A 54,898-nucleotide genomic window follows, 5' to 3' on the forward strand; every position below is an offset into this window, starting at 1 on the left:
TCTGAAATCATTAAGGTTTTTCTGACGGGAGAGGGGTATGGGCAGGAAGCACCTCTCGGAGCGAGGAGGAGACGCGGCCGCCACGGTGGGGGGAGGCATGTGGCTGCTCGCACTGCTGAGTGCCGCGGTGGTGGCTTGCGCGGGTTGCGAGCACGCGAGGCCCGCGCAGGCCAAGGCCCAGCCCTATGTCGTCGACGAGGACGCGAGTGGAGTTGGCAGTGCGCTCGGGACCGGAGGCGCGGGTTACGACTGCGATGACGAGCTCAACCAGTGTTTCAACAAATGCTGGGAGTCCTCGCGGCAACCCTATCCCCATATCGAACACAACGAGTGGTACTACGAATACTGCACCCGGGAGTGCCGCAAGGAATACATGTCTTGCATTGAGGAGAAGGAGAAGGAGGAAGCGGAGAAGGTGAAGAAGCGCCCGCCCCTCGAGTTCTCGAGTCTCGACGCGGCCCGCGACTGGATTCGGAAGCACAAATCAGAACTGGCGCTCGGAACGGTTGTGATTGTCGCGGGCACGGCATTCATCCTCGTCACGGGCGGAACCGGTGCGCTGCTCCTGGCGCCGCTGGCCCTCTAGATGTCTGTCATTTCCCGGCATGCCAATGAAATACAATCCCAACTTCGATGTCGACACAGTCCTCCGGACCGTGGAAGCCTTGAGCAAGCAATACCCCGAGGGGACGCCCGAAGACGAGGCGCTGCGGGTATGTGCTTCTGCGTTGCTCTTCGTTCGCGACGACCTGCGGAAACTCGAGGAGCTCCGCGAGTTCTTCCGCAAAATCACGACCCCGGCCATCGAGGGAATCAAGGTCGTCCACTCCTTCGCCTCGAGAGAAGAGGCGGATGCATGGCTCGCGAGTGGACTGGCCCGGGATGGCCTGCTCGTCAGGGTCGCGGGCCAAGGCTTCACGGTCATCGACCACGGTCCGAAGGGGCTGAAACTGGTCCGGATACCGCTCCCGGAAGAGCTGCCCCCTCACAAGCCGGGCAAGTAGCCGTCACGCTCCGAGCAGGCGAGCTCGGCCCGCCCTACCCAGCGGCCGATAAGCAGGCCTTGCGAGAGGGTCCAGGTTTTCTGGTGGGGGTGCGGAGGCGATCCGGTTAGCTAGGCGCTTCTGAACGTCGTCCCGTGGGAGCCCCCTCATGCCCGCAGAAGTGCTGTTCCGCCCCTTCGCCTACAAGTCGCTGAAACTGAAGAATCGCATCGTCATGGCGCCCATGACGCGAGCCTTCTCTCCCAACGGGGTGCCGACACCCGAGGTCGCCAGCTACTACCGCCGCCGGGCCGAAGGGGAGGTGGGCCTCATCCTCTCGGAGGGGACCGTGGTGGCTCGGCCCTCGGCGAAGAATGACCCCAACGTGCCCGACTTCCACGGCGAGCTGCCGCTGGCGGGATGGAAGCGCGTCATCAACGAGGTGCATGCCGCGGGCGGGCGGATGGCCCCGCAACTCTGGCACGTGGGCTCGGCGCGCAATCCCCAGGCGACCTGGGTGGCACCACCCCCCGTGGACAGCCCCTCGGGCCTGTCCAGGCCGGACAAGAAGTTCACCGAGCCCATGACGGACGAGGCCATCGCCGACACCCTTTCAGCGTTCGGCAAGGCGGCGGCGGATGCCAAGCGACTCGGCTTCGATGCGCTCGAGATTCACGGCGCCCACGGCTATCTGATCGACCAGTTCTTCTGGGCGGGGACGAACCAGCGGACCGACGCCTTCGGAGGCGCCACGCTCGCCGAGCGCTCCCGCTTCGCCGCCGAGGTGGTGAAGTCCATCCGCGCGGCGGTGGGCGAGGACTTCGTCATCATCCTGCGGCTGTCGCAGTGGAAGCAGCAGGACTACAACGTCAAGCTCGCCTCGACGCCCCAGGAGATGGAGACCTGGCTCACGCCGCTGGTGGACGCCGGGACGGACATCCTGCACTGCTCGCAGCGCCGGTTCTGGGAACCGGAGTTCGAGGGCTCGGAGCTCAACTTCGCGGGCTGGGCCAAGAAGCTCACCGGCAAGCCGACCATCACCGTCGGCTCGGTCGGACTGTCGGGCGAGTTCGTGGCGGCCTTCGGGGGCGAGAGCTCGAAGCCAGCGTCCCTCGACAACCTGTTGCAGCGCCTCGAGCGGGAGGAGTTCGACCTGGTCGCGGTCGGCCGCGCGCTCCTCGCGGATCCGCAGTGGGCCCTGAAGGTACGCGAGGGCCGCGACCACGAGCTGTCCGACTTCAAGAAGGAAGCACTCGCCACGCTCGCCTAGCGCTCGACCCCGCGGGACTTCGGGAGCTGGTAGCCTCCTCGCGCTCCGCCATGCGCCGCTCCCCGCTCCCCTCCAGCGCCGTGCACACCTGGCGCCCGCCGCTGCTTCCGGGCGTGGAGGTGACGCGGGTGGAGAACGATGCCCGGCTCTGGTCCGGGCACTCGACCCGCTATGCCATCTCGGTGACCTACTCCGGGGCCTTCGACTTCTGGTACCGGAAGCGCGTCTGGACGCAGGGACCCGGCCGCCTCAAGCTCAAGGAACCCGGTGAGGTCCATCGGGACGTGCGCATACATGCTCCGGTGACGGCCCAGACGATCGCCTTCGAGGCACCGCTCGTCGAGGAGGCGGCACGGCTGCTGGGCCTGCACGGCACACCCCACTTCAACGACGCGCTGACGCGAGGCTCGGGACGGACGGAGGCCACCGCCCTGCGGCTGCATGCGGCGCTCGCGGCGAGGACCGCCCATCGGCTCGAAGGGGAGTCACTGCTGGCGGAGGCCCTCGAAGCGGTGCTGGTGGAGTATGCCGGCGGCACACCGGAGCCTGACTCCCGGGAGCGACACCCTCCGGCGGTGCGGCGTGCGCGCGAGTACCTCCACGCGCTCTCCACGGAGAACGTGGGGCTCGAGTCCCTGGCGGACGCGGTGGGCCTCAACCGGTTCCGCCTGCTGCGCCTGTTCCGGGCCGAGTTCGGGCTGCCCCCGCACGAATACCTGACGCATCTGCGCGTGGCACGAGCGCGCGTGTTGCTCGCGGAGGGAGTCCCCGCCGGCCGTGTCGCCGTGGATGTGGGCCTCTACGACCAGAGTCAGCTCAACCGCCACTTCAAGCGGATTGTCGGCCTCACGCCGGGCCAGTACGCCCGGGCCCGTCAATAACGCCCAAGTCTGGACGGCCCGTGTTGCCCTATTCCCCCGGGGCACTGGACTCCCTCCGCGCCGGCCGCGCGGCATTTCCCCTCCGAGGTGTATCGAATGGGCGCTCATCGCCATGGCCTCCTGCTGCTCGCCATCTCCCTCCTCACGGCGGCCCCTGCCTCCGCCGCTGCTCCCGACGCAGGGACAAAGCCACCAGCCCGCGCTTCCGTGCAGGTAACCTGGCTCGGGCACGCGGCGTTCGAGGTCGTCTCACCGGGAGGCACCCGGCTGCTGCTCGACCCGTGGCTGAAGGAGAACCCCCGGACACCGCCCGCCTGGAAGGACGTGGCGCGCTACGGGCGCGAGCGGCCCACCGCCATACTCGTGACGCACTCGCATGCGGACCACGCGGAGGACGTCCCCGCGCTCGCCTGGACGAGCGGTGCGCCCGTGGTCGCCACGGGCGAGCACCTGCGCGCCATGAAGATTCCCGAGGCGCAGCAGCACAGCGTCAACGTGGGTGGCTCCTTCCAGTTGGGAGACGTCACCGTGCACGTCGTCCCCGCGATGCATTCGAGCGAGGCGGGTGGAAGGCCCCTGGGCTACGTGCTCACCTTCGCGGATGGGCGCTCGCTCTACCACACGGGCGACACGTGGCTCTTCGGAGACATGGAGCTCATCCAGGAGCTCTACCACCCGGACATCCTGCTGCTCACCGTGGGAGGGGGGCGCTGGGGCCTGGATCCGAAGACCGCGGCGCTCGCGGTGCGGAAGTACTTCCGGCCCACCCTCATCATCCCGATGCACTTCGGGACCTTCGAGCCGCTCGCGGAGGAAGCCGAGGTCCGCGCCGCCTTCGCGGGCGACCCGAGGATGCGGCTGCTCACCCCCGGGCAGCCCGTTTCCCTGTGACCCTGCTCCGTCTCAGACGGAGATCACCACCTTGCCGAAGTGGGCGCCGGACTCGAGGTAACGCAGGGCCTCGCGGGCCTGCTCGAAGGGGAAGACGCGGCCGATGACGGGCTTCACCCGATGCTGGGTGATGACCCGGTTCATGTCCTCGAACATGACGCGGCTGCCCACGAAGACGCTCTGGATGCGGAGCTTCTTCGGCTCGGCGAGGGCGGAGTCGGGATTGCCACGGCCGCCGCTGAGCAGACCGATGAGGGCGATGTGCCCACCGGGCCGCGTGGCGCGAACGGACTTCGGAAGCGTCTCCGCACCCGCCACCTCGAGGACATGGTCCACGCCCTGTCCGCTGGTCAGCTCAAGGACCTTCTCGTCCCAGTTGGGATGCTGCTTGTAGTTGATGGTGCCGTCCGCGACGAGCGTCCGCGCCCGTTGCAGCTTCTCGTCACTGCTGGAGGTGATGAGGGTGCGCGCCTTCAGCAGGCGGGCGAACTGGAGCCCGAAGATGGAGACCCCTCCCGTGCCCAGAGCCAGCACCGACTGGCCCACCTGGAGTTGGCCCTGGGGCACCAGGGCGTTCCAGGCCGTGACGCCCGCGCAGGGCAGCGTGGCACCCTCCTCGAAGGAGAGGTGCTCCGGCAGATGCACGAGCCCCTCCGCGTCCAGGGCGACATACTCCGCCAGCACGCCATCGACGCCCCCACCGAGCGCCCTGCTCGCCGCATCCTGTGGCAACGCTCCGTCCGTCCAGGTCTGGAAGAAGGTCGGGGCCACACGGTCGCCGGGCTTCACGCGGGTGACGCCCTGGCCCACCGCGACCACCTCGCCGGCCCCGTCCGACACGGGAATGAGGGGAAGCCGGATGGGCGCCCGATAGGTGTTCCGCAGGATGAGCAGGTCCCGATAGTTCAGCGACACCGCGCGGATGCGTACCAGGGCCTGACCCGGGCCGGGCTTCGGCTCGGGCCTGTCCACCTGCACCCATCCGTCGATGTCACCCGTCTTCTGGAGCTCGTAGGCCTTCATGGGGAGCGAATCCCTCCATTCACGTGGGAGATGTGCCGCGGCTGATTAACCAGTGCCACCTGGCATGGCCATGTCAATCCCCACGTGAGGGAACCCGCTGCCGGGTACGCGTCACTCGGCCTTCTTCGGCGCGCGGGTGGCGTCCACCACGCGATGAATCGGATAGAGCTCGCCCACCTGGATGAGGCCATCGAGGAACTGCCAGCGGCAGAAGCCGTCATCCGAGTGCGGCTCGAGCAGGTACACGACGAGGGTGCCGGTGCGCTGGGCCGTGGGCACGTACAGGGTTCCCGCGGGGAACTCGCGCGTGGAGCGCTCGGGAGCCACGGTGAGCACCGTCTCGAAGCGCACGGGCTTGGGCTTCTGGCTGAGCGGCACCTCGGCCTCGCCGGGCGGGGGAACGTTCGCGGCCACGTCGGGGCTGAACGTCTCCTCGCGCCGCGCCACCCGGTAGCTGTCGACGGAGAAGCTCCGCGGAGCCTCCAGGCGCTCGAAGCGGATGCCATGCCCCTCGAGGCGCGAGGCGAGCTCCGCTGGCACGAGATACGCCGCGGGCGTGCTCACCGCCTGCGTGGGGACGAACGTCCGGTGGTGCGGGACGTCATAGGCCTTCCGGCGCTTTCCCGGGTAACGCCGCTCGGAGATGCTCGCCTCGTCGTAGGCCAGGATGTGGGCCATGTCGCCGGGCTTCGCATAGGCGGGGTACTCGAACACGAGCGCACCCTTGTCGTCGCGCGTGGCCACGCCGTAGTTGATGCCCACGAGCGCCTGTACATCGGGCGAATCGCCGCGCTCCTGGATGTGCTCCGCCTCGAGCTCGGTGATGGCGCGATAGGCGGAGGCGTTCTTCGCGGCATCGCGGAACAGCTCGAGCAACCACGCCCGTATCACCGCGCAGCGGCGCGGGAAGTCGATGTAGCTGTAGGTCTCGAGCAGCACATCGAGCCGGCCGAGCAACCCGCGGTAATGGCTGCCGAAGCGCGGGAGCGCGGGATAGGTGTGCCAACCCGAGCGGGGGTCTCCCTCATTCTTGTAGTTGCCGTACCAGAAGCTGTCGAAATCGTGGCGCGTCTTCACCGCCTTGGCCACGCGGTCGAGCATCACGCGGTTGAACGCGCGCAGCTCCGAGAAGAGCGGCTCGTTCGAGTGCGACGTGTCGTAGGTGAGGTCGAAGGCGTGGATGCTGCCGTCGGTGGTGTGGCAGTCGATGAAGAGGTGGGGCCACCACTCCTGGTACAGCTTCGCGAGCGCACGCGTCTCGGGGGCCTCCTGCTTCATGCTGTCGCGGTTGAGGTTCCACCCCTCGCCCGTGTAGCGCATGCCCACGCCGCCCTCGGGGTTCACCTGCCCCTCGAGGTTCTTGAGGTCGAGCTTGCGGTTGTTGGGGCTGATGCGGTCGTTGCCGTCGGGGTTGAAGTTCGGCACCAGCACGAGGCACAGCTTGTCGAGCAGCTTCGCCCCGAGCTTCGTGAGGGTCAGGTCCCGGGCGAGCGCGAGCACGGACTCCTTGCCCTCGACCTCACCGGCGTGGATGTTGGCCTCCACCATCACGATGGCCTTCTTCTGCTTGCGCGCGAGCTCGGGGGTGAAGCAGCCGCGGTCGCTCACGATGAGGGCCACCAGGGGCTGCCCCTCACCGCTCTTGCCGAAGTCCACACGCTGGACCAGCTTCGTGCGGCGGCAGAGCTCGTCGACGAAGGCGAGCACATCGGAGTGACGTGAAGTTTCCTTGTACTTCGAAGACTCAGCGCGGGTGAGCAGCTCGGTCATATGGGCGCGCATCCGAGCGCTCCGCCCCCCGCAGCGTCAAGCATTTGCTAGGCGGCGGGCGCCACGTCCTGCTCGCGCGCGGGAGCCCTGCGCATGGGTTGGGATTTTCCGTACGTCAACGAGCGCCAAACCCACTCGACAGGGCCGAAGCGGAAGCGGGCCAGCCAGAGGTGGCTCACCAGGACCTGGACCCAGAAGAGGCCGAACATGAGCGCCAGGCACGGCAGGGGACGCAGCTTGCCGATGAGGTTGAACCCATAGCCGTAGTAGATGAACTGGCTGATGACGGTCTGGCTCAGATAGTTCGTCAGCGCCATCTGCCCGGCGGGGGCCAGCACCGCGAGGAACCGCCGCGCCCGGGGACGCAGGAAGAGGAGCGAGAGGCCGGCCACGTAGAACGCGGTGAGGCCGAGCACCCCCACCTCCCAGACCGACTGGAAGAGGAGCCGCCACCATAGCGCCGGCCGGGAGAACACCCCGGCTTTCAGCAGGTGATCGACGAGCAGACCCACGCCATTGCCCAACACGGCCAGCACCAGCCCCCACCCGATGAGCCGGCGGAAGAGGGGGCGGTTCGCCTCCACGTCGTGGAAGATCCTTCGCCGCCCGGCCAGCAGGCCGAGCAGGAACCGGCCGAGGGAGATCAGCCCATGCGCGAACGTCATCGGCTTGAGGAAGATCTTCCAATAGAAGATGGCATTGGCCCGCGCCGTGGTGAGGTAGGAGCCGCTCTGGAAGGCGGCCAGTGTCTCGCTCCGGATCGCCGCCACGTTCGCCATGTTCGCCTTGGACGCCTCCTGCACGGCTTCCGGCGAGCTCGCGAGCAGCGGCACATAGGTCATGACGGCGGTGACCACGAGCGGTGCGCCGATGATGAGCACGAGGCTCCAGACGAGCAGCCGCTTGTCGGGCAGCTTCCGGAACAGCAGGAGCACGAAGCCCGTCATCGCGTACAGGTTGAGCACGTCGCCGTACCAGAGCGCGAACAGGTGCGTGAGGCCGATGAGCAGGAGCACCCCCAGCCGCCGGGAGTACACGGAGACGACCGAGGCCCCCCGAGCCTCGGCCCGGCCCATCTGGATGGAGAAGCCGAGGCCGAAGAGGAACGAGAACATCGACATGGCCTTCTCAGCCACCAGGCGGGTGAAGAGGAAGTCGGTGACGACATCCACCCGCGTCGACAGCAAGGCCTCGGCGCTCTCCTTCGGCAGGAGGCCCCGTCCGCTCAGGTGCATGTAGGCATTCGAGACGAAGACGCCGCAGAGCGCGACGGCACGCAGGATGTCGAGGAGGATCAACCGCTCGCTGGCGTCGACCGGGCGCGCACCGATGACGGCGGAGGTCACCGGCGGGGGAGTGCTGACCATGCGTCCAGCAGATGCCTCCCCCCTCGCACACGTCAAGGGGGCTTCGAGCCGCCCTCCGGCCGCTCCTTGGCCTAGAAACGATCCATACCATTTCTCCGGGTTCGACGCACCGCCCCAAGGCCCCTGGGGCTCCCTCGTCTGGTTGCCCCCGGGAGCCCGACGTTGCGGCCCGGAGCCCGGTTAGGTACGTCTGTCGGTACATGCAACCAGGACGAAGACCGATGGCGCCGCCAGGGAGCGGAAAGGCCGTGTGGCGCGCGCTCGGGTATCTGCGGCGGTACAGGCTGGAGACTGCGGGCGCGTTGGCGTCGCTCCTGTTGGTGTCGGCCACCAACCTCGCAGCACCACAGATGGTGCGGGTGGCCATCGACAACGGCATCGCCAAGGGCAACAACGCCACGGTGCTCGCGGCCGTGGGCGGACTGGTGGCCATCGCGCTGGGGCGGGGACTCTTCAACTTCCTCCAGGGCTACCTGGCCGAGCGCGTCTCCCAGGGCGTCGCCTTCGACCTGCGCGACGCGCTCTTCGCGCGCATCCAGCGGCTGAGCTTCAGCTACTACGATCAGGCGCAGACGGGACAGCTCCTCACCCGGCTCACCAACGACGTCGAGCAGGTGCGCACCTTCGTCGGCACCGGCGTGGTGCAGCTCGCCGCCTCGCTCGCCATGCTGGTGGGGTGCGCGGCGCTGCTCTTGAGCACCAACCCCGTGCTCGCCGTGGCGTCGCTGGCGACCATCGCGCCCATCCTCTGGTTGTTCCGGAGCTTCATGGGGAAGATGGGCCCGCTGTTCGGCAAGGTGCAGATGACGCTGGGCCAGCTCAACGGCATCCTCCAGGAGGACCTGCGCGGCGTCCGCGTGGTGCGCGCCTTCTCCGGCGAGGCCCGCGAGGCCGCCCGCTACCAGAAGGCCAATGAGGAGCTGCTGGGGCACAACCTCCTGGTCATCGAGGCCATCTCCACCAACTTCCCCTTCGTGGGCTACTTCGCCGCTCTCGGCACGCTCGTGGTGGTGGGGTTGGGCGGCCTGCTCATCTTCCGCAACAGCCTGACCATCGGCGAGCTGCTCGCGTTCAATTCCTATCTGGGCTTCCTGATGATGCCCATCATCACGCTGGGCTTCATCGCGGCGCAGATCTCCCGCGCCGGGGCGTCCGCGCTGCGCGTGTTCGAGCTGCTCGACACCCAGGTGGAGGTGGCCGACAAGCCCGGGGCCACGCCGCTGCCGCCCCTCCAGGGACGGGTCGAGCTCCGGGACGTGCGCTTCCGCTACGCGGGCAGCGAGCGCGAAATCCTGCGCGGGGTGAGCTTCACGGCCGAGCCGGGACAGCTCGTGGCCATCCTCGGGACGACAGGCTCCGGCAAGAGCACCATCATCAACCTGCTGCCCCGCTTCTACGACGTGACCGGAGGCGCGGTGCTCCTGGACGGGCACGACGTGCGCGAGGTGACGCTCTCCAGCCTGCGCTCGCAGATTGGCGTGGTGCTGCAGGACTCGCTGCTCTTCTCCGGGACGGTGCGAGAGAACATCGCCTACGGCCGCCCGGACGCGACGCTGGAGGAGATTCGAGCGGCGGCCGAAGCGGCGCAGGCGGCGGAGTTCATCGCCGGGCTGCCGCAAGGCTACGACACGGTGGTGGGCGAGCGGGGCGTGGGGCTCTCGGGTGGACAGCGCCAGCGCCTGGCCATCGCCCGGGCCCTGCTCACGGACCCACGGCTGCTCATCCTCGATGACAGCACCTCCGCGGTGGACGCCGAGACGGAGGCCGCCATCCAGGATGCGCTCGACAGACTGATGCGCAGCTCGCACCGCACGGCCATCGTCATCGCCCAGCGCATCAGCACGGTGCGCGACGCGGACCTCATCCTCGTGATCGATGAGGGCAAGGTGGTGGCACAGGGCACGCATGAGCAACTGCTCGGCTCGAGCCCGCTGTACAACGAGATTCTTGGCTCGCAATTGCAGCCCGGGAAGGTGGAGGCAGCATGAGGAGGCCAGGAGGAATCGAGTCGATGGCGGAGCTGGAGGTCCAGCATGCCGCCAACCGGGGAGCGGTGGCGCGCCGGCTGACGGCCGAGCTGCGGCCCTACCGGGGCACGCTGCTCGTGGCCCTGGTGTTCGTCCTCGTGGTTGCGATGACCCAAGCCGCCGGGCCGTACCTGGTGAGCCGGGCCATCGACCGCGACATCGGGAACAGGGACGTGGAGGGCCTGCTGCGCACCATGCTGATGCTGTTCGTCGTCTACAGCACGGGCGCGGTGGCCGGGTGGGCGCAGACGCGGCGCGTGGGCATGACCGGCCAGCGGGTGCTCTCCACCCTGCGCAACCGGCTCTTCGAGCAGCTCCAGGCGCTGCCGCTGTCGTACTTCGACAAGCGGCCCATCGGCGACCTGATGAGCCGGCTGCTCAGCGACGTGGACACGCTCAACCAGTTCTTCTCGCAGGGGATGACGCAGCTTCTGGGCGCGATGCTGGGGTTGGTGGGCGTGCTGGTGGCGATGCTGGCGCTCAACGTCCGGCTGGCGCTGGCGTGCTTCACCATCATCCCGGTGATGCTGCTCACCACCTGGTTCTTCGCCGCTCGGGCGCGCAAGGCGTACCGCAAGACACGGCAGACGGTGGGCAACGTGACGGCGTCGCTGCAGGAGCAGATCGTCGGCGTGCGGCAGGCGCAGGCGTTCAACCGCACGGACGTGAACATCCAGCGCTTCCGCAGCCAGAACGCCGCCAACCGCGACGCCAACATGTCCGCGGTGGGCGTCACCTCGGCGTTCTCTCCGGCGATGGACATGCTCTCCACGCTCGCCACGGCGCTCGTCATCGGGTACGGCGGCTACCAGGTGCTCCAGGGGCAGCTGAGCGTGGGCCTGCTGGCGGCGTTCCTCATCTACGTGCAGCAGTTCTTCCGGCCGGTGCAGATGGCGGCCTCGGTGTACACGCTGATGCAGTCGGCGCTCGCCGGCGCGGAGCGCATCTACTCCATCCTCGATGAGACGCGCGAGCCCTCCGACGCCCCGGATGCCGCCGAGCTGAAGCGGGCGCAGGGGCACATCACGTTCGAAAACGTGTCATTCGCCTACGATGCCGAGCACCCGGTGCTGCGCGAGATGAGCTTCGACATCCAGCCCGGCCAGACGGTGGCGCTGGTGGGCCGCACGGGCGCGGGGAAGACCACGGTGGCCAACCTCATTCCGCGCTTCTACGACGCGACGGGCGGGGTGGTGCGCGTGGACGGGCTGGACATCAAGCGGGTGACGCGGACGAGCCTGCGGCGACAGATGGCGATGGTGATCCAGGAGCCGTTCCTGTTCTCTGGAAGCATCGCGGACAACATCGCCTACGGCCGGCCCGGCGCGAGCCGCGAGGAGATAGAGCAGGCCGCGCGGGCGGTGCACGCGCACGAGTTCATCGCCGCGCTGCCGAAGGGCTATGACTCGGTGCTGGGCGAGAGCGGCGCCACACTGAGCCAGGGACAGCGGCAGCTCCTCGCGTTCGCCCGAGCGGTCATCGCGGATCCGCGCGTGCTCATCCTCGACGAGGCGACGGCGAACATCGACACGCGGACGGAGGCGCTCATCCAGCGTGCGCTCTCCACACTGCTGGCGGGCCGGACCAGCGTGGTCATCGCCCACCGGCTCAGCACCATCCGGAACGCGGACCTCATCCTCGTCATCGACGCCGGGCGCATCACGGAGCGCGGCACGCACGACGAGCTGATGGCCCGGAACGGGCTGTACGCGGAGCTGTACCAGAAGCAGTTCCGCGAGCCGGCCCCCCCTGCCGCGGCTCCGGTGATGCGCGCGGCTTCGGGCATGCGGCCCGAGAAGGTGTGAAATCGCCCGCCTCCTCTTCACGCGCAGTCACACGCTTCTCGCACTGCGGAGCGGTCCGTGTGGTTCGCGGACCCACCCCCCCCGAGGTGACACATGCGGAAGCTGGGAGCTCGTGGACTGGGAGTGATTGCAACGCTGTGGGTGGCGGCCCTGACGGACTGTGGCCCTTTGGCGCCGGTGGAAGACACGGAGGCGCCGGGCAGCATCGAGCAGGGATTGAAGTACTGCACCTCAGACGACCAGTGCAGCACCGACGGCAGCTACGTCTGTTGCTACGACAGCGCCTGCCGCAAGGCATGTGAGCCGGGCGCGGTCCCCTCCGGCTGCGCCACCGGACAGCAGTGCTGCCTGGGCTAGGTTGGCGGCTCGTCTGGCGAGGTCCTCATCCAGCCCCACTGCGCCCCCGCCTGCTACTACCCGTAACGAGCGCAGGGGAAGAGCAGGCAGCCACTTCGAGGTGGCGGGTCATGTGCCGCCCCGAAGTCGGACTCATTCAGTTCCAACTCCTCACGGAGCGGTAGCGGGCTTCACCGGCTCGCCCTTGCGAAAGCGCCGGGCCCAGGCCCACGTCACAGAAAAAGAGCCGGGAAGCATTAAAGCATCGCGTCATACATCTACCCAATGCATTCCTATGTCGACTCTGCGTCAACTTGCGTGGACGGGAGTGGCTTCAGCGCGAAGTAGCGACTCACATCTTCAATCGTCCCAGCGAATATAGAGAAAAGTTCTGGGACATATGAGTCTATTCGATGGCGTTCAGTTGCCGGTGCAGGCCGTCCGTAGCGACGAATGAGGTACGTCCTGAAGTTTGTCGGAAGCTTCTCGTCCCGAATGAATGGTCCGTTTACATCGGCATCGCGGAAGTATGCCAAAAGACGCTTATAGAGTTCCCGTTCACGCGCTGGTATCGACAGGAAGAACTCGAACTCATGAAGATCCATTATGTGCCACACGCATCTGGACGAAAAGTGGCGATCGAACCATTCGCGCTCGCTAGCGTTGAGGTTGGCCTTCACCTCAGTGAGCAGCATTGACCGAAGATCGCCAAACGTAAAAACGGAAGGCATATCTGGAACGATGCCGACGAGACAGAATCGGTCGCATTTGAGAATGCGTCGGGTCAAGTCAGCATTATCTTCACGAAGTTGACCGTTTGCTACTGCCGTCTCGGCACGAACCAAGAACTTTACGGTCTTGTAAATGGTCTCTGAGAAAGCCGAGGCAAGATCCTTCCGAATGCTCTCGTCTTTCGCACCAAAGTGCGTGGCCTCGCTGAGCATCTTGAGCTTCAACTGAAAAAGGCACGCCACATTCTTCGAACCATGCTGCTCGAAGATGATGCGGTCTGGGCTCTTTTCGCTTCCCTTCGCAAGATATTCGTACTCGCCAAAGTGACCGCTTGGCCGCCACAGTTCGCACAACTCGCCGAAGAACAACTCCAGCCGGCCTCCCATCCAACGACTGTACATGGTTGACCCGCCCCCCTCATCCTCCCGTGCGAGGGCCAGTGCCTTTGTGATTGATTTCGTTGCTACTTGTATTTTCAGAAAAGGATGAGCCGCCACGATGAATTGGTGGTCATTCAGACGAATTAGCGGCCACCGCGAGAAGAAGGCGCAAGCCCGTGCCTTGCCCGTATACTCTTGCGCAACTGGAAACACATCGAGGCCGCGGAACTCATCAAACCTGAGCGATAACTCGTCCAACACCGATGAGAAAGCAGGCGCCAATTCCTGACGCTTCGGACCATCTTGAAGAAAGGTTCGCGTATCAAGAGCCGGGTTTTGAAGCGCGAACGACCACAACCCCACCAGGGTCAGCATGTAATCATATGCCGGGACTCCTACGAAATTCGAGAAGAGTCGGTTAGTGTGACTGGGCTCTACCCCAAGGCCACCAAACGGCTTGAGGCCGAGCAGAACCAGCGTATTGGCAACTCGGTATACAATACTGGACTGATAGATGTAATTTTCGGCGAGTAGCCATATCACATACCGGCGCAAGGCCGACTGGCGTTCATTTAACCCAGTTGCTTTCACAAAGTCATCAGGCTCGACCCCCTGAGCTTCAAGAGCAGCACGCACACCATCGTTAGGGCTTGTCTTGAATGGGGCCTGCTCAGTCGAGACCAGCGGGTAGCCATCGGGAATGGCGTTCAGAGCCACATGCAATGCAGTTGCTAGTCCGAAGAGAGTTGGTCCCCTTTCCGACTTGAGGTCAGCCTCGATAATAGTTGGACCCAGGTCAGCCAATCCAAGCGCCAATGTGAGAGCGGGAAGCTTGGCTTTTTCCAATTCTTTGCGAACAAACGCTTCGTAGTCCCCAAGTACTCTTTGGGGCGCGTCGTGCGTAAATGTGGGGATGGAGCGACCAGCATTCGCTCTATCCCTGCCTCTGCGCTTGTGAGTGCTCCGTTGGCTCATAGTCACTCTCCTAGTCCGCCTTCACGGGGCGGTAGCGGGCTTCACCGGCTCTCCCTGGCGGAAGCGAGCCTCGGGACCCGGGCCCACGTACACCTGCACGGCGCGGAAGCACTCGGTGCCCTCGGGAATGCGGGCCGCGTGGCGAATGCCCGCCGGGATGTAGACGGCATCGCCCTTCTTCACGGGCATCGTCTGTCCCTCGATGGTCATCTCCGCCTCCCCCTCCTCCACATAGAGCATCTCCACGCTGTGCTCGTGGATGTGCTCGGGCACGCCGGCTCCACCCTGGAGATCGAGCACTCCCATGGAGGCGGCGCGGGCCCCGGTCTCCTCGTTGGTGAGCAGGGTGGCGGCTCCCTTGCCCTGGGAGATGCGGAAGGTGGGAGCCTCCGCGCTGTTCACCACATAACGGACAGGCACGGTGGGAACCCGGGCACAGCCAGCGGAGACACACAGCACGGCCGTCAGGAGCGAGGTACGGAGCATGCCCCCATTCCTAGCACGGAGTCCCTGCCCCGCCGGACCGGGTCCCGCTACTCCACCCCACTCTTCCGGTCCACATCACATGCGACACGCCGGACACGTCCAGCGATGGCGGAGCGCTGCTGCTGAGGCAGATGGATGAGCGCCTGGGCCTCACCCGCACAAGCTGGCCGCCTGCATCCCCGACGCACGCGACCCCTCGTGCGTAGTGCATACCCGGCTGGAACAGGTTCGCCAGCGCGTCTACCAGATGGCACTGGGCTCCGAAGACTGCAACGACGCCCACACCCTGCGCCATGAGTCAGCCCTTCAGGTAGCGTGCGACGTGGTGCCGCACAGCAGCTCGCCCCTGTCCTCCCAGCCCACGCTCTGCCGCTTGGAGAATGCCGTGAACGGACGTGCGACCGGGCACGGCTCATGCCGCACGCGGCGCCGCGGGCATGCTGCGGAGGTGAGGTTCAGACTTCTTCATCCGGCAGGAGCGTGAGCAGTAGCTCGTCGTCGGGCCCCAGCGGGCGCCAACCTGGCGGTGGTGGCGTGGCGCGGAGCGCTGCCCTAGCCCGCTCGACGCGCTTCTCATGCGTCTCTGGGGTGTAGGCAGACCAGCGGCCGATTGCCTTGGCAACCTTGAAGCGGTTGGCGTCATCCATAACGGCCGGCCAGCCATCAGGGAGACTTTGGGACAACATGCGCACGAACACATCACGCACAAAGCGTGTGACCTGCTTGCGCTGCTCCGCCTCGGCGAGCAACCCGCTCAGCACTTGCACCCCTGCGATGTCGTTCGGACCGAGCTCATCGGCCAGTTCCACCAAGGAGGCAGTAGGGCGGGCGTTCGCGAAGGCAGTGAGCGAGTCGTACCCCCGCTCGCGGACCCGCTCATACAAGCGCGCCTTCACGTTGCCCTCCCAAGCACGTCCGTCGCTCATGGTCCTCTCCAGGGGGAAGCTCAGATCTCTTCGTCAGGCAGGAGCGTGAGCAGCAGTTCGTCGTCGGGTCCCAGTGGTCGCCACCCGGCTGGTGGCGGCGAAGTGCGAAGCGCTGCCTTGGCCCGCTCGACGTGCTGTTCATGTGTTTCTGGGGTGTAGGCACCCCAATGGGCGAGCGCCACAGCAACCTTGAGGCGGTTTGCGTCGTCAAGCACGGCCGGCCAGCCGTTGGGGAGTGCTTCAGCCAGTTCGCGCACGAGTTGCCCGCGCACCAAACGCGTGACCTTGCGGCTTCGCCCCGCCTCGGCGACCAACCCGCTGAACACCTGCACTGCCGCAATGTCATCAGGGCCAAGCTCGTCCGCCAATTCCACCAGCGAGGAAGTGGGGCGCGCCTCGGCGAAGGCGGTGAGCGAGTCGTAACCTCGCTCGCGGACCCGCGCATACAGGCGCGCCTTCACGTTGCCCTCCCAAGCACGTCCGTCGCTCATTTCCCACCACAGCGAATGAAGTTCATTGGGATTCTGTACTCCTTCATTTGCTTCGCGACGATCTCCAGGAAGGAGGGGAGGGTGGCCAAGAGGCGAGGGCGAGCGGTGACTCCTCGCCCGGCTCTCCGGCCACCACGGGCCGGGTGGCCTCGTACGGGGCATAGCGCAGACTCCCCCCATGGCCGGGAGGCGGCGGCAGCGACACACAGGCGTTGGACAGGAGGGCCAGGACGAGCAGCAGCGCCAGTCCGGAGGCTTCCAAGCGCGCGAGGTATCGCCAACTTCTTGCCGGGGAGCCCGACAGCGGTGGCTCCATGCCAGCGGGTGGACTGTCAGGTCCTTCCTCCTGCGACAGCAGCAGCAACGCCAGCAGCGTGGACGTCATCAGCACCTCCGATGGGTGACGCCCACTCTAATGAGTGCTCCCGACAAATCCGGACAGCCTGGATAGCACGGGCCAAAGCTGGAGCATGGAGCAGCACTACCTCGACTCCTCTCGGCCAACCTGGCCGACATGGCCGAGGTGTGCCAGCTGCCGCGCGCGAGCCACTGGCTTCCAACCCAATAGACGCACGGCCGCTTTGCGGCTCCTCTCCAAGCCCTGGTGAATAATCCGGACTAAGGTGTCACCCGTGAGCCAGCCTCGATTCATCCCCGGACATGATGCCCCCGCGCGCTCGCGCGACACCGCCCTGCTCTTCGCCACGCGGGGACTCGACCTCCTCGTCGCCGAGCGCGAGGGCTCGGTGCGCATCCCCACCGGCGCGGAGCTGTCCACGCACATCGCCGAGGCGGTCTTCCTCGGCACGCTCGATGGCGTGGACTGCTACGCCACCGCCCTCCCCAAGGGCACCGAGCCCCCCGCCGGCATGAAGCTCGTCCCCGCGCGCAGCCTCTTCACCCTGGTGGACGAGGTCCTCTTCAGCGTCGTCGGCCGGGCGCTCGCCATCGCCGAGTGGGACATCACCCACCGCTTCTGCGGGCGCGACGGTCAGCCCACCGTGCTCGTCCCCGGCGAGCGCGCGCGCCGCTGCCCCGTCTGCCACACGCCCTACTACCCGCGCATCTCCCCCGCGGTCATCGTGCTCATCCGCCGCGGTGACTCCATGCTGCTCGCGCGCAACGCCAACTTCCCCGGCGCCTTCTTCAGCACCCTGGCCGGCTTCGTCGACGTCGGCGAGTCGCTCGAGCAGACGGTGCTGCGCGAGGTGAAGGAAGAGGTCGGCGTGGACCTGAAGAACCTCCGCTACTTCGGCAGCCAGCCGTGGCCCTTCGGCCGCTCGCTCATGGTGGGCTTCACCGCCGAGTACGCCGGGGGAGACATCCAGGTGGACGGCAAGGAGATCGCCGAGGCCGGCTGGTTCACCCCCGACAACCACCCGAACCTCCCCCCGCGCCTGAGCATCGCCCGGCAGCTCATCGACAGCTTCATCGCCCAGGTGAAGGCGGAGAAGGCCCAGGGCTGAGACCCGCGCTCCAGGGGCCCGCCCGCTCCCGAGGCGCCCGAGCGGCTGGAAATCCCGTGGGAGGCCGGGCGGTTGAGGTCCAAAGGGCCTTGCCCCTTGCCATCACCTGCCCGGTTGGGGTTGAAGCGAGCCCCCCGGATTCCCACATGCCCGTCGCGCGCCCCCACATCGAGCCCCGTCGTGTTCCCACCGCTGACTCGGTGGTGGTGAAGGAGATCTACCTCTCCGTCCAGGGCGAGTCCTCTCACGCGGGGCTCCTCTGTTCCTTCGTGCGGCTCACCGGCTGCCACCTGCGCTGCACCTACTGCGACAGCGAGTTCGCCTTCCACGGCGGCTCGCGCATGAAGATTCCGGAGGTGGTAGCCCAGGTAAAGGCGCTCGGCGCGCCCCGGGTGGAGGTGACGGGTGGCGAGCCCCTGCTGCAGCCCGGCGTGTACCCGCTGATGGAGGAACTGCTGGCCTCGGGCCTCATCGTGCTGCTGGAGACGAGCGGCGCCATCGACGTGCGGCTGGTGCCTCCAGCGGTCCATAAAATCGTGGACATGAAGACGCCGTCATCGGGCGAGAGCGACCGCAACGACTACCGGAACCTCACCACGATGAATGCCAACGACGAGCTCAAGTTCGTCATTGGCAGCCGCGAGGACTACGAGTGGTCCAAGCGGCTCATCACCGAGCACCGGCTGCTGGAGAAGCCGTACGGGCTGCTGTTCTCCACCGTCTTCGGCAAGCTCACGACGAAGGCGCTGGCTGAGTGGGTCATCGAGGACCGGCTGTCCGTGCGCTTCCAGCTCCAGATGCACAAGTACATCTGGGACCCGAACGAGCGCGGGGTGTGAGGGCGGGGCGCGTCCGCCTCAGGGCTGCTGCATGCCGCTGTAGAAGTGCAGGAAGCTCCTGACCAGCAGGGCGAGTTGCAGCAGGAGGTGGCCCAGGTTGACCCAGGCCAGCGCGCGAACCCACCGGCCCCACGGGTGCGCGGAGGGAGCGAGCCCGTCGCGCACCAGGCGGCGCCGCTCGCGGGAGGCCGACCAGAACCCGAGCCCGGCGGCGAGCCCATTGAGCACCGGCACGCGATGCAGAATGGCGAGGGCGTAGACGACCTCCCCCAAGTGGATCAGCGCCCGGAACGGCAGGAGCATCGTGAGCGGAATGGACGCGAGGGCGATGACCTCCAGACCCAGCGCCGCCTTGAGGAGCAGGGAGGGCGCCCCGTGCTTGCGGACGAAGGCGACGCAGGAGGCGCAGTACGCGGCCTCGCCGAGCAGCTCGGTGCACTCGCCGCACAGGAAGGTGCCACAGCGCACGCAGGTGGCGACCGCCGCCCGCTGATGCGACGGACAGCGGGCACTGCTGAAGGCGGTCGGGTCCGGAGCGGTGGACACGGGCGCGCGTCGCGGCGGGTCAGAAGATGGGAGGCGGAGGCGGGCGCATCATCACCTGCTCTAACGCGTGGGCGCCCAGGCCGAGGAAGACGGCGGCCAGCACGGTGCCCCCGAAGAAGCCCGCGAGGATGAGGTTCTTGCGCGGGTGCTCGAACTGACTGAAGGCGTACACGAGCAGGTAGAAGGGAACCAGCAACACCATCATCCCGGTCCCCAGGCTGCGGCGGAACGCATGGACGAGCAGGAAGGCGGCGCACACGAGCGTGATGACGCCGAACAGGGCGGCAAGAGGGAGGAGCGGCACGACCCTCAGATAGCACGGCTGTCGCCTCGACGCGGTCCAAGTGCGCAGATTGCGTGCTAAAGGACGCTCCCACGTCCCCTCACCGAGGTGCCTGGACCATGGCCGCACTCAAGACACTGCTGACGTTCATCCTGGCGGGGGCCTTCATCGGCCTGGCCGCGGCTTCGTGGGCGGGGCCCCACTTCCTCGAGTGGTACAACACGGCGCCGCTGGGCACGCAGACGGTGTGCGACCTGCCCAAGGTCGTCCAGGGGGTGACCTCGTCTCTGCTGCGCTACCAGCTCATCGGCACCCTGTCGGGCGCCGGGGTCTTCTTCATCCTGGGCATCCTCTTCGTGGTGGCGCGCTCGAAGAAGCAGAAGCAGGAGCAACAGCCGCCCGCCACCCCGCCCCAGGCCAGCACGACCGCCTGAACCCCCTCTCGCCGGCCCGCTAGGCGCCGCCGAACAATCCAGCCAGGAGCTGGGCGACGAACCGGCGGCGCTCTTCGCTCTGGCTGAAGTCGGCCGGAGAGAACCGCGCGTACAGGTCCGGCAGCAGCGCGAACATGTACACCGCCGACCACACCTGCGAGAGGGCGATTCGCCGCCGCGGCTCCTCCAGATGGGGAACGTCGGGGGCGATCCGCCGGGAGAGCTCGTCGAGGAACTCGTTCAGCTTCCGCACCGCGGGGATGTCGTAGTTCTGATTGACCAGCGCCTCGCGGAAGTGCGCGTACGCGATTCGCGGATAGCGGGTCGCGTTCTCGAAATACACCTCCAACACCTGATGCAGCGCCGCCTTCGGCCTCAGCCCCTGGCCGAGCCGCGCATCCATGTCGGCGAGCACCTGTGAAAACGCCTGCTCCAGCGTGCTCTCGAACGCGAGCGCGAGCAGGTTGTCCTTACTGCGGAAGTAGTAGTTGATCGCCGCGCTGTTCACGCCGGCTTCCTTGGCAATCGAGCGGATTCCCGTCGCCTCGAACCCATCGCGCTCGATGCAGGTGATCGCGGCTTCGAGGATTCGCTCGCGGACCGACGACTCGGGCTCCTTGGATTTCTCAACCATCTGTCAACACACGCGTTTTTCGGCGTCGCTTGACGCCGGCCGAGAGTTAATCGTACGTTTCAATCACGTGATTGAAACCTATGACTGAATCAATTGATGAAAACAGGGGCGAGCGTACACCGGACCGCGGAGCCGAGGCAAAAGCCCGGGGACGGCTGACGCGAAGGCAGGCGCTCGGAGGCGCGGGGCTGTTCTTCGGTGGGGCCGCGCTGGCCGCCGCGGTGGGCCGGGCTTTCGGGGGGGATGACGGGGTGGAGGGAATCCATCCGCGCGGGGACGCCTGGTACGACCTGCGCCTCACCAACGACGCGCTGATGGACAGCCAGCTGCTCTGGTACCTCGGCCATGCGTCGCAGGGCATGAGCGATGTCGGCGAGGTGCTCGAGACCACGAAGCGCATCCGGCCCGGCAGCGAGGAGAGCTGGTTCACCGCCTGGATCGCGAGCGCGGAACGGCTGCAAGCGGTCGGGGACAAGTGCCAGGCGGCCGGGAGGAAGGTCAGCGCGGGCGAGACCTACGCGCGCGCCGCGAACTACTACCGGGCCGCGCTCATCCACTGGTCGGACAATGACGACCCCCGCGTGAGGAACGTGGTGAAGCGGAGCATCGAGCTGTTCGAGCGCTCGAACGCGCTGCTCGGCTATCCCGCCGAGCGCATCGAGGTTCCGTACGAGGGGACGTCGCTGCTCGCGTACTTCATCCGGTCGCCGTACGCGAAGGCGGAGGCGCCGGTCATCGTGATGAACCAGGGCCTGCACGCGTGGCCCGAGGAGACGAAGTGGGTCTACGACGGCGCGCTCAAGCGCGGCTACCACACCCTCATCTTCCACGGGCCGGGACAGGGTAGGACCTTGCGGGAGCAGCGGCTGCCGTTCCGCTTCGACTGGGAGAAGGCCGTCTCACCGGTGGTGGACGTCGCCGAGCGCATCTCCGGAGTGGATCCGAAGCGGATCATCTTGATGGGGCTGAGCTTCGGTGGCGCGCTCACGCCTCGCGCCGCCGCTTTCGAGAAACGTGCCGCGGTGTGCATCGCCAACCCCGGCGTCCTGAACTGGCACGAGGCCACGCTCGGCCACTTCGACCACATCCCCGGGTTGCTCGCGTTGCAGCGGAACGCGCCGGAGAAGTTCGACGCGGCGATGCTGAAACTCGCGAGCAGCTGGCCCACCGCGCGGTGGTGGCTGAACGACATGATGTTCAAGCACGGGGCGAAGACGCCCTCCGGGGTGTTCGACCGCCTCGCCGACTTCAACAACGAGCCCATCGTCGAGCAGATCACCTGCCCGGTGTTGATCATGGAGGGAACCGCGGAGGACGCATCGCCCGGTCAATCCCAGAAGCTCTACGACGCGCTCAAGAGCCCCAAGCACCTGATGGTGTTCCGGGAGGAGGAGGCGGCGGCGCTCCACTGCCAGACGGCGGCGAACTCGGTGGGCGCTCAGCGGATGTTCGACTGGCTCGACGAGCACGTCTAGCGGAGGCGCGCGATGACATGGAAAAAGTGGGCCGCGCTCTTCGTCCTGCTCGGCGGGGCCGCGTCCGGCGAAGAAGCCGTTTCGACACAGGGTCAGCTCAACGTCGTTCCCTTCTTGCTGCCGGCCTATCAGCCCGAGACCGGCTGGATGTTGGGAAGCGCGGCGGCGCTGGTGCATCAGCCTCCGCCGGGCTCGAAGCTGAAGGAGTCGCAGGTGCTGCTCGCCGCGGTGGCGAGCCTGAAGGGGCAATTCTCGCTCTTGCTGCAACCGGACTGGTACGTGCTCGAGGATCGCCTGCACTTCGGCGGAACGGTGAGCGTGGCCCGGTTTCCGGACAGCTTCTTCGGCGTCGGCAACGCGACCCGCGCGCAAGACGAGGAGCCCTACACGCCCATCTATCTCGAGCTCGAGCTGAGCCCGAAGTGGAACCTCGGCGGAGGTTTCTACCTCGGCCCGAGCTTCCGCCTTCAGCACGCCCGCATCGTCGAGGTGGAGCCCGGCGGACTGCTCGAGACGGGAGGGAGCCCCGGAGCGTCGGGAGGGACGACGGTGCAGCTCGGCGTGTCGGCGCTCTGGGACACCCGGGACAGCGCGCTCTACCCGAGGAAGGGAAGTCTGGTTCGCGGTTTCCTCCGCATCGCCCAGCCGGCGCTCGGCTCGCAGTATGACTCCGACGTGCTCCGGCTCGACGGACGGCACTACCTCACGCTGCCGTGGGCTGGCCACGTGCTCGCGCTGCAGGGGCTGGTCGAGCTGCGCCGGGGAGAGCCGCCGTTCTATGACACCGGCAAGCTCGGCGGCGGAGAGATCATGCGCGGCTACTACGAGGGGAGGTTCCGCGATCGCCAGCACCTCGCGCTCCAGGCCGAGTACCGTGCCCCCCTCTTCTGGAGGCTCGGCGCGGTCGCGTTCGCCTCGGTGGGAACGGTGGCGCGAAGCCTCGATGACCTCCGTCTCACCTCGCTGAAGCCGGCGGGCGGAGCCGGACTGCGTCTGGCGCCCCTCCCCGACGTTCCGGTGAACATCCGTCTCGATGTCGCGTACGGGACCGACGTGCAGTTCTACCTGAACATCGGCGAGGCGTTCTGAGCCACACCTCTTCCGGAGCTACGCCGCCGGCAGCTCCACGATGAAGCGCGCACCGCCCTCGGAGCGGTTCTCCGCGCCCAGCGTGCCCCCGAAGGACTCCACGTACTGCCGCGACAGCGCCAGCCCCAACCCCGTCCCCTTCCCCGGCGCCTTCGTGGTGAAGAAGGACGTGAAGAGCCGCTCCAGGTGCTCGGCCGGGATGCCCGGCCCGTTGTCCTCCACCATCAGCCGCACCCGCGCCCCTTCCACCACCACGCGCACCGCCACCCGCCCGTCCTGCACCCTCGCGTCCTCGATGGCGTCCGCCGCGTTCAGCAGCAGGTTGAGCATCACCTGCCCCAGCCGCCTCGACTCGGCCCGCACCGCCGTGTCCTTCGGAACCTCCACCGACAGCTTCACCAGCGACTTCAGCCGCACGGAGGCCAGCCGCACGCTCGCGTCGATGACCGGCGCCAGCTCACACCGCCCCACCCCCTCCACCGTCTCCTCCGCCCGCGACAGCGCCGTGAGGTCCTTCACGATTTGATGGATGCGCTCCACCCCCTGCATCGTCTCGTGCAGGGCCTCGGTGTACTCGGTGTCCGTCGCGCCCGTCGTCGGCTGCCGCCACTCCTCCAGCAGGAAGCGCAGGTTGGCCTGCACGTACGCCAGCGGGTTCTTCACCTCGTGCGCCACGCCCGCCGCCAGCCGCCCCACCTGTGCCAGCCGCTCGGCCTGCAGCGCCCGCGCCTGCGACGCCGCCAGCGCCTCCTTCACCGCCTTCTGCTCGTCTTCCGCCTGCGTCCGCGCCAGCCGCAGCCGCTGGTAGAAGAAGCTCATCTGCATTCCCAGGGCCCCGGCTCCCAGCAGCAGCAGCAGCCACGTCCCCATCTGCACCGTGGGCGTCCCCTCCATCCACATCAACGAGCCCGCCACCCCCACCGGCAGCAGCGCGCTGAACAGGATCTGCCCCAGCCTCCCCTGGGACACCAACAGGGTCACCAGGGGCGTCACGCAGAACCAGGCGAAGAGCGGGTTGTTCACCCCTCCCAGCCGGTGCACCACCAGGGCCAGGAAGACGTTGGGCAGCACTCCCCCGGCGATCGTCCTCATCAGCCTGCGGCGCTCGGGCCCCATCCACGCCAGCGACCACCCCATCCCCGCCGTCAGCCCCGCCCACCCCACTCGCAGCGCCAACGTGTCCCACGTCGGCCTCCCCACCGACAACGAGTCCACCACCCAGAGCGGCAGACACGTGAGGGCCAGCATGTAGAGGAGGCGCTGCTCGTCCTGCAACGCCAACACCTCGCCCTGTGGCTTCACCACCTGGCCGTCCAGGGGCTTTCCCTCGTACTGCTGCTGCGTCATGTGGGTGCCGATCCCCCCGCCAATTTCAACGGATTGGAGAGTTCTGTCCCCAACAGTGTCATAAAACGAGGTCACACGAAACCCAGCCTGGGTCAGCGCTGCACCCGTCGGACAAGGCGAAGTTTCTCAATTCGTGAGAGACGCTTGAGGGCCGCCTCACGGCGCAGGGCGGCGCTGCGATCGGCCGCCGGCTCGCTCCAGACGAGCGTCACCGGCAGGCGGGCGCGGGTGTAGGCGGCGCCTCGGCCCCGGTTGTGGGTGGCCAGGCGGCGGTCGAGGTTGTTGGTGGCGCCGGTGTAGAGCGTCCCGTCCCGGCAGCGCACCATGTAGACGGTCCAGGCGTCCGACACGGCGGGCGGCAGCATAGCGCACCCCCGCGCCCGCCCGCCCGGCGGGCTGTCTCAACTTCCGCACGCCATCATCACCAGGGACACGGGCAGCAGAGGGTCCACCTTCCAGGCCCCCAGGACATGGGAGCGGGTGATGAGCCCCACCAGGCATCCCGCCTCTCCCACCACCGGCAGCAGCCAGACACGGTAGCGCTCCATCACTCCCAGGGCATGCAGGAGGGTATCCGAGGGAACGAGGGCGACATCAATCGAGGACAACCTTTCCGCAAGAGTCGGCTTCTGCCGCATCCACCAGCCTCCCGGGCTTGAACGAGGGGGGAGACTTGCAACCGTTCTGCCGACATGTGGGTTCGTGGGATTTTCAACACAGCACCTACCCGGGAGGGCATTACATTCCAGCTGTGACGAATCGAAACGGGCCCAGGCTGACGCGGATGGCGGACCTCTTCTCGCGGGCGGTGAACCGGGACGGAGAGGGGTTGCTCACCCTGCCCTTCAAGCCGGACGAGTTGTACCGGGTGCCCACGGACGACGGGGCGGCCATCTCGCTGGGGCGCTACCACCCTCGGGGAGAGCGCCGGTACGCCGAGCCGGTCATCCTCTGCCACGGGCTGGGCGCCAACCGGTTCCACATGGACTTCGACGAGCGCTACAGCCTCACGCGCTACCTGGCCCGGGCAGGCTTCGAGACGTGGGTGATGGAGCTGCGCGGCCGGGGTCTGGCGGGCCCGTGTGGCGACGCCTCCTTCGATGACCAGGCCGAGTACGACGTGCGCAGCGCCCTGCGAACCGTGCTCTCCACGGGGGCCAAGGAAGTGCTCTGGGTGGGGCATTCCAAGGGAGGCCTCACCCTCTACGGCCATCTGGCGCGAAACCCGCAAGCCCCCATCCGGGCCGCCGTGGCCATGGGCAGCCCCTTCACCTTCGCGGTGCAGCCGGGCCTCAAGCGCTTCATCCAGAAGATTGAACCGATGCTGCGGCTGAAGATGATTCCCACCCGGCGCATCACTGGCATCGCCCTGTTCGGCGCGCCGCCGGGGCCGCTCAGCCGCTACATGATGCTGGACTCCAACATGGACGGGGACGTGGTGCGCAAGGCCCTGGCCAACGTGCCCGCGGACATCTACGGCGGCGTGGTGCGCCAGTTCGCCCACTGGATTGCCACGGACTCCTTCTGCATGGTGGACGGCACCTGCTACCGCAAGCCCCTGGCCGGGGTGAAGCTGCCCGTCATGCTCCTGGCGGGGAGCAAGGATCTGCTCGCCCCCCCGCTCGCCGTGGCACGGGCGCAGGAGTACCTCGGCGGGCCGGTCAAGCTGATGGTAGCCGGGCGGGGGCATGGCTTCGCCGAGGACTACGGCCATGCCGACCTGGTGCTCGGGCGTCGGGCACCGGACGAAATCTTCCCGCTGGTGGAGGCGTTCCTGTCCGCGCACGCAACCCGGGCTTGATGCCCCGGGGCCGTTGGGTTGTCCGCTCCCCCCTGGCGTGCTACCCCACGGGCCCGCACTCTCCATGTCCTCCACTCCCCGTCTCCTCGCCCTCGCCCTGTTGGCCCTCTCGGGCTGCGAGCGCGGCCCCGCGCCGGGCCACGCCGTGGTGGATTTCCGTCATGCGCGGGAGTCCGGGGGGACGCCCGTGGCCTCCTGGAAGGACGACCGGGTGACGGCCGAGGAGCTGCACCGGCGCCTGGAGGAGATGAGCCCCGCGCTGCGCGAGCGCTACCAGACGCTGGAGCAGAAGCGCGAGTACGTGGAGGGCCTGGCCCGCTTCGAGCTGCTGGTGCAGGAGGCGCTCGCGCGCGGGCTGCAGAACGACCCCGAGGTGATGGCCAGCACCAAACGCGCCCTGGTGTCCCGGCTGATGCGCTCGCAGCTCGACGAGGCCCAGCCTCCCGTTACCGACGCGGAGGTGGCCGCCTACTACAAGAGCCACGAGGAGGACTACGTGCGGCCGGAGCAGGTGCGGCTCTCGCACGTCTTCCTCGCGGCGCCCCGGGCGGATGCAGCCCGCGTGGCGGCGGCTCGCACGAAGGCGGAGAAGGTGCTCGCCGAGGCGAAGGCCCTGCCCGCCAAGGACTTCGCCGCCTTTGGACGGCTGGCCCGCGCCCACAGCGAGGAGCCCCGCACGCAGCCCCTGGACGGAGACCTGCGCTACCGCTCGCTCGAGGTGCTCGCGCAGGACTTCGGGCCCGAGGTGGCCGAGGCCGCGCGCTCGCTGGTGACCGGCGGCCCGGGCACGCTCAGCGGCGTGGTGCAGACGGACGCGGGGCTGCACGTGCTCCAGCTCACCGGCCACCAGCCCGCGTTGAACCAGGGGCTCGAGGACGTGCGCCAGCAGATCTCCGGCCGCCTCTCCCAGGAGAAGCGCACGAAGGCCTGGGCGGAGCTGCTCTCCGGACTGGAGCACCGCGCCGGCTTCACGGTGGACGCCGCGACGCTCGCGCGGGTGCACGTGGACATGAGCACCCCCATGCAGCCCCCGAGCGGCCCACCGCCCGGCACCATCCCCGCCCCCTTCCCTTCCGCCGCCGTGGAGCAACCGTGACCGAGAGGAGCCCCTTCATGCGACAGGCCTTCGCACGCGCCACACCGCTGCTCGCCACCTTCGCGCTCGCCCTGGGGCTGGCCGGCTGCCCCCAGAAGAACAAGGAGGAGCCGGACGCCAACGTGGTGGCCACCGTGAATGGCGAGGTGCTCGCCCGCGCGGACTTCGAGCAGGAGCTGGGGCGTGAGCTCGCCTCCTCGTCTACCGAATCCGCCCAGCACACCCCGGAAGAGGTGGAGCCGTACAAGCGGGCGCTGCTCGACACGCTCATCTCCCGCATGGTGCTGCTGCAGGAGGCCCGGACGCGCAACGTGACGGTGACTCCCGAGGAGGTGGACCGGGGCGTGCTGCGGCTGTCGAGTGACTATCCTTCGGGCAACTTCAACGAAGTGCTCGCCCAGGGGCAGCTGTCCATGGCGGAGCTCAAGGCACGCGAGGCCTCGCGGCTCACCATCGAGAAGCTCTTCGCCAGCGAGGTGTACCCGCGCGTGGGGCTGACGGAGGAGGAGCTGCGCGCCTACTACACCGCGCACGAGGCGGAGTTCTCCGAGCCCGAGCAGGTGCGCGCCGCGCAAATCGTGGTGAAGGGGATGGACGACGCCCGGCGGGTGCAGGCGCAGCTCAAGTCGGGCAAGAAGTTCGCGGACCTGGCGCGCAAGTATTCGCTGAGCGCGGACGCCAAGGTGGGAGGAGACCTGGGCTTCTTCCCGCGTGGGCAGATGCCGCCGGCCTTCGACCAGGTGGTGTTCTCCATGGGCGTGGGCCAGGTGTCGGACGTGGTGGAAACGGAGTACGGCTACCACCTGTTCCGGGTGCTGGAGAAGAAGACGGGCCGCAAGCTGGAGTTCGCGGATGTCCGCGACCAGGTGGAGACGAAACTGCTGGAGCAGCGGCGGGCGGAGGCCCAGGCGAAGTACGAGCAGGAGCTGCGCGCGAAGGCGAAGGTGTGGGTGAACGAGGCCACGCTACAGGCCATCCGCGGCAAGCCGATGACACAGCCCGCGGCCAAGGAAGAATGAGCCGTCCCCCGGGATACGGGCACGGAAAGAGGAGCCTATGAAGAAGCTGATTGGGACGATGGTGGCGGCGCTCCTGCTGAGCGGCGCGGTGGCGCGGGCCGAGCAGGTGGACCGGGTGGCGGCGGTGGTGAACCGCGACATCATCGCGCTGTCCGAGGTGGAGAAGCGCGCGGCGCCGGAGCTGTCCCGGCTGAACGGGGCGGTGCAAGATCCGCAGAAGCGCTCCGAGGAGCGCGCGCGGCTGCTCAAGGGGGCCCTGGACAACCTCATCGGCGAGAAGCTGATGGAGGAGCAGATCAAGGAGCTGGGCCTGTCGGTGACGGACGCCGAGGTGGACGCGGCGGTGGCGGACGTGAAGCGGCAGAACAACGCCACGGACGACGCCCAGTTCGAGCGGCTGCTGGCGGGCGAGGGCTTCACCATCGCCAGCTACAAGGACTTCCTGCGCAAGCAGATGTCGCGCATGAAGCTGGTGCAGCTCAAGGTGACCCCGAAGGTGAAGGTGTCGGAGGAGGACCTGAAGTCGGCCTACACCCAGTACACCAAGATGGAGTCGGGTGACGCGGAGGTGCACGCGCGGCACATCCTGGTGCAGGTGGACCCGAAGGCGAAGCCGGAGCAGGTGGAGGCGGCGCGCAAGAAGGCGCTGGCGCTGGCCGAGGAGGCGCGCAAGCCGGGCGTGGACTTCGCGGAGCTGGCGAAGAAGAAGAGCGAGGGCCCGAGCGCCTCGGACGGAGGAGACCTGGGCTTCTTCCGGCGCGGGGTGATGGTGCCGGCGTTCGAGAAGGTGGCCTTCACGCTCAAGGAGGGCGAGGTGAGCGAGCCGGTGCGCACGCAGTTCGGCTGGCACGTGCTGAAGGTGGAGGAGAAGCGCGCGGTGGACGTGCCTCCGTTCGACCAGGTGAAGGGCGAGCTGGAGAACCGGCTGAAGATGCAGAAGACGGAGAAGTACGTGGAGCAGTACGTTCAGGAGCTCCGTCAGAAGGCGTCCATCGAAGTCAAAATCTGAGGCAAAGGGAGAGGGAAGACGCGTGAACGAGCGTCCCGTCGTAGGCATCTCACTGGGAGACGTCTCCGGGATTGGCCCGGAAGTCACGGCGGAGGCCCTCTCCCAACCCAAGGTGCGCCGGTCGTTGCTGCCCGTCGTCTTCGGAGACGGGCCGACGCTGGCGCGCTTTTCCCAGTTCAAGAAGTACGCCCGCGCCACGCCGGACACGCTGAAGCGGCCCACCGAGCCCACCGTCTGCGTGGTGACGGAGCTGGCGGAGAAGGACCGCGTCCCGGGCAAGCCCGGCCGCGCGGGAGGCCGCGCCCAGTACCGCTACATCGAGGCGGCCATCGAGGCGGCTCGAGCCGGCAGGGTGGACGCGCTGTGCACGGCGCCCGTGTCGAAGGAGCAGATTTCGCGGGCGGGCATTCCCTTCATGGGACACACGGAGGTGCTGGCGGAGGCGTTCGGCCGCGAGGTGCTGATGCTCATGGACGGCCCGCGGGTGCGCGTCGCGCTGGCGACAAACCACGTACCGCTGGCGGACGTCTCGCGGATGCTGACGGTGGAGCGGCTCGTCGGCCAACTCCAGCTCCTGTCGCGAAGCCTGAAGCCGGTGGTGGGCCGCACGCCCCGCATTGGAGTGCTGAGCTTCAACCCGCACGCGGGCGAGGGCGGGCTGCTGGGACGCGAGGAGGTGGAGGTCCTCACCCCAGCCGTCAAGCGCGCGCGCCGGCTGCGGGTGGACGCGCACGGGCCGCTCGCGGCGGACGGACTGTTCGCCCAGGTGGAGCGCTTCCCTTACGACGTGGTGCTGGCCATGTACCACGACCAGGGCCTCATCCCCGCCAAGGCGCTGGACTTCGAGCGCACGGTGAACGTGACGCTCGGGCTGCCGGTGCCTCGGACGTCGCCGGACCACGGCACGGCGTACAGCCTGGCCGGCACCGGCAAGGCGAGCAGCGTCCCCATGGCGGAGGCACTGCTCAAGGCCGCCCGGCTGGCCGCGCGCTGAACCCGCTCCCGCTCAATACGTGAACGGGAAACGGACGGGCTCGCGGCTCTGCGTCCGGTGCTCCGGGAACTTCCACGAGCGCACCTGGCCCTCGATGCACCGCGCGAACGCCGTGCCCTTGAGGGACTCGGTCTCCAGGAGGACCTCGGTGGCGGTGCCCGTCGGCAGCACGCGCCAGCGCACCACGAAGCGATCCTTGCCAGAGTCCGACGTCTTCGGCGGCTCGTGCGTCTCGATGCAGGAGAGGATGGCGTCCTTGTGCGCGCTCACCACCTGCAGGATGGCCGACGTGGACAGGTGCTCGGGCAGATCCTTCCCGGGCTCGGGCGGGATGTAGACGCTGCGCTTGGAGCGCGGGTCCTCCGCCTTGAACTGAGGCTGGCCCTTCGAAAAGCCGAGCTCCTTCTCGAACTCCTTGTCGAGCGAGTCATCGAAGTTGGTGGGATCATCGGCCCGCTTCTCCTCCGGCGGCGCCTTGCGCACCTCCGTGCTGGCAGGAGCCACGGGCGCGGGCGGCGGCTGCTGGCGGCGCTGCAGGGTCGACTCGGCGGCACGCGCGATGCGCTCCTCCGAGGCGGGCGCGGACACATGCCGGCTGGCGGCCTCCTTCTGCTCCATGGGAGCCACCGCGGCCACGACGACGGGCTTCGGCTTCTCGGGCTGCGGCGAAGCGGGGATGGCCTTCGACGCGACGGCCTCGGGCTGAGGCGGGCGCGCCGCGGGCTGCACCACGGGCGCTGGAGGAGGCTGCACCACCGGAGCCACCGCGGCCACGGGAGCGGGAGCGGCGGCCTGGGGCTCCACCGGGACGAGCCGCGGCGCGGCCTCCTCGGAGGCCAGGACAGGCCGCGCCTGCTCGGGAGAGCGAAGCGCCTGGGGCAACAGGAACAGCGCTCCCGCCAAGACGCCCACGGCCGCCGAGCCGATGAGCGCCCCGGCCAGGAACGTCCTCCCACGCCGCGGAGGCTCGGACGCCTGGAGCGGAGCCGGCGCCAGCATGGGGTGAGCGACAGGCGGAGCCATGGGCAACTGTGGATACGGCACGGCCGGCACATCCATCTGAGGAGGAACCGGCGCTGGCACCACGGCCATCGGCACCGGAGGAGCCACCATGGGCGGAGCCACCGGCGCGGGAGCGCTCGGAGCCTCGAGCAACGCGGAGCGCTCCTCCCGCACCTGCTCCTTCTCCTCCTGCTGCTTGCGCAGCCACCCCTCCTCCTCCGCGACGAGCGAGTGCAGCGCCGAGACGACCTTCTTCTCGGAACCAGACTCCTTCGCGCGGGCCGAAGACACGGCGAGGCTCGCGTCCGCGGCCACCGTGGGCAGCCCCGAGATGGTCATCGCGGCCACGAGCTCGGGAACGCGCGACAGCGGCCTCCACGAGGGCCACGCCTCACACCAGAAGAGGGTGTCGGGCTCGAACCCGCCCTGGTGCCACAGCTCGCGCAGCCGCTCCAGACGGAACGGGCCCGCGGGCTGCGAGTCCCGCTCCATGTACCAATCCATGGCGCCCACGGGCACGGGCGCGGCGGCCTGCGCCCCGGTGACGCCCTCCCCGGCGGCGGTCTTCAGGGCCGGCGGGCCGAAGAGCGCGCCGTCGAAGATGGCGTCCAGGTCATCCGGACGCACTTCACGCAGAGCGGACTGGACGCTGGTGGGCGCTTCGGACTCGGACGGAGAGAGCTGCGGCGGTTGAGCCCCGCTGCCCATCCGAGAAGTGGAATCGCCCTCGATGCCTGAATGGTTCCCGTCCACACGCCCTCCTGCCGGCCCCTGCTGCCCAGACGTTGGGTCAGCTAGTAGCCCAAGCTAATGACGCTCGAGCCCCCAGCCAGGATTCACCTCCCTGGGTACGAGTGGTTTCTTTCACTTTCAAGCGATTCCCGCGAAAGAAAGTTCTCGGCCCGACGCACCCAATTCCTTGGGAGGAGAAAACCCCTGGACAACCCGATTACGGCGCTTCCGAGGATGGGCACGGAAGGTGCGCGAGCAGCTCCGCGCCATCCCTCGCCGGGTCGATCAGCACCACCTCCGAGACCTCGCCCTCGGTCACGAGCAGAACACTCACCCGCCCCACGGGGCACCAGCCCAGGCATCCGGTGAGACTCACGCGGACATGCCCGGCACACCCCTGCCCGGCGAGCGTGTCCCGGATGCGGCGGGGCAGCTCCACGCCGCCGGCACTCGTGTCGAGCCGCATCAGGCACCGGTGACAGACCTGGGCCCGCGTCTCCCTCGGGTTCTCGTCGCTCATGGGGAACTCAGTCCCTCCCAACGCCGGACGGCTCGCGCCCCATCCAGGATATGCTCCCCCGCCGAGCGAACGGGCAGCCAGACGTTCTCCGCCGTCCACCTCGCTCCGATGCGCACCTTCAGGAACAGGCCCTGCACCCAAGGAGACCCCTGTCTATGGGAGGGAGCGAACCGTACCTGGACTCCACAGCGGTGGCATTGCAGGGCCTTGCTGGGCTACTGCTCCCCCCTCCCACCCGTTGAGGGCCCCGCGTGTCCACGACCCCCACAGAGCTGCCGGACATCCTTCGGAAGAATCGGGAGCGCATCCTGGAGGAATGGGCGCGACGAGTGAGGGAGGAACTGCCCGTGTCCGCCCTGCCCTGGCAGGAGCTGCTCGACAACGTCCCGGACATGCTCGAGGCGCTCGCGGACGCTCTGGAGCAGCGGAGGGACCGGCCGCATGCGCCCTTGAAGGAGAAGGCTCGGCGGCACTCGGAGCAGCGTCACCGCCTCGGTTACTCCATGGAGGACGTGGTGCGCGAGTATGCCCTGCTGCGCAACACCTCCATCCGGGTCATCCTGTCCGCGTACCCCCAGCCGTCCCTCGACGAGATGGAGCTGCTGCACATGGCGCTGGACCAGGCCGTGGTCGAATCGGTGACCACCTATGGGCGCGAGTCCACCCGGGAGTTGGAGACGGAGCGGCAGCGCTTCCGCCTCGCGCTGCGCAACTCCACCATCGTGGTGTTCGAGCAGGACCTGGAGCAGCGCTACACGTGGATCTACAACCCGCAGCTCGGTGTCACGGCGGAGCAGGTGGTGGGCAGCACGGACGCGGGCATGTTCACCGGCCCCGAGGACATCCGAACCTTGATGGAGCTCAAGCAGCGGGTGCTGGACACCGGCGAGCCGCTGCTCGCCGAAGTGCGTGCCTCGATTGGCCCCAGGCGGGGTTTCTACCTGCTGGCGCTGGAGCCCCTGCGGGACGCGGAGGGGCGCGTCACCGGACTGATGGGCGCGGCCACCGACATCACCGTGCACCGGGATGAGGAAGAGCAACTGCGGCGCACACTGGAGTTCCGGGACCGGGTGATGGGCATCGTCAGCCACGACCTGCGCAACCCCCTCAACGCCATCACCCTGTCGGCCGCGACGCTGCTCCGCCGCGGTGGGCTCGACGAACGCGTGCGGCAGAACCTCCAGCGCATCGTCTCCGCGGCGGATCGCGCCCACCGGCTCATCCGAGACCTGCTCGACTACACGAAGGCGCGCCTGGGAAGCGGCATCCCCATCGAGCCCCGGCCGTGCAACCTGGGGGAGGTGGCGCGGCAGGTGGTGGACGAGGTGGCCCAGGCCTTCCCCGAGCGCACGCTGCACTTCGAACGCGCCACCGAGGGCAACCTCGACGGCGAGTGGGATCCGGATCGGCTCGCCCAGGTGATCACGAACCTCACCCGCAATGCCCTGCAGCACAGTCCCTTGGGCACACCGGTGCGGGTGATGGTGCGTACGGACGACGACAGCGTGAGCCTCGAGGTCCACAACGAGGGCCCGGCCATCGCGCCCGAGTTGCTCCCGGCCCTCTTCGAGCCATTCACCCAGGGCGCGGGCCGGCACACCCATGAGGGCAACGTGGGCCTGGGCCTGTACATCTCCCAGGAGGTGGCGCGGGCGCACGGCGGCAGGATGGAGGTCGAGTCCAGCGAGCGGACGGGAATCACGTTCCGCCTGGTGCTCCCGCGCCGCCCCGCGCCCTCCGGCGGAGGGCCGGGGTAGAGCCCTTCAACGGTGGATGCGGAGCCCGTCGGCGTAGTGCTGCAACTGGCGCCGGGCGGCATCGAAGGCCTCGTTCACGGCCTGGTAGGCGTCCTCGTGCGAGGTCTTCTCGCCGTGCTCGCGGTCGACCACGATGTTCTTGCCGGGGACGTGCATGTCCAAGCGGACGTGGAAATGCTTGCCCTGCTGATGATGCCGGTGCGGCTCTTCCACCACCACGTGGCAGCCGGTGATGCCATCGAAGAACTGCTCGAGCTTGTCCACGTTGTCGCGGATGTGCTCCGAGAGGGCATCGCTGGGGCTCATTCCACGGAAGGTGATCTGCAGGTTTCGCTTCATCTTCGCGCCTCGTGATGGGCTCCCGGGTGGGGAGCCGTCGTGACGACCCGATTCATTGCATCCGGAGCGCCAACGCCCTCTCCCTCGGAAACCCGGGGGGTTGGGGCACGCCCGTCATGCAGCCTTTGCGGTGGGGAATGGAGGGCGCGCAGCCTTTGCGGACAGGCCTCCCGGGAGGGCAATCAGGCGGGCTTCCACTGCGGAGCACGGGAACGGTGCGCACCTTTTCTCCCTGGAGGTGCGCGCACGTGATTCGCGTCGGCCCCGCGGGGTGGAGCTACGATGACTGGGCGGGAGTGGTGTACCCGAAACCGAAGCCCCGGGGGTTCGACCCGCTGGCGTTCCTGGCGGGGTACTTCGACGCACTCGAGCTGAACACCAGCTTCTACCGGCCCATCAACCGCCACAACGCGGAGCTCTGGGTGGAGCGCACGGACTTCAACCCGGACTTCCGCTTCACCGCGAAGCTGTGGCGGCGCTTCACCCACGAGCGGGACTCGGTATGGACGGCGGACGAGGTGCGGCAGACGCGCGAGGGGCTCGACACCCTCCACGAAGCCGGGAGACTGGGAGCGGTGCTGATGCAGTTCCCCTGGTCGTTCCGCAACAACGAGGAGAACCGGGACTGGCTGGACGAGCTGGTGTCCACGTTCTCCGACTGGCCCCTGGTGCTGGAGGTGCGGCACGAGTCGTGGAACGAGCCGGACGTCTTCGCGGAGCTGGCCGAACGGGGCGTGGGCTTCGTGAACATCGACCAGCCGCTCTTCCATGACTCGATGGCGCCGAGCGCGCGGGCGACCTCGTCCGTGGGCTACGTGCGGGTGCATGGGCGCAACTACCGCAACTGGTTCCGCAAGACGGCGAGCACGATGGAGCGCTACGACTACCTGTACACGGCGAAGGAGCTGAAACCGTGGGCCGGGCGTACGAAGGAGATAGCGGAGCACCCGCGCGTGAGTGACGTGTACGTGGTGACCAACAACCACGTGCGAGGCAAGGGCGTGGCCAACGCGATGATGTTGCAAGCGATGCTCACGGGCCGGAAGGTGCACGCCCCCGAGACGCTGGTGCGCGAATACCGGGACACCCTGGGGCCCTACGTACTGCCACTGGAGAAGGAGACCGCCGAGGCTTCCAGTGCCAGCCCTTCAACGCCGTGACGGAAAGAGCGCCAGACCTCAAACCTCCTTGAACTTGGCGCCGGTGATGCCCTCTTCCTCCATGGCCAGTTTGACGCGCTCGGAGACGATGAGGACCACCTCCCACCCCCAGGGCCGGAAGATGCTGGCGTCCCCTATCTTCGCCGGGTCCACCTTCAGCCCCGAAACGTTGCGGTATTCGCCCACCCTCTCCGGCTGACCGTTCTCCGGCCGCCAATAGAGCACCTCCTCACATCGCGCGTCGTCGATGCACCGGATGAGTTGCAAGGCATTGAGGATGAACCAGGGCTCCGTCTGACCCTCTACCTCGACCGGGATGAACTGAACTTCCTTTTGAAGACCCAGGCGCTCGAAGAGCGTGACGACCCGGCGGTGAACGACGGGAATACCCAGGGCATGAGAGAACTCAATCGCAACGCCCGTCGGATTCACAGATAAGAGGAGCGGCTTCTTGATATTCAGAACCCGTCCCTCGTTGAATCGCCAGACGTCGAACAATTCTTCCCGCCCCTCCTCATCATCACGAGGCATCCTCACGTGCCATCGCCCTGGAATGTACACATCGTCGTACAATTTGTAGTACTTCATTTGCTCGGTCATGGTTTCCTCGTTGCGAGCTTGTTGAGCTTGGAGCCCGGCGTACACACCTCTCCTGCGATCCTGTCGAGCTCTTCCACGAGCTTGGCTCGACACCCGGCCCGGGTCCTACAATTCACAAGCGCCTTGCTCAATCGTTCGAAGATATCGCTGTGGTACTCCTCGGGATGAGGCCCCTTGTGGCCTCGCAGATAGACGATGTTCGCTGGGTCATCGAGGCTTATCCCCGCCCGATCGAAGAGTTCCTCGAACCGAGGCGTCCAGGGGCCACCATTGCTCTCGGACTTGTCATTTTTGTTGGTGCACAGATGGTGGGCATGGTTGTCGTCCTTTTTCGAATCGTCACAGGCCCCCGTCGTCCGTGCCGAGGTCACCGCTGCGGCCACCGCGGAAGCCGTCGTGTTCGCCGACACTCCCATCAACACCACCGTCCCATCCGCCACGCTCACCTGCGCGCGCGTCCCCGCTCCCACCGAGAAGCCTCCCCGCACACTTCCTCCCGCGAAGGCGAAGCGCGGAGGTGACAACCGAGACCACAGCCCTCCCTTGGGCACCTCCGGCAGCCCCTTGGCCAGCTTCGCCCCCGCCACCGTCACCAGCACCCGCAACCCCACTCCTCCTATCGCCTTCCCGAAGCGCTCGGCCGCCGCCTCCAATTCTTCCTGTGTCCTCGCCGCTTGCGCCTCCCGATACAGATTCAGGCAGGCCAACCCCACGTTGTAGAGCTCCGCCGCCGTGTACGTCATTAGCAGCCCCAGCGTCACCGCCGCCGCGAAGGCCTTGGAGAAAACGGGCTCCGGCGCTGCCCACGCCATCACGTAGAGCATCATGGACATACCCACGGAGAGCAGCACGGTGCGCGAGCTGAACATCTCCACGGCGGCCTCGCGCACACCGTCCCCCATGTAGCGTGGCGAGAGCTTCAGGGCCTGCAACCACCTGGCACTCTCCAGTGACGTCGGCAGCGTGACCAGTGGAGGCCCATAGAGCGCCTCGTACGCCTCGCGTACGTGCTTCTCCAACTCCGAGGTCCGAGCATCCGGCGACGGCCCACCCAGCATCCCCACCATGCCCACTCCCGAGTGGCTCTCCACCGGCCGCCGCCCTGCCCTCGACTCCGCCTGCTGGAACTCCTCCTGCAGCGCCGCCACCACCTCCCGCGCCTCCTGCAGTGTCAACAGCGCCAGTGCCGGGTCCGACTTGAGCGCCCTGAAGGTGAGCCTCAGCCCGACTCCCTCGTCGCCCAGATACCCACTCACCGTCACGGGCTCCAACACCGGAAGCCGCGATTCGACTTCGGATGAAGCTGCCTGGACCGCGAGCGGCACCAGCAGCAACAGCAGGAAGATGGCATGGCTGATGCGCGTGAATACCGCCCCCAGCAGGAGCAGCACCCAACACGAGGGGTGGAGTGTCCTCATGGCGCGCAGCTTATCCGCCACTCCGCTCGGCGGCCGGGCACTCGAGCCCCAGGCCCTCTGGCGTCATCCGCTGACGCCCGGATGCACCGTTCGCACCTTCGGACAGAGGAGGTGCCAGATGGCGGACGACCCGGTGGCACGGTTGCACCAGCACGAGCGCGAGCAGGAGCGCAAGCGGTTGCGCGAGCTGGAGGCCAAGGACCTGGAAGTGGAATCCAAGCGCGGCCCACGTCCACTCGAGGGCTTCGCCGGAGGACACACCACGTGGGCGAGCCAGCAGGACGACGTAGCCGCCGCGGAGCTGCACACCCACGACGCGGAGGAGTCCCTCGCCGAGAGCGAGGAGCAGGTGGCTCGCCTCTCGCCGGAGGACGAAGGGCCCGCGCGAAAGGACGCGAAACACCGGGAGTAGCCGCGCCTACCTCTCCTCGAGACTCCGAGCAAAGAATGCTTGTGAGACAACACCCTGGACCGGGTCATGGAGCCCCGACCGTGACAGAACGTGCTTGAGTCCAGAGGGCGGATGGATGGAATTGCCACCTCCTACCCCCTGGACTCCCGATGATTGCCTTTCTTCTTGGAACCCTGCTCGCCGCGGCCCCGCTCACCCCGGAGGTCATGGAGGAACAGGCGGCCCTTCACGTGCGGCAGGAATTCGCACGCACGAAGCAGGATGTGTCGGCTCGTGACAAGACGCTCGACGCCGCCGCGCGCCAGCTCGCCCTGGCCGCGATGCACGCGCAGCCCACCGGCGCACCCGACCACCTCTCCGCCACCCAGGCGCTCAGTGCCGCGGGCGGAGCGGACCTCGCACCCCGCTCCCTCGTGATTCGCGCGCACTCGCACTCGCACATCGTCGAGTACTTCAACGCGGAGAAGGACTTCGGCAAGCAGCCCGCCTCCCACTTCGGAGTGGGCGTGGTCACCGAGGGCGAGCGCGCCAACCTCGTCCTGCTCCTGGTGGAGCGCCGGGCCGTGCTGCAGCCCTACCCGCGCACCTTCGAGAAGACGGGCGGGCAGTTGCTCTGCGGAGACCTGGTGGCGCCTCTGAAGCAGGCCGAGCTCTACCTCACGCGCCCGGATGGAGAGGTGTCCCAGGTTCCGCTCCGGATGAGCCGTGAGCAGGGCCGGAGCTTCTGCGCCCAGCTCGAGCTCCCCATCCCGGGCCGCTACACCGTGCAGGTGGAGAGCCGCTCGAGCAAGGGCGTCGACCTCGCCGCGGTCTTCTTCGTCGACGTGGGCCCTCGGGGCGCAGTGCCCGAGCCCGACAACGCCGGGGCCGTGCGCAAGGCCCTCCTCGAGCGCATCAACGCGCTGCGGCTCGCCCACAGGCTGTTCGCCCTGAAGCGAGACCCCACCCTGGAGCGCACGGCCCAGGCCCACTGCGAGCGCATGGTGAGCGAGGGCTTCGTCGGGCACGAGGCCCCGGACGGCACGAGCCTGCGCGACCGCCTCCCCGGTGATGAGGGACTGCCCTTCGACAAGGCCGCGGAGAACCTCGGCCTCGGCTCCGGGCCGCTCGCGGCGCACTTCGACATCGCCTACACCCCCGACCAGTTCCGCAACCTGCTCGACCCGGACTTCCGCTACGCGGGCATCGGCGTGGTGTTCCGCGAGGTGGATGGGCGCAAGCAGGCCCTCGTCACGGAAGTCCTCACCGCCGAGTCTCCAACGGCCCTCGTGGCGATGGAGCCGCGCGACGAGGCCTACCGAACCGTGACCCGGCTGCGCGCCTCCCTGAAGCTGCCCAGGCTGGAGCGCGCCAGCACCCTGGAGCCGCTCGCCCTGGAGCATGCCCGGCGCGCGCTCGAGCAGGACCAACCGGAGCTCGTCGCCACGGAGCTCGAGGCCCGCGTCCGCGCCGCGCTGCCAAAGGCCCAGGCCGCGACGGTGGAGGTCCAGGTGGTGAGCGATCCCCTCGCCCTGCTGCGCTCCATGAACCTGCAGGACTCCGGCTACAACCAGCTCGCCATCGGTCTGGTCCGGGGCAGCTCGCCCACGCAGGGCAAGGACCGCTACTGGGTGGCCATCGTCTACGCCTACGTCCCCGAGAAGTGAGCGTCCCTTGGGACACGGACCCATAGGGGCCCGTGTCCGCCAGGCAAAACGAGCCTCTGGGCTGTCTCGGGATTCCAAGGATGTTGAAAATAGCCGCCTTGCATGATTCTCAAGAAGTGAGGTAGCGACAGGACTTGCCCACCCCCCCTTGGAGGCAAGTCCATGCTCACGCGCCCGCGGTCCTACTTCCGTCCCCTGCTGTTGCTCACCGTCCTGCTACCCGCGCTGGCCTGGGCACAAGGCCTGCGCTTCACCACCCTGGATATCGGACAGGGAGACTCGGCGGTGCTCATCGCGCCGAGCGGCTGTGTGGCGCTGTTCGACGGTGGCCCCACCGGCTCGGGCACCACCATCAAGGCCTACCTGAAGTCGCTGGGAGTGAGCCACATCGACCTGGCCTTCGTCTCGCACATGCATGCCGACCACATGGGAGGCATCGACGAGGTGGATGTGGGCACCGACGCGGTCCCCATCGACGCGGTGTACGACCACGGCGGCACGTACGACTCGGTGGCCTATGACGAGTACGTCAGCCACTTCAGCGGCCGGCGCTTCACGGCGACGCGGGGGCAGACATTCTCGCTGTGCGGCGAGGTGACGCTCACGGTCGTGGCGACCAACGGCAACGGCATCACCAGCTCGGACGAGAACGCCAAGTCCGTGGCGGTGAAGATTTCATATGGCGCGTTCGACGCACTGGTGGGCGGCGACCTCACCGGCAGTCCGGACATCGAGTCCACCATCCTCAACACCGTGGGGCCGCTCGAGCTGTACAAGGTGCACCACCACGGCTCGCGCACCTCGTCGAACAACTCGCTCCTGGACGTGACGAATCCGCTGGTGGCCTTCATCTCCGTGGGCAAGGTCAACAGCTACGGCCACCCGACGCAGGAGTGTCTGGACCGGCTGACGGCGCACAACGCGGCCATCTGGCAGACGGAGGACCCGGCCACGAACTCGGTGCGAGGCCACATCGAGCTGAGCTCTCCGGATGGCAACACCTTCGTGGTGAAGCAGGGCACGCAGAGCGTCTCGTACACGTCGAAGGTGGATGTCCAGCCGCCCTCCGCGCCTGGCTCGCTGTTGGCGAGCGCCATCTCCTCCACGGGGATCCACCTGACCTGGAATGCGTCCACGGACAACGTGGGGGTGACGGGCTACCGGGTGTACCGGAGCAACAATGGCAGCCCCTACACGCTGAAGGGCACGATGACCGCCCTCGACTTCGTGGACCAGGGCCTCGTGCCCAGCATCAAGTACCTGTACCGGGTGACCGCCGTGGACGCGGCAGGCAACGAGTCCTCCCCGAGCAGCGCCTCCGCGCGCACGCCCGAGCCGGGCATCACCATCACCAGCCCCAATGGTGGCGAGAGCTGGGCCGGCGGCAGCGCGCGGAACATCACCTGGACGTCCCAGGACATCTCCAACGTGAAGCTGGAGTACACGCTCGACAACGGCACCACGTGGAATGTGATCGCCAGCAGCGTGGCCGCGTCCACGGGCAGCTACACGTGGACGGTGCCGGGCACGGCCAGCACGGCGGCGCGGGTGCGCGCGACGGATGCCTTCGGCACGGCCTCGGACATGAGCGATGGAATCTTCACCATCACCGCGCCCTCCAGCCCGGCGGCGGTCATCCTCAACGAAATCCTGGCCAACGAGCCCGGCAGTGCCACCGACGGCGAGTTCGTGGAGCTGGTGAACGTGGGCGGAGCGGCCATCGACATCAGCGGGTGGACCCTCTCGGATGCCACGTCGGTGCGGCACACCTTCCCCTCGGGGACGGTGCTCGGCGCGGGCCAGTCCATCGTGGTGTTCGGCGGCGCTGCCGGGATTCCCACGGGGACGCCCAACGCCGTGGTCGCCTCCACCAACACGCTCAGCCTCAACAACACCGGCGACACGGTGACGTTGAAGAATGGCGCCACGACCATCGACTCGTTCACCTACACGAGCGCGCTGGCCGCCCAGGATGGCGTGTCGATGAACCGCAGCCCCGACATGAGCACCACAGGTGGTTTCGTCCTCCACAATACGCTCTCCTCGCTGAGCGCATCGCCGGGTAGGCGCGTCAACGGCACCAGCTTCTGAAAGCCGGTGCGCACGCGGCTCCAGTGCTCGACGGGCTGGAGCCGCGGTTCGCCGCACCTCCAACGAGGGTCTGCCATTGACTGCCGTTGGAACAAATCCATGCAGTTCCAATTCCTGGCGGACCCTGCCAGCGGGTTATTGGCAGCATCCAGCGGAAAGGGATATACCGGCACGCCACTCGGGCCATCACCCGGGTGTGCCGTGGCCATCCCTCTCTCCGCAGGCCAGGTCCCGAATGCTCCCGAAAAACCGACTGGTGTCCGGGGTTGCCCTCGCCCTGATGCTCCCCGCGCGCGGCACCGATTCCATCTTCTTCATCGCCAAGAGCGAGAATCGGAACCAGGTCCACTACGCGGTCCGTGTGGATGAGAGCTGCCGCCCACTCGGCGCCAATCCTGTCCATGGGTACTGGCGGATGTTCGAACGGGGAGAGACCGTGGTCGAGCCCCTGCTGGGCATCGAGGTTCCCGTCTACGGACTGGCTGACACACAGCTCGTGGAGAGCACGCCCGGGGGCTGGCGCGTCCAGGTCCGGCTCCAGGCCTTCGCGCAGCGGCCCATCTCCATCGCCATCTCCCAGGAAAATGGCCGCTGTGTCACCCGGGCCTGGACGAAGGTGGGAGAAGAGACGGCGCGGCTCGACCATGTCTTCGTCCGGATGGCCTGGCCGTTTGGAATCAAGGACGTGGTCCTCAACGGGGTGGGCCCGGACGGGCAGTCCGTCAGCGAGGCTCTCCGCCCCTGAGCAGGAGCCGTCCTACATCCCCAGGTCCAGCACCGCCGCGCCGCGCAGCCTCCCCTCGCGTAGGGCCGCCAGCGCCTCGTTGGCGGACTCCAGCGGGAAGGGTTGCACCTCGGTGCGCACAGGGACCCTCGGCGCGAGCGCGAGGAAGTCCAACCCATCCTGGCGCGTGAGGTTCGCCACCGAGCGCACGGAGCGCTCGCCCCACAGCAGTGAATAGGGAAAGGCGGGGATGTCACTCATGTAGATGCCCCCGCACACCACCGTGCCGCCCTTCACCACGGCGGCCAGCGCCGCGGGAACCAGGCTCCCCACGGGAGCGAAGAGGATGGCCGCGTCCAGCGGCTCGGGCGGCAGCACGTCCGAGTCCCCCGCCCATACGGCCCCCAGGCTCAGGGCGAAGTCCTGCGCGGCCACGTCCCCGGGACGCGTGAAGCCGAACACCCGCCGGCCCTGGTAGCGCGCCACCTGGATGATGACGTGCGCCGCCGCGCCAAAGCCATACAGCCCCAACCGCTCGGCATCCCCCGTCATGCGCAGACAGCGATAGCCAATGAGCCCCGCGCACAGCAGCGGCGCGGCCTGCAGGTCCGGGTAGCCCTCGGGGATGGGGAAGCAGAAGCGGTAGTCCGCCACCGTGTACTCGGCGTAGCCACCGTCGATCTGATAGCCGGTGAAGCGCGCGTTGTCGCAGAGGTTCTCGCGGCCGGTGAGGCAGTAGTGGCAGGAGCCATCGCTCCACCCCAGCCACGGCACTCCCACCCGCGCGCCCGGCGCGAAGATTCGCGCCCGCTCGCCCGCCTTCACCACCCTGCCGACAATCTCATGTCCCAGCACCAGCGGCAGTTTGGGGCGGGTCAGTTCCCCATCCGTCACATGCAGGTCCGTGCGGCACACCGCGCACGCGTGGACCTTCAGCAAGAGTTGCTCGGGACCTGGCTCCGGAACGGGCCGCTCCTCCAACCGGAGCGGCTGTCCTGGAGCATGGAGCACCATGGCGCGCATCGGGGCCACCGGAGGCTCAGGAGACCAGGAAAAGGAGCGCGTCCGACACGGGCTCGCCTGCCCCACACCCATCCTTCCGGTACCCACCCCGTCCCGCACCGGACACCAACCGTTCGTCCCGTGCCGGGCACGCATCTGGAAACTAGGTACGTTCCAGCCGGGCACCAGCCCCCCCCTCGGGAGCGCCCGGCCCCGCGGCGCCGGGGAGGACGGGCGCCCGCTCGCGAGGACGCTCAAATCTGGATGCCCGCGACGAGGCCCGGCCACGTCTGCACGCGCACGTCGTCCGAGTCCGAGGTGAAGACCCGGCCCAGGCCCCACCGGTCCATTCCCTTCAGCGGCTCGCCATTGAACGAGATGAGGGTATTGGCCGTCACGCCGCCGAACACGGCGAAGTGCTTGAACGGTTGGAAGCCCGCCACCAGGCGCAGCTGTGCCAGGAGGTGCTGGCTATCGCTGATGAACTGGCCCTCGTGCAGGGAGCTGGCCAGCGCGTCCAGGTCCACGAAGAAGGGGCCCACCGGAATGTGCCCGCCGAGCCCGAGGCCCGCCGCCCAGAGGCGCTGCTGGTGGTTGTACTCGGGACGCAGGCCCACCGTGAGCAGCGTGTGGAAGTACTGGCCGCCCAGCTTCAGCGCCACATTCGCCATGCCCAGATCACTGCCCCAGGCCTGCACGTGGTGCTGGCCGTTGCCCACCAGGCTCAGCAGGCCGATGTTGGCGCCGTCCGCCTCGACGGCCACGTTGACGAGGCCGAGCTGCAGGCCCTTCATCCGCCGCGCGACGTTGACGATGCCCACCTGCGCGCCGCTCACGTCACCGCCCACGTTGACGATGGAGAGCTGGGCTCCCTCGAGGCGGCCCGCGATGCTGAGGCCCGAGGACAGCTGCATGCCCACCAGGTCCGGGGCGACGTTGAGCCCCGCCGTCGCCTGGAGGCCCCGCGACGCGCCCGAGGCGATGTTGACGCCCGAGGAGAACTGCGCGCCCCTCATCTCCCCGGCGGCCACGTTCGCGCCCGCCGCCGCCTGCCAGCCTCGCATGGAGCCACGGGCCACGTTCACGCCCACCGCCATCTGCGTGCCCTTCACCTGGCCGGCGTAGTTGACGCCCACCGCCAGCTCGGCACCGCCCATCTCCCGGTCCACCCAGTTGCCCACCAGGGCCAGGGCCGTGCCCTCCACCCGCCCCGCGTGCGTGGCGAGCAGTCCGATGGAGAGGTTGTTCACCACGTTGCCGCTCGAAAAGCCGTTGGTGCTCAGTCCGGGCAGGATGGAGAGACTCACCGGGATGTGGACCTCCCGCGTGGGCGCGTCCTGGGAGACCTCGGCCGTGGACACCTGGGACTGGGAGACCTCCACCGGGGTGGACGGAGGGGGCTCGGCAGCCGGCTGCTCGGCACCCGCCGAGAACGACACCATCGCCGCCATGACACCTGCACACACCGAGACCTCGAGCTTCATCGCGTGACCCTTCCTGAACTGGACCTTTCGGCGACTGGAACACCCGGGCCCCGCGGAACTGTCACCTGCTACGTTCGCGGGCATGCTCACGCGCACCATTCCGAAGAGCGGCGAGAAGCTGCCCGTCATCGGGCTCGGGACCTGGCAGACGTTCGACGTGGGGCCCTCCCCGGGCGAGCGCAAGGACCAGAAGGAGGTGCTGAAGCGCTTCCTCGCGGCCGGTGCCCGCGTCATCGACTCCTCGCCCATGTACGGCCGCGCCGAAACGGTGGTGGGAGACCTGCTGCGAGAGCTCGGCGAGGAGCGCACGCCCTTCCTCGCCACCAAGGTGTGGACCACCGGCCGCGACGCGGGCGTGGAGCAGATGCGTGACTCGCTGCGCAAGATGGGCCACGGGAAGCTGGACCTGATGCAGGTGCACAACCTCGTGGACGTGCGCACCCACCTGGCCACCCTGCGCGAGTGGAAGGAGGCCGGACGCATCCGCTACCTCGGCGTCACCCACTATCTGCGCGGCGCCTTCGATGACCTGGAGAAGCTCATCCGCGAGGAGTCGCTGGACTTCGTGCAGCTGCCCTACTCCATCGCCCTGCGCGACGCGGAGGAGCGGCTGCTGCCCGCGGCCGCCGAGCATGGCACCGCGGTGCTGGTGATGCGCCCCTTCGAGAGCGGAGACCTCTTCCGCCAGGTGAAGGGCAAGCCGCTGCCCGCCTGGGCCGCCGACTTCGACTGCAAGAGCTGGGCGGAGTTCTTCCTCAAATACATCCTGGGGCACCCCGCGGTGACGTGCCCCATTCCAGCCACCAGCAACCCGCGCCACCTTGAGGACAACCTGCGCGCGGGCACGGGGCGCCTGCCCGACGCGAAGACCCGGGCCCGCATGGTGGAGCTGCTCGGCCTGTAGCGGCGCGACGCCGGCTCAGTCCTCGAGCTGGGACTCGTAGACGAGCTCGCCCTTGAGCGTGAGGATGAGGCCGGTGCCCAGCTCGCCCTCCTCGTCGTCACGGCCCACGTCGAGCTGCTGCGCCTCCTCGTCCCACTGGCCCGAGTAGTAGTCGCCACCGGCCGTCATCCACGCCCGGTCAGCCGAGACGACCGTCTCCACCGTGTCGCCCTTGTCGCTCGTGGCCCGGTAGACGCTCCACTCCTCGCCATCCTCCTTCAGGCTGGACACGATCTCGGCGAGCTCCTCGTCCTGGGGCGAGCCCCCCTCCTTGGCCGGCTCCACCTTCCACTTGCGCTCATCGGGCTTGGGCTTCTGGGCGAGCCAGCCGCGCACCAGCTCCGTCAGGGCCTCCTCGGCCTTGTCCTGGAGCCCCTTCATGTTCGAGGGCAGACCCACCTCGTCCAGCGCCATCAGCGCCGTCTCCAGTTGAATCGCCTTCAGGGCCCAATCGTTCATCGCCGACTTCAGCATCACCCATCTCCTCGGGCCACATGCGGCCCACCATCCCTCCCGGGGACTTCCCGCGGGCAGAGCGCGTGCCCCTATCACGTTCCTTCCCAGGGTGGGGGCCTTGCATTCAACACCGCGCCAGGCGCCATCCCTGGACTCTGGTCCCCCCTCACTGTCCGCTCATGAACGAGCGCCCGAAACCTCCAAGCCAGGCAACGGAGCGAGCAGGAGACACGCTCGCCACGTGGAGGAGCACTGCCCACCTTAACGGGCATCCGCGGATCGCGCGGCGGGAGGAGGCGGACGGTGGGCAGCGAGCGACAGGAATTGAGCCTGCGGATCCCCCCGGGGGTGCCCTTGACGAGGCCCTCGAGGCAGGTGCCCACCGTGAGCATCCCCACGACGGTGCACAGGCCCGTGCGGGCAAGGCTCCAGGCGGTGCTACGTCCTGCGTTCGCGGTGCTGGGGCTGGGCGTGCTCGTCCTGCTCATCCGGGACGTGGGTGCCAAGGAGTTGGAGGAGGTGTTGTCGCGGGCGGCCCCCTGGCTGCCCCTGGTGCTCCTGCTCGAGGCAGCGCGCCTGTCACTGGACGCGCTGGCCACGTGGGTGGCGTACGGCAGCCGGGCCCGGGAGGTGCCCTTCCGCGCCATGCTCCGCGCGCAGCTCATCAGCACGACGGTGGCCAGCCTGGCGCCGGCGGGGCGGACCGCGGGCGAGGCGATGAAGGCGGCGCTGCTCAGCCGCTACACGGGAGGCGCCACGGCGACGGCGGCGGCGGCCACGTCCCAGGCGGCCTCCCTGGTATCGGGGGGCCTCAGCTCCATTCCCTGCGCGCTGGCGGCGTACGTGCTGACGGGGGCCTCGTGGTTGACGCTGGCGCTCGGCGTGCACACCGTGGTGCTGGTGCTCGTGGGCACGGGGATGCGCGCGGGCATGCGGGCGCGCAGACTCGGGGCGTGGTTGAAGTGCCGCTGCCACCGTCTGGCCCCGCACACCGAGACCTTCCAGGAGTCGGCGCGCCGCGACCGGTTGCTGCCGGCCCGGCCCATCGTGGCCACCTTCCTCGGCCGCGCGATCCAGGTGGTGCAGTACGGAACCCTGGCGGTGGCGGTGGGCATCGACACACGGGCGGTGCAGGCCCTCGTCGCGCAGGGACTCAACATGGTGGCGCTCGCGGTGGGCTCGCTGGTTCCGGGACAGTTCGGCGTGAGCGACGGGGCCTTCGCGCTGTCCGCCAAGATTTTCGGCACCACCACGGCCAAGGCCATGTCCATCGCGCTGCTCGCCCATGCGATGCAGGTGCTGTTCGTGTTGGTGGGCTCGCTCACGCCGCTGGTGTGGAAGGTGCCGGACCCCGCGCCCCAGCCTCAGCGCTCCAGCGGCGTCGACGATTGAGCGGTTGCCTGCGCGCGCCGCGAAAGGGGGTTACACTCCCGCCCGCTTTACGCTTGCCCATGGGAGGGACCCGACACTGACCAGAGCCCTGTTCCTCGGCCTCGTCCTCTGTTGTCTGCCAACCTTCGCGCAGGAGACTCCCGCCGCCGGGCCCCACGGGCTCGCGGCGGTGAGGGCCCGCGGCGAGTTGTTGTGGGGCGCCGACGCTCAAGGCGGTGCCCCCTACGTCTTCCAGGACCCAATGGACCCCAACCGCCTCGTCGGCTTCGAGGTGGACCTGGCCGAGGCGCTCGCCGGAAAACTGGGCGTGCGCGCACGGCCGGTGCTCGGCCCGTGGGACTCGCTGCTGGAGCTGCTGGCGCGCGGAGACTTCGACGTGGCGCTCAACGGCATCGAGGTGGCCGAGGAGAAAAAGCGCGTCTGCGACCTGTCGCGTCCCTACTACGCGGCCGCCGAGCGGCTCACGATCCGCCGGGGAGACGCGCGTGCGCCCCATTCGCTGAGCCAGGTGAAGGGCCGTCCAGTGGGCACACTCCCCGGCTCGCTGGCCGAGCGCATCCTGCGCCGCGAGGGGGCCCAGGTGAAGACGTACGAGGGAGGCCAGGACGAAATCTACGCGGACCTGAGGCTGGGCCGGACGGACGCGGTGCTGTTGGACGAGCCCATCACCCGGTACTACGGCGCCATCGACCCGGACCTGGAGGTGGTGCCGGGCACCTTCGGTGAAGTGCACTACGCGGTGGCGGTGCGCAAGGGCGAGGACGAGCTGCGGCACGCGCTCGACGTGGCGCTGGAGGAACTGGCGCGCGAGGGCGCGCTGCGGGCCATCTATGAGCGCTGGGGCCTGTGGAACGCCGAGACGGCGGAGCTGCTGGGAGACCCGAACCCGAGCCCCCATGGTGTGCCGGAGCAGTACGAGTCCTGGAGGGCCTCGGTGGGAAGGACGCCGCCCTTCTTCGAGCGCGTGAGGGAGCGCTACCCGAGCACCCTGGTGCTGTTCGCCCGCGGGGCGCTGATGACGCTGGGCGTATCGCTGCTGTCGATGGCGCTGGCGGTGGGAGTGGGCGTGGTGCTCGCGGTGACGCGCGTCTACGGCCCCAGGCCCCTGCGCTGGCTGGCCACGGCCTACATCGAGGTGGTGCGCGGCACGCCCCTGCTGGTGCAGCTCACCCTGGTGTACTTCGGACTGCCGCAGCTCGGGTTGCGGTTGAATCCCCTGGCTGCGGGCGTGCTGACGCTGGGACTCAACTACGCGGCGGCCGAGGCGGAGAACTACCGGGCCGGACTGTCCAGCGTGCCCGTGGGCCAGCACGAGGCGGCAAAGGTGCTCGGCCTGTCGCGGTGGCAGACGCTGCGGCACGTGGTGATGCCCCAGGCCGTGCGCATCTCGCTTCCGCCGATGACGAATGACTTCATCGCACTGCTCAAGGACAGCTCGCTGGTGTCGCTGGTGACGCTCACCGAGCTCACGCGCACGTACCTCAACCTCGCCAACGCCATGCGCGACCACCTGGGCCTGGGGCTCGTGGTGGCCAGCATCTATCTGCTGATTGGTCTGCCCTTCGCGCACCTGGCGCGCACGGTGGAGGCGCGGCTCGGCCGTCACCTGAAGGGGGTGGTGCGATGATTCGCGTCGAGGACGTGCGCAAGCGCTTCCCCGGAGCGGCCTCGGCCACCCTGGACGGCGTGTCCTTCACCCTGGAGAAGGGCCGGCTGGCGGCCATCCTCGGGCCGAGCGGCTCGGGGAAGTCCACACTGCTGCGCTGCATCGTGGGCCTGGAGCGGCCGGACTCGGGCGCCATCCACCTGGGGGGACAGGCGGGGCTGGTGTTCCAGTCCTTCGAGCTCTTCCCCCACCTGACGGCGCTGGGCAACTGCACGCTGGCGCAGCGGCTGGTGGCGAAGCGCTCGCGGGCCGAGGCGGAGGCGCGCGCGCGCAAGCTGCTGGGGGAGCTGGGGCTGGGAGAGCAACTGGACGCCTGGCCGGAGATGCTCTCCGGAGGACAGCGGCAACGCGTGGCCATCGCGAGGGCACTGGCCATGGAGCCCGCGGTGCTGCTGTATGACGAGCCGACGAGCGCGTTGGACCCGTCGCTGCGGCGCGAGGTGGTGGAGACACTGCGCCGCGTGGGCTCACTGGGCATGACGCAGCTCGTGGTGACGCACGACGTGCAGCTCGCACGGGCCGCCGAGGTGGTGATGGTGCTGGACGAGGGCCACCTCGTGGAGATGGGCCCCCCGGAGCAGGTGCTGGACACTCCCCGGCACGAGGCCACGCGCCGGCTGCTCGCCCAGGCACACGGCGGAGTTACTCCGGGGTGAAGCGGACGACCTCGATGCCCTTGTCCGTCCCCACGGCGAAGCGGCGGCCGGCGGGGTCCAGCGCGAGCGGCGGCAGGGGCGGGAGGTGGCGGATGATGCTACTGCCCTGACGGCCCGTATCGAGCTCGGGCCAGCGCTCCAGGACGCGGCCGGTCGCGAGCTCGAAGAGCTTGGGGTGCTCGTAGAAGCCCACCGCGTACCCGCCCATCGCCATCAAGGTCCCCGCGGGCGCCTCCAGGGGGGCCATGGACAGGAAGCGGCGCTCGGAGAGCGAGTACACCGCGAGGCGTGCCGTGTCCGCGGGCTGTCCATCCGAGAAGGGAGTCCCTTCACCGTCCAGGCCCGTGCACTCGAGGACCAGCGTGTCCCGCTCGCCGAAGGCCGCGGAGTGGAACTCCAGGAACGAGTCATCCAGCGCCAGGGCCTGGGGCTCGTCCAACGACTGGGGCTGTTCGAGCGCGCGAGCCACGTCGAAGACGGACGCCGCGTCGACGGGATGCCAGATCCACCCCGCGCTGACCAGGTAGCGGCCATCGCGGCTGAACTGGAGCCGGGAGTGGAAGAAGTCAGGGGAGGAGCTGTCCCGCCGGGTGAGCCGCTCGCCCGTCTCGGCGTCCTCGAGCTCCAGGCAGCAGTACTCGTCGGGGCAGTGGGCCAGGAGCGTGCGGCCGCTCGGCAGGGTCACCAGGGCGACGGGATACTCGTAGGTGGTGGCGTGGTAGAAGCTGCGGTTGAGCTCGCGGAGCACCTTGCCCTGGTGGAGCAGGAGCCCCTTCGTGCCGAGCTTCTCGTAGAGGACGGCGTACCGGCCATCCTGGGACATCACCGCGCTGTCGAAGCGGTAGGCGTAGCGGACGTGGGGGTCGGCGGTGCTTCCGTCCAGACCGTAGAAGCAGCCCCCGGAGACCCAGTCGACGAGCCCGTCGCCACACCAGCAGAGAGAAGCGGGGGCGGAGGGGGTAGGAATGAAGATGCGTTCAGCTTTCATGTGCGCCGGGACGCAGGGTACCCGAGGAACCTGACGCCCGCCCTCTCGCCAGGGAACGAGGCACACCTGTACTGGCCACGCCCCGCGCATGGTTGCAACGGCGTCCTCCCATACTCAATGACGAAGGAGGCCCCAGGTCTTGGAGCGGCCTCGGGAGACGCGATGCGGCAGCGGATCGACGACTACGCCTTGCTGGGCGACTGCCACTCCGCGGCCCTCGTGGGCCGGGATGGCTCCATCGACTGGGCCTGCTTCCCCCGGTTCGACTCGCCCGCGGTGTTCTGCCGCATCCTGGACCTCCGCCGCGGCGGCTCCTTCCGGGTGAGCCCGGACGGCCCGTTCCAGTCCAGGCGCCGGTACATCGACGACACCAACGTGCTCGTCACCACCTTCACCACGCCAACGGGCGTGCTGGAGGTGACGGACTGCATGCCCATCCGTACCGGCCTCGCCCAAAGCTCCCGCGTGGGGGCGCGGCACTCGCTGTTGCGGAGGCTGCGCTGCGTCAGCGGGCGGGTGGATGCGCGCGTGGTGGTGTCGCCGCGCTTCGAGTACGGGTCCTTCGTGCCGCGCATCCGCCTCACCTCGCGCCAGACGGCTGAACTGGTGGGCGGTGCGGACGCACTGTGGGTGACGGCCACGCGCCCGCTGACGGCGCATGACAACGCCCTGCGCGCGCGCTGGCACCTGCGCGCCGGGGACGAGGCCTGGGTGGAGGCGGCCTGGACGCCCTCGCTCGTCGAGCGCACCCCCGCGGAGATGCCGGACCTCGCGACGCTGCGCCGGCGGCTGGAGGACACGGTGGCCTTCTGGCGCGAGTGGATCTCCCACTGCGCCTACGAGGGCGATTACACGCAGGCGGTGCGCCGCTCGGCGCTGGTGCTCAAGGCGCTCACGTACGCGCCCTCGGGAGCCATCGTGGCGGCCCCCACCACGTCCCTCCCCGAGGAGCCGGGGGGCGTGCGCAACTGGGACTACCGCTACACCTGGCTGCGCGACACGACGCTCACGCTCATCTCGCTGATGCTGCTGGGCTACCAGGAAGAGACGCTCGCCTTCCAACACTGGCTGGAGCGCACCAGCGCGGGACGCGCCGACGACGTTCAAATCATGTACAGCATCCGTGGCCACCGGCTGCTGCCAGAGGTGGAGCTGTCCCACCTGGAGGGCCACCAGAGCTCCCGGCCGGTGCGCGCCGGCAACGGGGCGGTGAAGCAGCTCCAGCTCGACGTCTTCGGGGAGATGCTGGAAGGAGCGTGGCTCTTCTCGAAGATGGGCGGGAGGATGTCGCAGAAGAACTGGGACTTCCTGCGCGGCCTGGTGGATGACGTCTGCATGCGCTGGCGCCAGCCGGATCAGGGGTTGTGGGAGATCCGCGACACGCCCCGACACTTCATCCACTCGAAGCTGCTGTGCTGGGTGGCGCTGGACAGGGCCATCCGCATCGCGCGGGCGCGGCGGCTCCCGGCACCGGTGGGGCGCTGGGCGCGCGAACGGGCCCTGCTCCGGGAGTACCTGCTGCGCGAGGGCACACGCCTGGGGTGGTTCCCCCAATCCGAGGGCTCGGACAGGGCGGACGCCTCGGTGTTGCAACTTCCCGCGCTGGGCTTCCTCCCCTCGGCCCATCCGCTGGTGAGCCACACCGTGGAGCATGTGCGCGCGCGGCTGGAGAAGGGAGGGCTCCTCTACCGCTACCACGCACCGGATGGCCTGAGCGGCGGAGAGGGCACCTTCCTGCTGTGCTCCTTCTGGCTGCACGACGTGCTGGTGCACTCGGGGAGGACGGAGGAGGCGGAGGAATTGCTGCGGCACCTGCTGAGCCTGGCCAACGACGTGGGCCTCTACGCGGAGGAGGCGGTGCCGGGCACGGGCGAGGCCCTCGGCAACTTCCCCCAGGCCTTCACGCACATGGCGCTGGTGGCCTCCTGCGCGCAACTCTCCGCGGGCCGGAGCTTCCAGCTCCCGAGGCCGGGCGCCTACGACTATGCGGACTTCGCGCTCACCTACCACCTCGGGCGGCGCTCCATCTTCATGTCCCACTTCTCGTGGGAAGCGGTGCACTGAGACCCGCACCGCCGGGTGCCCGGGGCCTGGCTAGTACCCCAGGCTGGGATCGTACCGGGGTGCGAGCAACGAGGGCACCACCATCTCCGTCACGTCCTTGCCTCCGAGCAGGTTCGTGGCGAGGCACAGCGGTGTGTAGATGAAGCCCCAGGGAATCCCCCACCACCCGAGCAGGAGCGACAACAGGGTGTAGCCCAGACTCAGGCTGAACGTGCCCTGCCCCGCGCGGACGAAATACACGTCCGACGAGCGCCTCAGCGTCGTGACGAAGAAGGAGACGCAGTACTCAAAGACGACAAACCTGCCACCGCGGCGCAACTCTTCTTGGACCTGCGCCGTGGACAAGCCATCCATGCCGAGGATGCCAGCCATACAGAGCCCCCTTGTCCGAGATTGCGGCCTTCGCCGCGAAGAAAACTGTGTGCAGCGTACATGGCTGATGCCTGTCTGCACAGACACGCGGAGAGAGAAGAAGCACCACCGCACGACAAGCACGACGGCGCCAACACTCTGCGTACAAGAGCAATCCGATGACGTTTCTCGCCGTCGAAGAGAGCCGTTCTCGGAGTTCAAGAACCCCGTCTATAGCCCGTGGAACGCAGCCCATTGTGTTGCATTGGACGCAACACACGACGTCCCTTGTGTTGTCTTGAACGCAACGCAGATTCCGCCATGTCCCTCGGGCGAGCGGACGAGGGGGCGGCATCCGCGTGCCTGCCACACACGTGCGCCCTGCTTACCGTGAGCACACGGGAGGCAGGCATGGCCACGAAGAAGACGGAGAAGAAGGACCCCATCGCGCACCTGAGCGAGCTCATCCACGGCATCAAGGTCGCGATGATGACGACGGTCGAGGAGGACGGCACCCTGCACAGCCGTCCCATGTGGACGCACGATCGAGCCTTCGACGGCGAGCTGTGGTTCTTCACCCGCGAGCACTCGCCCAAGGTGGGTGAGGTGGAGCGGGACCACCACGTCAACCTCTCCTACGCGGAGCCGGGCAGGGAGCGCTACGTGTCGGTGAGCGGCGTGGCCCGCCTGGTGCGCGACAAGGACAAGGCGCGCGAGCTGTGGAACCCCACCCTCAAGGCCTGGTTCCCCCAGGGCCTGGACGACCCCGAGCTCGCGCTGCTGTGCGTCACGGTGAACAAGGCCGAGTTCTGGGACACGCCCAACAAGCGCATGGTGCAGCTCGTCGGCTTCGTGAAGAGCGTCCTCACCGGCGAGCCGTTCCGCCCGGGAGAGAGCGAGAAGGTGAGCCTGGACGAGTCCGGCCCCTCCCTGCACTGACACGGCGTCACTGCATTTTTCCAGGAGCGGCATGAAGACCCGGGGCGGACGTCACCGCGGCCCGGGTCTTCGCGGGGAGAAGGGGTGATTCACGTGGGCGAGCGGAATCAAGCGCCGCGTGAGGCGTTGTTCCCGGGCCGTCCCCCTTCCCACCGGAGGTCGTACCCCATGTCGAAGAAGC

General features: G+C 68.2%; 56 protein-coding genes (1 of these 56 cut by a window edge). 32 read left to right on the plus strand and 24 right to left on the minus strand.

The features are described from left to right. The first annotated feature begins 37 nt into the window (after positions 1–37). From DAT35_RS60490 to DAT35_RS04440, 5 genes are all read left to right on the plus strand, one after another. Positions 38–586: a hypothetical protein gene (locus DAT35_RS60490; protein WP_233261299.1), complete on the plus strand. Its 549-nt coding sequence runs from the start codon at positions 38–40 to the stop codon at positions 584–586. Positions 587–656: 70 nt separating this feature from the next. Then, complete coding sequence (locus DAT35_RS04425) at positions 657–1,004, plus strand: hypothetical protein (RefSeq protein ID WP_369945240.1); 348 nt, start codon at positions 657–659, stop codon at positions 1,002–1,004. A 148-nt stretch (positions 1,005–1,152) separates the two neighbouring features. Further along, positions 1,153–2,253: an NADH:flavin oxidoreductase gene (locus tag DAT35_RS04430; RefSeq protein WP_108065657.1), complete on the plus strand. Its 1,101-nt coding sequence runs from the start codon at positions 1,153–1,155 to the stop codon at positions 2,251–2,253. 50 nt (positions 2,254–2,303) lie between these two features. After that, a complete protein-coding gene (locus DAT35_RS04435; RefSeq protein ID WP_108065658.1) occupies positions 2,304–3,134 on the plus strand; it encodes a helix-turn-helix domain-containing protein in 831 nt (276 codons plus the stop codon). 96 nt (positions 3,135–3,230) lie between these two features. After that, entirely contained in the window at positions 3,231–4,025 is a 795-nt protein-coding gene (locus tag DAT35_RS04440; protein ID WP_108065659.1) for a metal-dependent hydrolase, read from the plus strand. Between the two features lie 12 nt (positions 4,026–4,037). On the opposite strand, the gene DAT35_RS04445 is transcribed toward DAT35_RS04440, so the two are convergent. The 3 genes from DAT35_RS04445 to DAT35_RS04455 all read right to left on the minus strand — a co-directional run bounded on the left by DAT35_RS04445 (position 4,038) and on the right by DAT35_RS04455 (position 8,185). After that, entirely contained in the window at positions 4,038–5,048 is a 1,011-nt protein-coding gene (locus DAT35_RS04445; protein WP_108065660.1) for an NAD(P)-dependent alcohol dehydrogenase, read from the minus strand. Between the two features lie 111 nt (positions 5,049–5,159). After that, positions 5,160–6,818 (minus strand): M14 family metallopeptidase, encoded by a 1,659-nt coding sequence (locus tag DAT35_RS04450; RefSeq protein ID WP_108065661.1) that lies wholly within the window; start codon positions 6,816–6,818, stop codon positions 5,160–5,162. 47 nt (positions 6,819–6,865) lie between these two features. Further along, positions 6,866–8,185: a DUF418 domain-containing protein gene (locus DAT35_RS04455; RefSeq protein WP_108065662.1), complete on the minus strand. Its 1,320-nt coding sequence runs from the start codon at positions 8,183–8,185 to the stop codon at positions 6,866–6,868. Positions 8,186–8,406: 221 nt separating this feature from the next. Between DAT35_RS04455 and DAT35_RS04460 the strand changes: the two genes are divergently transcribed. The 3 genes from DAT35_RS04460 to DAT35_RS04470 all read left to right on the plus strand — a co-directional run bounded on the left by DAT35_RS04460 (position 8,407) and on the right by DAT35_RS04470 (position 12,374). Next, a complete protein-coding gene (locus DAT35_RS04460) occupies positions 8,407–10,173 on the plus strand; it encodes an ABC transporter ATP-binding protein (protein WP_108065663.1) in 1,767 nt (588 codons plus the stop codon). Further along, positions 10,170–12,017, plus strand: coding sequence for an ABC transporter ATP-binding protein (locus tag DAT35_RS04465; protein ID WP_108065664.1), 1,848 nt, complete (start codon positions 10,170–10,172; stop codon positions 12,015–12,017). The genes DAT35_RS04460 and DAT35_RS04465 overlap by 4 nt, the downstream gene beginning before the upstream one ends. Positions 12,018–12,110: 93 nt before the next feature. Continuing rightward, positions 12,111–12,374, plus strand: coding sequence for a hypothetical protein (locus DAT35_RS04470; protein WP_108065665.1), 264 nt, complete (start codon positions 12,111–12,113; stop codon positions 12,372–12,374). A 272-nt stretch (positions 12,375–12,646) separates the two neighbouring features. Here the strand turns inward: DAT35_RS04470 and DAT35_RS04475 are convergent, their stop codons facing one another. After that, positions 12,647–14,440 carry a hypothetical protein gene (locus DAT35_RS04475; protein WP_146209563.1) on the minus strand — a complete coding sequence of 598 codons (1,794 nt, stop codon included), beginning with the start codon at positions 14,438–14,440 and terminating at the stop codon, positions 12,647–12,649. Positions 14,441–14,461: 21 nt separating this feature from the next. Continuing rightward, positions 14,462–14,926 carry a cupin domain-containing protein gene (locus tag DAT35_RS04480; RefSeq protein WP_108065667.1) on the minus strand — a complete coding sequence of 155 codons (465 nt, stop codon included), beginning with the start codon at positions 14,924–14,926 and terminating at the stop codon, positions 14,462–14,464. A gap of 163 nt (positions 14,927–15,089) precedes the next feature. Here DAT35_RS04480 and DAT35_RS62295 point away from each other — a divergent pair, with 163 nt between their 5' ends. Then, complete coding sequence (locus DAT35_RS62295) at positions 15,090–15,410, plus strand: transposase (RefSeq protein WP_108065668.1); 321 nt, start codon at positions 15,090–15,092, stop codon at positions 15,408–15,410. Here DAT35_RS62295 and DAT35_RS04490 read toward each other — a convergent pair. Genes DAT35_RS04490 through DAT35_RS04500 form a run of 3 tightly spaced genes read right to left on the minus strand, consistent with a single transcriptional unit; the run spans position 15,382 to position 16,728 of the window. Further along, on the minus strand, positions 15,382–15,852 hold the full coding sequence (locus DAT35_RS04490) for an NUDIX hydrolase (RefSeq protein ID WP_108065669.1): 471 nt from the start codon (positions 15,850–15,852) through the stop codon (positions 15,382–15,384). The genes DAT35_RS62295 and DAT35_RS04490 overlap by 29 nt on opposite strands. 20 nt (positions 15,853–15,872) lie before the next feature. Further along, positions 15,873–16,343 (minus strand): NUDIX hydrolase, encoded by a 471-nt coding sequence (locus DAT35_RS04495; RefSeq protein WP_108065670.1) that lies wholly within the window; start codon positions 16,341–16,343, stop codon positions 15,873–15,875. 43 nt (positions 16,344–16,386) lie between these two features. Continuing rightward, on the minus strand, positions 16,387–16,728 hold the full coding sequence (locus DAT35_RS04500) for a hypothetical protein (protein ID WP_108065671.1): 342 nt from the start codon (positions 16,726–16,728) through the stop codon (positions 16,387–16,389). 247 nt (positions 16,729–16,975) lie between these two features. Here DAT35_RS04500 and nudC point away from each other — a divergent pair, with 247 nt between their 5' ends. Continuing rightward, positions 16,976–17,809, plus strand: coding sequence for an NAD(+) diphosphatase (nudC, locus tag DAT35_RS04505; protein ID WP_108065672.1), 834 nt, complete (start codon positions 16,976–16,978; stop codon positions 17,807–17,809). A 146-nt stretch (positions 17,810–17,955) separates the two neighbouring features. Then, positions 17,956–18,648 carry a radical SAM protein gene (locus DAT35_RS04510; protein WP_108065673.1) on the plus strand — a complete coding sequence of 231 codons (693 nt, stop codon included), beginning with the start codon at positions 17,956–17,958 and terminating at the stop codon, positions 18,646–18,648. A gap of 18 nt (positions 18,649–18,666) precedes the next feature. Here the strand turns inward: DAT35_RS04510 and DAT35_RS04515 are convergent, their stop codons facing one another. Next, positions 18,667–19,194 (minus strand): B-box zinc finger protein, encoded by a 528-nt coding sequence (locus DAT35_RS04515; RefSeq protein WP_108065674.1) that lies wholly within the window; start codon positions 19,192–19,194, stop codon positions 18,667–18,669. Positions 19,195–19,213: 19 nt separating this feature from the next. Next, complete coding sequence (locus DAT35_RS04520; protein ID WP_108065675.1) at positions 19,214–19,498, minus strand: hypothetical protein; 285 nt, start codon at positions 19,496–19,498, stop codon at positions 19,214–19,216. A 98-nt stretch (positions 19,499–19,596) separates the two neighbouring features. On the opposite strand from DAT35_RS04520, the gene DAT35_RS04525 reads away from it, so the two are divergent. Beyond that, positions 19,597–19,911: a hypothetical protein gene (locus tag DAT35_RS04525; protein ID WP_108065676.1), complete on the plus strand. Its 315-nt coding sequence runs from the start codon at positions 19,597–19,599 to the stop codon at positions 19,909–19,911. A 19-nt stretch (positions 19,912–19,930) separates the two neighbouring features. Here the strand turns inward: DAT35_RS04525 and DAT35_RS04530 are convergent, their stop codons facing one another. Then, the gene (locus DAT35_RS04530; protein ID WP_108065677.1) at positions 19,931–20,545 is read right to left on the minus strand and encodes a TetR/AcrR family transcriptional regulator; all 615 of its coding nucleotides are present in this window, start codon (positions 20,543–20,545) and stop codon (positions 19,931–19,933) included. 80 nt (positions 20,546–20,625) lie between these two features. Here DAT35_RS04530 and DAT35_RS04535 point away from each other — a divergent pair, with 80 nt between their 5' ends. Both DAT35_RS04535 and DAT35_RS04540 read left to right on the plus strand, forming a co-directional pair. Next, positions 20,626–22,020 (plus strand): S9 family peptidase, encoded by a 1,395-nt coding sequence (locus tag DAT35_RS04535; RefSeq protein ID WP_108065678.1) that lies wholly within the window; start codon positions 20,626–20,628, stop codon positions 22,018–22,020. Between the two features lie 12 nt (positions 22,021–22,032). Further along, entirely contained in the window at positions 22,033–23,109 is a 1,077-nt protein-coding gene (locus tag DAT35_RS04540; RefSeq protein WP_108065679.1) for a BamA/TamA family outer membrane protein, read from the plus strand. 18 nt (positions 23,110–23,127) lie between these two features. Here the strand turns inward: DAT35_RS04540 and DAT35_RS04545 are convergent, their stop codons facing one another. The 3 genes from DAT35_RS04545 to DAT35_RS04555 all read right to left on the minus strand — a co-directional run bounded on the left by DAT35_RS04545 (position 23,128) and on the right by DAT35_RS04555 (position 25,064). After that, a complete protein-coding gene (locus DAT35_RS04545) occupies positions 23,128–24,456 on the minus strand; it encodes a sensor histidine kinase (protein WP_108065680.1) in 1,329 nt (442 codons plus the stop codon). 92 nt (positions 24,457–24,548) lie between these two features. Continuing rightward, positions 24,549–24,821 (minus strand): GIY-YIG nuclease family protein, encoded by a 273-nt coding sequence (locus tag DAT35_RS04550; RefSeq protein ID WP_108065681.1) that lies wholly within the window; start codon positions 24,819–24,821, stop codon positions 24,549–24,551. 36 nt (positions 24,822–24,857) lie between these two features. After that, positions 24,858–25,064 carry a CBS domain-containing protein gene (locus DAT35_RS04555; RefSeq protein WP_199242812.1) on the minus strand — a complete coding sequence of 69 codons (207 nt, stop codon included), beginning with the start codon at positions 25,062–25,064 and terminating at the stop codon, positions 24,858–24,860. 176 nt (positions 25,065–25,240) lie between these two features. On the opposite strand from DAT35_RS04555, the gene DAT35_RS04560 reads away from it, so the two are divergent. From DAT35_RS04560 to pdxA, 5 genes are all read left to right on the plus strand, one after another. Next, a complete protein-coding gene (locus tag DAT35_RS04560; protein WP_108065683.1) occupies positions 25,241–26,257 on the plus strand; it encodes an alpha/beta fold hydrolase in 1,017 nt (338 codons plus the stop codon). A 64-nt stretch (positions 26,258–26,321) separates the two neighbouring features. Beyond that, positions 26,322–27,353 (plus strand): peptidyl-prolyl cis-trans isomerase, encoded by a 1,032-nt coding sequence (locus DAT35_RS04565; protein WP_108065684.1) that lies wholly within the window; start codon positions 26,322–26,324, stop codon positions 27,351–27,353. A gap of 17 nt (positions 27,354–27,370) precedes the next feature. After that, positions 27,371–28,372 (plus strand): peptidyl-prolyl cis-trans isomerase, encoded by a 1,002-nt coding sequence (locus DAT35_RS04570; RefSeq protein WP_108066389.1) that lies wholly within the window; start codon positions 27,371–27,373, stop codon positions 28,370–28,372. A 13-nt stretch (positions 28,373–28,385) separates the two neighbouring features. Next, positions 28,386–29,381 (plus strand): peptidylprolyl isomerase, encoded by a 996-nt coding sequence (locus tag DAT35_RS04575; RefSeq protein WP_255415150.1) that lies wholly within the window; start codon positions 28,386–28,388, stop codon positions 29,379–29,381. Positions 29,382–29,403: 22 nt separating this feature from the next. Further along, complete coding sequence (pdxA, locus tag DAT35_RS04580; protein WP_108065686.1) at positions 29,404–30,375, plus strand: 4-hydroxythreonine-4-phosphate dehydrogenase PdxA; 972 nt, start codon at positions 29,404–29,406, stop codon at positions 30,373–30,375. Positions 30,376–30,387: 12 nt separating this feature from the next. Here pdxA and DAT35_RS04585 read toward each other — a convergent pair whose 3' ends face one another. Both DAT35_RS04585 and DAT35_RS04590 read right to left on the minus strand, forming a co-directional pair. Next, positions 30,388–32,130, minus strand: coding sequence for an AgmX/PglI C-terminal domain-containing protein (locus tag DAT35_RS04585; protein ID WP_146209564.1), 1,743 nt, complete (start codon positions 32,128–32,130; stop codon positions 30,388–30,390). A gap of 196 nt (positions 32,131–32,326) precedes the next feature. Beyond that, complete coding sequence (locus tag DAT35_RS04590) at positions 32,327–32,629, minus strand: hypothetical protein (protein WP_108065688.1); 303 nt, start codon at positions 32,627–32,629, stop codon at positions 32,327–32,329. Positions 32,630–32,880: 251 nt separating this feature from the next. Here DAT35_RS04590 and DAT35_RS04595 point away from each other — a divergent pair, with 251 nt between their 5' ends. Beyond that, on the plus strand, positions 32,881–34,386 hold the full coding sequence (locus DAT35_RS04595) for an ATP-binding protein (protein WP_108065689.1): 1,506 nt from the start codon (positions 32,881–32,883) through the stop codon (positions 34,384–34,386). Between the two features lie 6 nt (positions 34,387–34,392). Here DAT35_RS04595 and hpf read toward each other — a convergent pair whose 3' ends face one another. Continuing rightward, positions 34,393–34,725 (minus strand): ribosome hibernation-promoting factor, HPF/YfiA family, encoded by a 333-nt coding sequence (gene hpf, locus DAT35_RS04600; protein WP_108065690.1) that lies wholly within the window; start codon positions 34,723–34,725, stop codon positions 34,393–34,395. A 248-nt stretch (positions 34,726–34,973) separates the two neighbouring features. On the opposite strand from hpf, the gene DAT35_RS04605 reads away from it, so the two are divergent. Further along, entirely contained in the window at positions 34,974–35,885 is a 912-nt protein-coding gene (locus DAT35_RS04605) for a DUF72 domain-containing protein (RefSeq protein WP_108065691.1), read from the plus strand. A gap of 18 nt (positions 35,886–35,903) precedes the next feature. On the opposite strand, the gene DAT35_RS04610 is transcribed toward DAT35_RS04605, so the two are convergent. Further along, positions 35,904–36,485 carry an imm11 family protein gene (locus tag DAT35_RS04610; RefSeq protein WP_233261300.1) on the minus strand — a complete coding sequence of 194 codons (582 nt, stop codon included), beginning with the start codon at positions 36,483–36,485 and terminating at the stop codon, positions 35,904–35,906. Then, positions 36,482–37,903 carry an AHH domain-containing protein gene (locus DAT35_RS04615; protein ID WP_108066391.1) on the minus strand — a complete coding sequence of 474 codons (1,422 nt, stop codon included), beginning with the start codon at positions 37,901–37,903 and terminating at the stop codon, positions 36,482–36,484. The genes DAT35_RS04610 and DAT35_RS04615 overlap by 4 nt, the downstream gene beginning before the upstream one ends. On the opposite strand from DAT35_RS04615, the gene DAT35_RS04620 reads away from it, so the two are divergent. The 4 genes from DAT35_RS04620 (at position 37,902) to DAT35_RS04635 (ending at position 42,797) form a co-directional block, all read left to right on the plus strand. Then, entirely contained in the window at positions 37,902–38,315 is a 414-nt protein-coding gene (locus DAT35_RS04620) for a hypothetical protein (RefSeq protein WP_233261301.1), read from the plus strand. The two genes, DAT35_RS04615 and DAT35_RS04620, sit on opposite strands and share 2 nt — an antisense overlap. A gap of 149 nt (positions 38,316–38,464) precedes the next feature. Further along, complete coding sequence (locus DAT35_RS04625; RefSeq protein WP_108065693.1) at positions 38,465–39,961, plus strand: CAP domain-containing protein; 1,497 nt, start codon at positions 38,465–38,467, stop codon at positions 39,959–39,961. Between the two features lie 162 nt (positions 39,962–40,123). Continuing rightward, positions 40,124–42,052, plus strand: coding sequence for a lamin tail domain-containing protein (locus DAT35_RS04630; RefSeq protein ID WP_108065694.1), 1,929 nt, complete (start codon positions 40,124–40,126; stop codon positions 42,050–42,052). 235 nt (positions 42,053–42,287) lie between these two features. Then, on the plus strand, positions 42,288–42,797 hold the full coding sequence (locus DAT35_RS04635; protein ID WP_108065695.1) for a DUF4833 domain-containing protein: 510 nt from the start codon (positions 42,288–42,290) through the stop codon (positions 42,795–42,797). Between the two features lie 12 nt (positions 42,798–42,809). Here the strand turns inward: DAT35_RS04635 and DAT35_RS04640 are convergent, their stop codons facing one another. Both DAT35_RS04640 and DAT35_RS04645 read right to left on the minus strand, forming a co-directional pair. After that, entirely contained in the window at positions 42,810–43,799 is a 990-nt protein-coding gene (locus tag DAT35_RS04640; RefSeq protein WP_108065696.1) for a zinc-dependent alcohol dehydrogenase family protein, read from the minus strand. A 233-nt stretch (positions 43,800–44,032) separates the two neighbouring features. Further along, on the minus strand, positions 44,033–45,262 hold the full coding sequence (locus DAT35_RS04645; protein ID WP_108065697.1) for an LA_2272 family surface repeat-containing protein: 1,230 nt from the start codon (positions 45,260–45,262) through the stop codon (positions 44,033–44,035). A gap of 82 nt (positions 45,263–45,344) precedes the next feature. Between DAT35_RS04645 and DAT35_RS04650 the strand changes: the two genes are divergently transcribed. Beyond that, the gene (locus tag DAT35_RS04650) at positions 45,345–46,166 is read left to right on the plus strand and encodes an aldo/keto reductase (RefSeq protein WP_108065698.1); all 822 of its coding nucleotides are present in this window, start codon (positions 45,345–45,347) and stop codon (positions 46,164–46,166) included. Between the two features lie 15 nt (positions 46,167–46,181). Here DAT35_RS04650 and DAT35_RS04655 read toward each other — a convergent pair whose 3' ends face one another. Continuing rightward, positions 46,182–46,679, minus strand: coding sequence for a hypothetical protein (locus tag DAT35_RS04655; RefSeq protein ID WP_108065699.1), 498 nt, complete (start codon positions 46,677–46,679; stop codon positions 46,182–46,184). A gap of 366 nt (positions 46,680–47,045) precedes the next feature. On the opposite strand from DAT35_RS04655, the gene DAT35_RS04660 reads away from it, so the two are divergent. The 3 genes from DAT35_RS04660 to DAT35_RS04670 all read left to right on the plus strand — a co-directional run bounded on the left by DAT35_RS04660 (position 47,046) and on the right by DAT35_RS04670 (position 50,375). Further along, a complete protein-coding gene (locus DAT35_RS04660; protein ID WP_233261302.1) occupies positions 47,046–48,053 on the plus strand; it encodes a lysylphosphatidylglycerol synthase transmembrane domain-containing protein in 1,008 nt (335 codons plus the stop codon). A gap of 115 nt (positions 48,054–48,168) precedes the next feature. Then, on the plus strand, positions 48,169–49,680 hold the full coding sequence (locus DAT35_RS04665; RefSeq protein ID WP_255415151.1) for an ABC transporter substrate-binding protein/permease: 1,512 nt from the start codon (positions 48,169–48,171) through the stop codon (positions 49,678–49,680). Beyond that, on the plus strand, positions 49,677–50,375 hold the full coding sequence (locus DAT35_RS04670; protein ID WP_108065701.1) for an amino acid ABC transporter ATP-binding protein: 699 nt from the start codon (positions 49,677–49,679) through the stop codon (positions 50,373–50,375). Before DAT35_RS04665 ends, DAT35_RS04670 begins: the two co-directional genes overlap by 4 nt. Here DAT35_RS04670 and DAT35_RS04675 read toward each other — a convergent pair. After that, positions 50,362–51,363, minus strand: coding sequence for a hypothetical protein (locus DAT35_RS04675; protein ID WP_108065702.1), 1,002 nt, complete (start codon positions 51,361–51,363; stop codon positions 50,362–50,364). The two genes, DAT35_RS04670 and DAT35_RS04675, sit on opposite strands and share 14 nt — an antisense overlap. Positions 51,364–51,525: 162 nt before the next feature. Here DAT35_RS04675 and DAT35_RS04680 point away from each other — a divergent pair, with 162 nt between their 5' ends. Continuing rightward, positions 51,526–53,427: a glycoside hydrolase family 15 protein gene (locus DAT35_RS04680; protein WP_158501549.1), complete on the plus strand. Its 1,902-nt coding sequence runs from the start codon at positions 51,526–51,528 to the stop codon at positions 53,425–53,427. A 30-nt stretch (positions 53,428–53,457) separates the two neighbouring features. On the opposite strand, the gene DAT35_RS04685 is transcribed toward DAT35_RS04680, so the two are convergent. Further along, positions 53,458–53,799 carry a hypothetical protein gene (locus DAT35_RS04685; RefSeq protein ID WP_108065704.1) on the minus strand — a complete coding sequence of 114 codons (342 nt, stop codon included), beginning with the start codon at positions 53,797–53,799 and terminating at the stop codon, positions 53,458–53,460. 390 nt (positions 53,800–54,189) lie between these two features. Here DAT35_RS04685 and DAT35_RS04690 point away from each other — a divergent pair, with 390 nt between their 5' ends. After that, the gene (locus DAT35_RS04690) at positions 54,190–54,717 is read left to right on the plus strand and encodes a pyridoxamine 5'-phosphate oxidase family protein (RefSeq protein ID WP_108065705.1); all 528 of its coding nucleotides are present in this window, start codon (positions 54,190–54,192) and stop codon (positions 54,715–54,717) included. A gap of 168 nt (positions 54,718–54,885) precedes the next feature. Beyond that, a protein-coding gene (locus tag DAT35_RS04695) for a rhodanese-like domain-containing protein (RefSeq protein WP_108065706.1) crosses the window boundary here: on the plus strand, positions 54,886–54,898 show its beginning. It continues 449 nt past the right edge of the window; the window shows 13 of its 462 coding nt (coding positions 1–13); it begins with the start codon at positions 54,886–54,888; the stop codon falls past the right edge of the window.

Source organism: Vitiosangium sp. GDMCC 1.1324, from assembly GCF_003044305.1.
Lineage (GTDB): Bacteria > Myxococcota > Myxococcia > Myxococcales > Myxococcaceae > Archangium.

What these genes read in the sequence shown, in the direction of transcription:
- DAT35_RS04525 (WP_108065676.1), top strand. Translation starts at nt 19,597, where the DNA reads ATGGCCGCACTCAAGACACTGCTGACGTTCATCCTGGCGGGGGCCTTC.
- DAT35_RS04460 (WP_108065663.1), top strand. Translation starts at nt 8,407, where the DNA reads ATGGCGCCGCCAGGGAGCGGAAAGGCCGTGTGGCGCGCGCTCGGGTAT.
- DAT35_RS04655 (WP_108065699.1), bottom strand. Translation starts at nt 46,679, where the DNA reads ATGCTGAAGTCGGCGATGAACGATTGGGCCCTGAAGGCGATTCAACTG.
- DAT35_RS04630 (WP_108065694.1), top strand. Translation starts at nt 40,124, where the DNA reads ATGCTCACGCGCCCGCGGTCCTACTTCCGTCCCCTGCTGTTGCTCACC.
- DAT35_RS04500 (WP_108065671.1), bottom strand. Translation starts at nt 16,728, where the DNA reads ATGACGTCCACGCTGCTGGCGTTGCTGCTGCTGTCGCAGGAGGAAGGA.
- DAT35_RS04645 (WP_108065697.1), bottom strand. Translation starts at nt 45,262, where the DNA reads ATGAAGCTCGAGGTCTCGGTGTGTGCAGGTGTCATGGCGGCGATGGTG.
- DAT35_RS04590 (WP_108065688.1), bottom strand. Translation starts at nt 32,629, where the DNA reads ATGAGCGACGAGAACCCGAGGGAGACGCGGGCCCAGGTCTGTCACCGG.
- DAT35_RS04535 (WP_108065678.1), top strand. Translation starts at nt 20,626, where the DNA reads ATGACTGAATCAATTGATGAAAACAGGGGCGAGCGTACACCGGACCGC.
- DAT35_RS04650 (WP_108065698.1), top strand. Translation starts at nt 45,345, where the DNA reads ATGCTCACGCGCACCATTCCGAAGAGCGGCGAGAAGCTGCCCGTCATC.
- DAT35_RS04465 (WP_108065664.1), top strand. Translation starts at nt 10,170, where the DNA reads ATGAGGAGGCCAGGAGGAATCGAGTCGATGGCGGAGCTGGAGGTCCAG.
- DAT35_RS04540 (WP_108065679.1), top strand. Translation starts at nt 22,033, where the DNA reads ATGACATGGAAAAAGTGGGCCGCGCTCTTCGTCCTGCTCGGCGGGGCC.
- DAT35_RS04510 (WP_108065673.1), top strand. Translation starts at nt 17,956, where the DNA reads ATGCCCGTCGCGCGCCCCCACATCGAGCCCCGTCGTGTTCCCACCGCT.
- DAT35_RS04470 (WP_108065665.1), top strand. Translation starts at nt 12,111, where the DNA reads ATGCGGAAGCTGGGAGCTCGTGGACTGGGAGTGATTGCAACGCTGTGG.
- DAT35_RS04640 (WP_108065696.1), bottom strand. Translation starts at nt 43,799, where the DNA reads ATGCGCGCCATGGTGCTCCATGCTCCAGGACAGCCGCTCCGGTTGGAG.
- DAT35_RS04545 (WP_108065680.1), bottom strand. Translation starts at nt 24,456, where the DNA reads ATGACGCAGCAGCAGTACGAGGGAAAGCCCCTGGACGGCCAGGTGGTG.
- DAT35_RS04450 (WP_108065661.1), bottom strand. Translation starts at nt 6,818, where the DNA reads ATGACCGAGCTGCTCACCCGCGCTGAGTCTTCGAAGTACAAGGAAACT.
- DAT35_RS04565 (WP_108065684.1), top strand. Translation starts at nt 26,322, where the DNA reads ATGTCCTCCACTCCCCGTCTCCTCGCCCTCGCCCTGTTGGCCCTCTCG.
- DAT35_RS04625 (WP_108065693.1), top strand. Translation starts at nt 38,465, where the DNA reads ATGATTGCCTTTCTTCTTGGAACCCTGCTCGCCGCGGCCCCGCTCACC.
- DAT35_RS04530 (WP_108065677.1), bottom strand. Translation starts at nt 20,545, where the DNA reads ATGGTTGAGAAATCCAAGGAGCCCGAGTCGTCGGTCCGCGAGCGAATC.
- DAT35_RS04610 (WP_233261300.1), bottom strand. Translation starts at nt 36,485, where the DNA reads ATGACCGAGCAAATGAAGTACTACAAATTGTACGACGATGTGTACATT.
- DAT35_RS04550 (WP_108065681.1), bottom strand. Translation starts at nt 24,821, where the DNA reads ATGCTGCCGCCCGCCGTGTCGGACGCCTGGACCGTCTACATGGTGCGC.
- DAT35_RS04680 (WP_158501549.1), top strand. Translation starts at nt 51,526, where the DNA reads ATGCGGCAGCGGATCGACGACTACGCCTTGCTGGGCGACTGCCACTCC.
- DAT35_RS04440 (WP_108065659.1), top strand. Translation starts at nt 3,231, where the DNA reads ATGGGCGCTCATCGCCATGGCCTCCTGCTGCTCGCCATCTCCCTCCTC.
- DAT35_RS04635 (WP_108065695.1), top strand. Translation starts at nt 42,288, where the DNA reads ATGCTCCCGAAAAACCGACTGGTGTCCGGGGTTGCCCTCGCCCTGATG.
- DAT35_RS04675 (WP_108065702.1), bottom strand. Translation starts at nt 51,363, where the DNA reads ATGAAAGCTGAACGCATCTTCATTCCTACCCCCTCCGCCCCCGCTTCT.
- DAT35_RS04490 (WP_108065669.1), bottom strand. Translation starts at nt 15,852, where the DNA reads ATGAGCGACGGACGTGCTTGGGAGGGCAACGTGAAGGCGCGCTTGTAT.
- DAT35_RS04430 (WP_108065657.1), top strand. Translation starts at nt 1,153, where the DNA reads ATGCCCGCAGAAGTGCTGTTCCGCCCCTTCGCCTACAAGTCGCTGAAA.
- DAT35_RS04495 (WP_108065670.1), bottom strand. Translation starts at nt 16,343, where the DNA reads ATGAGCGACGGACGTGCTTGGGAGGGCAACGTGAAGGCGCGCCTGTAT.
- DAT35_RS04480 (WP_108065667.1), bottom strand. Translation starts at nt 14,926, where the DNA reads ATGCTCCGTACCTCGCTCCTGACGGCCGTGCTGTGTGTCTCCGCTGGC.
- DAT35_RS04560 (WP_108065683.1), top strand. Translation starts at nt 25,241, where the DNA reads ATGGCGGACCTCTTCTCGCGGGCGGTGAACCGGGACGGAGAGGGGTTG.
- DAT35_RS04670 (WP_108065701.1), top strand. Translation starts at nt 49,677, where the DNA reads ATGATTCGCGTCGAGGACGTGCGCAAGCGCTTCCCCGGAGCGGCCTCG.
- DAT35_RS04570 (WP_108066389.1), top strand. Translation starts at nt 27,371, where the DNA reads ATGCGACAGGCCTTCGCACGCGCCACACCGCTGCTCGCCACCTTCGCG.
- DAT35_RS04445 (WP_108065660.1), bottom strand. Translation starts at nt 5,048, where the DNA reads ATGAAGGCCTACGAGCTCCAGAAGACGGGTGACATCGACGGATGGGTG.
- DAT35_RS04455 (WP_108065662.1), bottom strand. Translation starts at nt 8,185, where the DNA reads ATGGTCAGCACTCCCCCGCCGGTGACCTCCGCCGTCATCGGTGCGCGC.
- DAT35_RS04615 (WP_108066391.1), bottom strand. Translation starts at nt 37,903, where the DNA reads ATGAGGACACTCCACCCCTCGTGTTGGGTGCTGCTCCTGCTGGGGGCG.
- DAT35_RS04435 (WP_108065658.1), top strand. Translation starts at nt 2,304, where the DNA reads ATGCGCCGCTCCCCGCTCCCCTCCAGCGCCGTGCACACCTGGCGCCCG.
- DAT35_RS60490 (WP_233261299.1), top strand. Translation starts at nt 38, where the DNA reads ATGGGCAGGAAGCACCTCTCGGAGCGAGGAGGAGACGCGGCCGCCACG.
- DAT35_RS04685 (WP_108065704.1), bottom strand. Translation starts at nt 53,799, where the DNA reads ATGGCTGGCATCCTCGGCATGGATGGCTTGTCCACGGCGCAGGTCCAA.
- hpf (WP_108065690.1), bottom strand. Translation starts at nt 34,725, where the DNA reads ATGAAGCGAAACCTGCAGATCACCTTCCGTGGAATGAGCCCCAGCGAT.
- DAT35_RS04620 (WP_233261301.1), top strand. Translation starts at nt 37,902, where the DNA reads ATGGCGCGCAGCTTATCCGCCACTCCGCTCGGCGGCCGGGCACTCGAG.
- DAT35_RS04475 (WP_146209563.1), bottom strand. Translation starts at nt 14,440, where the DNA reads ATGAGCCAACGGAGCACTCACAAGCGCAGAGGCAGGGATAGAGCGAAT.
- DAT35_RS04690 (WP_108065705.1), top strand. Translation starts at nt 54,190, where the DNA reads ATGGCCACGAAGAAGACGGAGAAGAAGGACCCCATCGCGCACCTGAGC.